The sequence below is a fragment of the Vibrio sp. 1557 genome, from assembly GCF_033340175.1.
GTDB lineage: Bacteria > Pseudomonadota > Gammaproteobacteria > Enterobacterales > Vibrionaceae > Vibrio > Vibrio alginolyticus.
On record NZ_JAWOVZ010000004.1, the window covers coordinates 288,357 to 329,184 of the forward strand.

At 44.1% G+C, this 40,828-nt stretch carries 33 protein-coding genes (1 of these 33 running past the window's edge); 12 read left to right on the forward strand and 21 right to left on the reverse strand.

Annotated elements, in window-relative coordinates:
- The 4 genes from panP to R7070_RS08485 form a co-directional block, all read right to left on the reverse strand.
- A protein-coding gene (gene panP / locus R7070_RS08470; RefSeq protein ID WP_005378019.1) for a pyridoxal-dependent aspartate 1-decarboxylase PanP crosses the window boundary here: on the reverse strand, positions 1–281 show its 5' portion. 1,366 nt of this gene lie to the left of the window's left edge; 281 of the gene's 1,647 nt are visible here — the first part of the coding sequence; its start codon is at positions 279–281; its stop codon lies beyond the left edge, outside the window.
- 211 nt (positions 282–492) lie between these two features.
- Positions 493–1,005 (reverse strand): hypothetical protein, encoded by a 513-nt coding sequence (locus R7070_RS08475; protein WP_017634875.1) that lies wholly within the window; start codon positions 1,003–1,005, stop codon positions 493–495.
- Positions 1,006–1,213: 208 nt separating this feature from the next.
- Positions 1,214–2,119 (reverse strand): lysine exporter LysO family protein, encoded by a 906-nt coding sequence (locus tag R7070_RS08480; RefSeq protein ID WP_005378011.1) that lies wholly within the window; start codon positions 2,117–2,119, stop codon positions 1,214–1,216.
- 146 nt (positions 2,120–2,265) lie between these two features.
- Positions 2,266–3,186 (reverse strand): HDOD domain-containing protein, encoded by a 921-nt coding sequence (locus tag R7070_RS08485; RefSeq protein ID WP_005378009.1) that lies wholly within the window; start codon positions 3,184–3,186, stop codon positions 2,266–2,268.
- Between the two features lie 369 nt (positions 3,187–3,555).
- On the opposite strand from R7070_RS08485, the gene R7070_RS08490 reads away from it, so the two are divergent.
- Positions 3,556–4,143, forward strand: coding sequence for a TfoX/Sxy family DNA transformation protein (locus R7070_RS08490; RefSeq protein WP_005378007.1), 588 nt, complete (start codon positions 3,556–3,558; stop codon positions 4,141–4,143).
- Between the two features lie 192 nt (positions 4,144–4,335).
- Here R7070_RS08490 and R7070_RS08495 read toward each other — a convergent pair whose 3' ends face one another.
- From R7070_RS08495 to R7070_RS08505, 3 genes are all read right to left on the reverse strand, one after another.
- Complete coding sequence (locus R7070_RS08495; protein WP_005378006.1) at positions 4,336–4,884, reverse strand: hypothetical protein; 549 nt, start codon at positions 4,882–4,884, stop codon at positions 4,336–4,338.
- Positions 4,885–5,175: 291 nt separating this feature from the next.
- Entirely contained in the window at positions 5,176–5,673 is a 498-nt protein-coding gene (locus R7070_RS08500; protein WP_213905283.1) for a response regulator, read from the reverse strand.
- A complete protein-coding gene (locus R7070_RS08505) occupies positions 5,670–7,610 on the reverse strand; it encodes an ATP-binding protein (RefSeq protein ID WP_213915713.1) in 1,941 nt (646 codons plus the stop codon). Before R7070_RS08505 ends, R7070_RS08500 begins: the two co-directional genes overlap by 4 nt.
- Positions 7,611–7,796: 186 nt before the next feature.
- Between R7070_RS08505 and R7070_RS08510 the strand changes: the two genes are divergently transcribed.
- The 3 genes from R7070_RS08510 to R7070_RS08520 all read left to right on the forward strand — a co-directional run bounded on the left by R7070_RS08510 (position 7,797) and on the right by R7070_RS08520 (position 11,712).
- Positions 7,797–9,065, forward strand: coding sequence for a DUF945 family protein (locus tag R7070_RS08510; RefSeq protein ID WP_256900339.1), 1,269 nt, complete (start codon positions 7,797–7,799; stop codon positions 9,063–9,065).
- 137 nt (positions 9,066–9,202) lie between these two features.
- The gene (serC, locus tag R7070_RS08515) at positions 9,203–10,297 is read left to right on the forward strand and encodes a 3-phosphoserine/phosphohydroxythreonine transaminase (RefSeq protein ID WP_256900340.1); all 1,095 of its coding nucleotides are present in this window, start codon (positions 9,203–9,205) and stop codon (positions 10,295–10,297) included.
- Between the two features lie 83 nt (positions 10,298–10,380).
- Positions 10,381–11,712 (forward strand): D-serine ammonia-lyase, encoded by a 1,332-nt coding sequence (locus tag R7070_RS08520; protein WP_256900341.1) that lies wholly within the window; start codon positions 10,381–10,383, stop codon positions 11,710–11,712.
- Between the two features lie 97 nt (positions 11,713–11,809).
- Here the strand turns inward: R7070_RS08520 and cydC are convergent, their stop codons facing one another.
- From cydC to trxB, 3 genes are all read right to left on the reverse strand, one after another.
- A complete protein-coding gene (gene cydC, locus R7070_RS08525) occupies positions 11,810–13,531 on the reverse strand; it encodes a heme ABC transporter ATP-binding protein/permease CydC (RefSeq protein ID WP_047100726.1) in 1,722 nt (573 codons plus the stop codon).
- Positions 13,524–15,311, reverse strand: coding sequence for a heme ABC transporter permease/ATP-binding protein CydD (cydD, locus tag R7070_RS08530; RefSeq protein WP_256900342.1), 1,788 nt, complete (start codon positions 15,309–15,311; stop codon positions 13,524–13,526). Before cydD ends, cydC begins: the two co-directional genes overlap by 8 nt.
- A 103-nt stretch (positions 15,312–15,414) precedes the next feature.
- Positions 15,415–16,374: a thioredoxin-disulfide reductase gene (gene trxB, locus R7070_RS08535; RefSeq protein ID WP_318141181.1), complete on the reverse strand. Its 960-nt coding sequence runs from the start codon at positions 16,372–16,374 to the stop codon at positions 15,415–15,417.
- A 359-nt stretch (positions 16,375–16,733) separates the two neighbouring features.
- Here trxB and R7070_RS08540 point away from each other — a divergent pair, with 359 nt between their 5' ends.
- Positions 16,734–17,390: a 2OG-Fe dioxygenase family protein gene (locus R7070_RS08540; RefSeq protein WP_005377989.1), complete on the forward strand. Its 657-nt coding sequence runs from the start codon at positions 16,734–16,736 to the stop codon at positions 17,388–17,390.
- Complete coding sequence (locus R7070_RS08545; protein WP_005377986.1) at positions 17,374–18,609, forward strand: cysteine desulfurase-like protein; 1,236 nt, start codon at positions 17,374–17,376, stop codon at positions 18,607–18,609. The genes R7070_RS08540 and R7070_RS08545 overlap by 17 nt, the downstream gene beginning before the upstream one ends.
- A 90-nt stretch (positions 18,610–18,699) precedes the next feature.
- On the opposite strand, the gene R7070_RS08550 is transcribed toward R7070_RS08545, so the two are convergent.
- On the reverse strand, positions 18,700–19,524 hold the full coding sequence (locus tag R7070_RS08550) for a DUF2797 domain-containing protein (protein WP_005377984.1): 825 nt from the start codon (positions 19,522–19,524) through the stop codon (positions 18,700–18,702).
- 333 nt (positions 19,525–19,857) lie between these two features.
- On the opposite strand from R7070_RS08550, the gene R7070_RS08555 reads away from it, so the two are divergent.
- A complete protein-coding gene (locus R7070_RS08555; protein ID WP_064353842.1) occupies positions 19,858–21,195 on the forward strand; it encodes a GGDEF domain-containing protein in 1,338 nt (445 codons plus the stop codon).
- Positions 21,196–21,337: 142 nt separating this feature from the next.
- Here R7070_RS08555 and R7070_RS08560 read toward each other — a convergent pair whose 3' ends face one another.
- The 3 genes from R7070_RS08560 to R7070_RS08570 all read right to left on the reverse strand — a co-directional run bounded on the left by R7070_RS08560 (position 21,338) and on the right by R7070_RS08570 (position 25,505).
- Positions 21,338–22,708: an SLC13 family permease gene (locus R7070_RS08560; RefSeq protein WP_017634863.1), complete on the reverse strand. Its 1,371-nt coding sequence runs from the start codon at positions 22,706–22,708 to the stop codon at positions 21,338–21,340.
- Positions 22,709–22,927: 219 nt separating this feature from the next.
- Positions 22,928–23,662, reverse strand: coding sequence for a vancomycin high temperature exclusion protein (locus R7070_RS08565; protein ID WP_005388862.1), 735 nt, complete (start codon positions 23,660–23,662; stop codon positions 22,928–22,930).
- 154 nt (positions 23,663–23,816) lie between these two features.
- A complete protein-coding gene (locus R7070_RS08570) occupies positions 23,817–25,505 on the reverse strand; it encodes an NAD-dependent malic enzyme (protein ID WP_005377977.1) in 1,689 nt (562 codons plus the stop codon).
- Between the two features lie 213 nt (positions 25,506–25,718).
- Between R7070_RS08570 and R7070_RS08575 the strand changes: the two genes are divergently transcribed.
- The 3 genes from R7070_RS08575 to R7070_RS08585 all read left to right on the forward strand — a co-directional run bounded on the left by R7070_RS08575 (position 25,719) and on the right by R7070_RS08585 (position 30,742).
- Positions 25,719–28,073, forward strand: a complete 2,355-nt coding sequence (locus R7070_RS08575; protein ID WP_318141183.1) for a helicase-related protein — start codon at positions 25,719–25,721, stop codon at positions 28,071–28,073.
- Between the two features lie 288 nt (positions 28,074–28,361).
- Positions 28,362–28,739 (forward strand): hypothetical protein, encoded by a 378-nt coding sequence (locus tag R7070_RS08580; protein ID WP_005377965.1) that lies wholly within the window; start codon positions 28,362–28,364, stop codon positions 28,737–28,739.
- Between the two features lie 329 nt (positions 28,740–29,068).
- Positions 29,069–30,742, forward strand: a complete 1,674-nt coding sequence (locus tag R7070_RS08585; protein ID WP_318141182.1) for an alkaline phosphatase D family protein — start codon at positions 29,069–29,071, stop codon at positions 30,740–30,742.
- 77 nt (positions 30,743–30,819) lie between these two features.
- On the opposite strand, the gene R7070_RS08590 is transcribed toward R7070_RS08585, so the two are convergent.
- From R7070_RS08590 to R7070_RS08620, 7 genes are all read right to left on the reverse strand, one after another.
- On the reverse strand, positions 30,820–31,923 hold the full coding sequence (locus R7070_RS08590) for a phosphoribosylaminoimidazolesuccinocarboxamide synthase (protein WP_064376418.1): 1,104 nt from the start codon (positions 31,921–31,923) through the stop codon (positions 30,820–30,822).
- A 204-nt stretch (positions 31,924–32,127) separates the two neighbouring features.
- On the reverse strand, positions 32,128–32,520 hold the full coding sequence (locus R7070_RS08595; protein ID WP_005377962.1) for a SulA-like leucine-rich domain-containing protein: 393 nt from the start codon (positions 32,518–32,520) through the stop codon (positions 32,128–32,130).
- A gap of 412 nt (positions 32,521–32,932) precedes the next feature.
- A complete protein-coding gene (locus R7070_RS08600; protein ID WP_005377960.1) occupies positions 32,933–33,115 on the reverse strand; it encodes a hypothetical protein in 183 nt (60 codons plus the stop codon).
- A gap of 177 nt (positions 33,116–33,292) precedes the next feature.
- Positions 33,293–34,267 (reverse strand): J domain-containing protein, encoded by a 975-nt coding sequence (locus R7070_RS08605; RefSeq protein WP_005388848.1) that lies wholly within the window; start codon positions 34,265–34,267, stop codon positions 33,293–33,295.
- A 76-nt stretch (positions 34,268–34,343) separates the two neighbouring features.
- Positions 34,344–35,003, reverse strand: a complete 660-nt coding sequence (locus tag R7070_RS08610) for an OmpA family protein (protein WP_005377956.1) — start codon at positions 35,001–35,003, stop codon at positions 34,344–34,346.
- 217 nt (positions 35,004–35,220) lie between these two features.
- Positions 35,221–35,916, reverse strand: a complete 696-nt coding sequence (locus R7070_RS08615) for a DUF2786 domain-containing protein (RefSeq protein WP_005377954.1) — start codon at positions 35,914–35,916, stop codon at positions 35,221–35,223.
- Positions 35,917–36,124: 208 nt separating this feature from the next.
- On the reverse strand, positions 36,125–36,805 hold the full coding sequence (locus R7070_RS08620; protein ID WP_005388843.1) for a DUF3334 family protein: 681 nt from the start codon (positions 36,803–36,805) through the stop codon (positions 36,125–36,127).
- A gap of 262 nt (positions 36,806–37,067) precedes the next feature.
- On the opposite strand from R7070_RS08620, the gene R7070_RS08625 reads away from it, so the two are divergent.
- Both R7070_RS08625 and R7070_RS08630 read left to right on the forward strand, forming a co-directional pair.
- A complete protein-coding gene (locus tag R7070_RS08625) occupies positions 37,068–40,103 on the forward strand; it encodes an FAD-binding and (Fe-S)-binding domain-containing protein (RefSeq protein ID WP_170893865.1) in 3,036 nt (1,011 codons plus the stop codon).
- Between the two features lie 73 nt (positions 40,104–40,176).
- Complete coding sequence (locus tag R7070_RS08630) at positions 40,177–40,638, forward strand: methyltransferase family protein (protein WP_170893864.1); 462 nt, start codon at positions 40,177–40,179, stop codon at positions 40,636–40,638.
- Positions 40,639–40,828: the final 190 nt, after the last annotated feature.

The following is a 40,828-nucleotide window of genomic DNA, read 5'->3' on the forward strand; positions in this document are numbered from 1 at the left end:
GAAGATGTGTGAACTGAGTGCGACACCAAAGTGTCGAGTAAGTGCTCTGTATGATCTGACACGAACTCTGGCTGCTCAGGAATCTGAGCAGAAGAAAAGTCTTTTTCGATTTCGCGTAAAGGCTTTTCTTCTGCCACGATGTGTTCACGAAGAAATTGATTTAGATTTCGCGAGAGGCTCTCGTCAATTTTAGTTAACGTTGAGTCCGGACCTTCTGGGACAGTGAAGATCTTTAGCAAGCTCTCAAAGCTAACATCAGCGGTTTTTTGTTCCTTAACCATAGCAAAGAATCTTTGTAGTTATTTTGGTAATGCGAGCGGCACAATCTAAACTAAAACGGGCGCAAAGTCCCGTTTTAATTGTTGAAACCCAAGTTGTAGAAATGAAAATTTTAGGTGAAGGTTACGATATTCACATTAAAAAATTCTAGATTGAGTACGTTAAAACATTCTAGTGTTTTCGAATGCTAATCAACGACTAATGCGAGCAATCTTAGTCACATTTCTGCTTTTCAATCTTTTCTATTGACTGATTGTACTTATTAAGTGCGGTATCAATTTGTTGGGGGTGACTAAGCAGATCAGCGAATGCTGAACGAAGCTCGTAGTTTTTTGGGTGGTTAGTTGATTGACGGTCGCTAAATGTCTGTTTTGCAACTTCACCTAACTTATCGCTTCGGGTCGCTAACTGCTTAACGTCATGTTGCTCTAGTTTTAACCATGCTTCGATTGGCTGTTCCGTCGCAACGCGGCTAGGGTCGTTCTCTAGAAAGTAGTGAACCGCTTCGCGGTTTAATTCAAAGTGATGTTTACGTCCATCCAAGAACCATTGACTAACTTCTTTCAGATCTGGATATTGGGTAACCGTCAAATCAACAAGATCTTGATACCACTGTAGTGAGGCATCGACGTAGCCATCGTATTTGCTAGCAAGACATTGTTGATCTGCGGCAAGCGTAAAAGTTGAGCTTGTAGCGAGGAGCGCTGCAACGACAAAGCGTTTCATTCTTCTTCCTTCTGGTTGTTATCCCTTTATTAACGCAATGCACATCAGTTGATGTTTCTCCCTTCTTTCTATTTGGTCGTGACAAATCGTTGGGCTGAATGACGAAAAGAAAGAGGGGTCTTGCCAAAAAATATTGACCACTTTGACGTTAACTGGGTATTTAAATTTTTGCCGTATTGTAATGGATGTTAAAGCGAAAACCTGAGATCTAGCTAGCAAGTGATACAAAGAAAAGCATCATAACTGGTACCAATAAACTCAAAATAAAGCCGCTAACGATAGCAACAGGAACACAACGCACACCACCGGTGGTTTGAATAACGGGTAGGGTGAAGTCCATTGCTGTTGCACCGGCATAACCAATTGCGGTGCAAGGATAGCTACGAATAAAGAGAGGAATGGCAACCAGTGCGACTAGCTCTCTCATCAATTCAATCAAGAACGACGCGCCACCAAATACCGGACCAAAAGCGTCACCCATTAAAATACCTGCGAGTGAATACCAGCCAAAACCTGAAGCCATTGCGAGTGCTTGATAAAGAGGAAGATCCAAAAGCACCGCTGCAAGAACGCCACCAAGCATACATGTTGCGATGACAACAGCCGCAATGGCCATTCCTTGTTTATTTAATAGGATTTGACGCAGAGTAAGTCCACTATTACGCAGCTGAATACCAATAAAAAATAGAAGTAGAAAGAGTATCCATTCGCTTGCTGTATCTACCCAACTCAAATCAATGGGTAACAGCAGGCCAACCACTAACCCTCCGCCAACGACCACGATAAGCTTAACTGACTCTAAAGCCATCGAAGATAACGGTAGCTTCTTTTGATTCTGATTGGTCTGGAGTGGAATAATTTTATCAATAATAGGCAGAGCCAACAGGTTGCAGGCACTTAGACACAAAAAAAACGTACTCGCATAGAGGAGAATACTTTGTAAGTTGCTGCTTAAATTATCGAGCGCCGCCAAACTAAGACCCATCAACGACAAAATGACGTAAATAAGGTAGGACGTTGACTGATTGATCTTCTCCAATAACGAAGATCGAGATATAGGAATTAGATACCCCACCACAAGCGGAGCGAAAATAAATAGCATCCCTGAAAACATAAAGCTCAATGATTCCTTTTTGAGATAACATCAACACGCATAAATCAAATTATCTATCGGTTGAAATTAGAGACATTTCACCACATACAGCTCAGCCTTGAGCGAATCGTTTTATCACGGATAAGGTATTATCAGAAAACGATAAATTACAAACCGCTAGCATTGAGTACAGCACGGATTTGATCATTGAAGTCAGTATCACTCATGTTACTAAGTTCATACAAGACTTCTGCACCAGTTAAGTTGAATTCAACTTCATGTTCGTCAATGCGTTCATCGTGATTGCGGAACATCAATAAATGATGCGCAATTCTAGCGATGTCGAGATAACTCACTTCTGGTCGCGTTAATTCGTATTTTTCGTTTGAGGATACTTCTCTGAAGTCGTTGTCAAACCCCCAACGCTCAAGTACCAGTTTACTTGTGGCAGAACAACGTGTTTGGAAGATCTGCAATGCAATATCTGGGTCTAAGTAATTGCCCCTATCTAAGTACAAGTGGTACTCATTAATTAGGCAAAATAACCCTATATCGGCTAATAGACCGACCAATAACGCCTTTTCTTGCTCTAGATGACCATAAGTGCCTGGCTCGTGGCTACGAAACGATTGAACCAACATCACCATGACGGCACCGAGCTCACGAGATATCGCCGCACTCTTCACCAAGATGGCATTGCATTCTTTAGTGAGATTAACTGAGTGTTTAAGTTGCTCGATCGCTTGTGCGGTAACAATATCACGTACACGAAGTATTCCGAGACGAGATACCGCTGTAGTTAAGTCGTTGCAGGTGATATTTCTGCGATTGAAAATCACAGAGTTAGCGACTCGTAAAACGACCGCTGCTAATCCGGGATCTTCCAATAAACAGTTAGCAACATCGGCAATCGTGGTGTGTTCTTCGACACATAACTGCTGAATTTTAAGCACGACATCAGGAATAGGAGGTAACGAAATCTTACCCGTGGCGATGGACTGTTCTACCAGCTGAGCAAACTCGGATTCCAGTGCGTTTATAAGCTTATCTTTATTATTTGGCAGCCAAAAAAATGATAAATGTTCCATTGTGACGCTGTACTTGAGATCTTTCGTACAGTGTACCCTTACAGCGTATTCTTTATCAATTAAATGCGTATTATGTGCCCGTAATTGCCAGCGAGATCATAATGATGGCGTGTTTTAGGCATGCTATGCGTCAAAAAAATATCACCACACAAACAATAAGTGTGAAACTAATCACGTATGCAGAATTTATACTTTTTTATATGTGACCTATGTCCTAACTTATTTTTCAACGTTAAGTATGATTAAGCAAGTTGGTGAGCACAACTCACAAAAATATCGCCAACAAATCGACATTTATAATTCGCTATAAGCTGCTGTTTATCTGGTGACATCGCTAATCGGGGTAATTTATTCAGATTAAAGAGGTCAATGGACATGACAGACCAAGCTTTTTTTAAATATGTACGCACCTTCAGTGAGTACCAAAAACGTTCTATGTTCGGTGGTATTGGTTTATTCACCGATGATGCTATGTTTGCGCTTGTCAGCAATGATTGCTGCTACTTACGTGGTGGTAATGGGCTAGATGAAGTGTTTACTCAACTGAGCTGTGAGAAGTATAAGCACGTCAAAAAACAGACGACGGCAACCGTAAATTATTATGATGTAACCGATTTATTCGAATCCGGATATGTAGGGCTTGATGAACTGGTACAGAAATCAATTGAATACTCAATTAAGGAACGGAAATATCAAAAGTCCTCTGCCAGTAGACGCTTAAGAGACTTACCCAACATGCAACTAACCCTTGAACGTATGGTCAAGAAAGCCGGTGTTGATGACGTAGAAACCTTTTTAGAACTTGGACCTGTAAAAGTCTTCAACAAAGTTAAAACGGCTTACGGTAATGATGTTGATGTAAAGCTACTGTGGAAATTTGCTGGTGCAACTGATGGCGTACATTGGAAACTGATCCAAGAGCCGCGTAAAAAACAGTTATTGGCACTGTGTGACTAAGCGAAGCTGATCGCACAATGATTGACTCGTTTCGATGGAGTTAGCGGGTCGTAAAAGCAAGTGTGAAAAGCGGAAAAAGGACGTTGAAGTTTTTTACCACTTCATTGAGTTAGTCATTAAATTAGACAAAAAACCGAGGCAGAGACCTCGGTTTTTGTTTTTTTAATTTGCTCTTTTCTTACAGCACAAATCTTAAAACTTAAAACGCGTAGTGAACATTACCTGATCACCGTAAAAATCGTTGATACGAGCTTCAGCACCCAAAGAGAAAAGCTCTGTTGAGTGGAATCGAGCGTAGGCAGAGCCAGTCCAATCGTCATCGTTATCGATAGAAACGTAGCCGACTTTGCCGCCTACTTCTAATTGAGGGCCCAACCATTGGCGAACACCTAAGTTAAGCTCCATACCAACATCTGTGCTGCTCTCATTCGAAGGTTGCACAACGCGCATTAGCATTTCACCAGTAAGATCTGCCCAGTTGTTTAGCGGAGAATGGAAGCCAAAGCCTGCAGCTGAGTCAAAATCACTTTCAAACTCAGAGTCAATACGAGCAATAACATGCGCGTTCGGGTGAATTGATTTGCTGAATCCAGCACCAAATGTCACAGGACTTGCGCCAATACGTGCTTCGAAATAGTCGTAGCTAAAGTTGCTCATAGTTGCTGGCGCATTGCGATCGTTTGCAGCTAGGGCATGGCTTGATGCCACTAGTAAGGCAGCGGCTAATAGTGTTTTACGCATAACTAACGATAAACCTTGTTCATTATTTCCATGGATTCAAGCAACCACTTGAACCGTAATCTGATTTGTCCGACATCATAATAAAAAGGAAGGTCCACGACCAACAAAAATGTGTCGATGTTTTGTCAATTAACTTAATAGTTCCTTGGTTTAAGCAAAAACTACGCCATATACGTAGTGTCCGAGAATTTCACTCGGACAAGTAACGATGTTTTTCTAACCTCATTCGACTATGCGAGGTTAGGTGGTGCAATGAGCATCGTTGAGTTCAAGTTAGAACCAAACACTTTATTACTCGCCAAAGCTTGCTCTTCTTTCTGCCATGGCGTTGAGGATTGCCTCAGAATCAAGGATTTGAGTCCAGGATAGCAGGTTATCATCATTCTCAATCACAAACGCGGTAAGCTGAGACACGATTGCTTTTCTCAATGCTTCACCTTTCCAAGGTTTGGCAATGTAATAATCGAGACTCGCGTTATTTACGGCTTCTACGGTGTCTTCCAAACCAGCTTGTCCTGTGAGTAAAACTTTGCGCGCTGCTTTTGTGTCACCATTTTGACTGAGGTCGATTAAGAAGCTGATCCCAGTTTGTTCCGGCATAATGTGGTCACATAAAATGAGCGCAAGCTGAACTTCTTCTTCCGCCATCTCCTCAATCACTTGCCGAGCTTCAGTCACCGATTCCGCTCCTTCGACGACAAAGTTCTCCTCGAAGGGAGCAAGATCTTGGAGCACGCTATCCAAGACTTCTCGTTCGTCATCGACACATAAAATTAGATACTTGGTCATGTTTCATCTCCTTCTTCGATGACTGGTAACCAGACGGTCATTCGTGTGAACTGGCCGATCTCTGATTCGACGTCAATCCACCCTCTGTGTGCTGTTACGATTTGCTGGCAGATGGACAGCCCGATGCCTAAGCCAAAATTACCTTCTTTTTTTGTGGTGAAGTTCAGCTCGAAAATGGCGTCTCTTTGCGATTCAGGAATGCCACATCCATTATCTTCAAATGAGATAACGGCATAATGTGTGTGCTCTTTTTCTACAAGGCGTGTTTGTATGTTTAACACACCTTTCTCTGGAAATGCGTCAATGGCGTTAGAGACCAAGTTCGTCCACACCTGTTGGAGTGCGATCGGTTGACAAAGGATGGAAGGCAAGTTTGCATAGTCGGTTGAAACTTGGTGCATTTTTAATTTGTTCTCGAAAATCACCAAGGTGTCTTCAATGCCCTCATGAATATCGGCATAGTGCAGGGTCTCATCATCTGACCGAGCATATCCTTTCAGGCTTTTTACCATATCAGCAATTCGTGCTGCACAGACATTAATTGAGCGAAGTGTAGAACCTGCTTTGTGGTATTGCTCTAGTGTATTGAGAGCATGATAAGACGCTTTCTGCTTTCTCGTTAGTTGGGTAAGTAGCTCTTGATCGGACTCTAATCCAAGGCTCACCACTTTTTTTGCCAATGCTCGGTCTGGAAGAGTATGGCTAAGCGCTTTTACGCGTGATCTGAGCTCGGCGGTTGAAGCGGGTTTTGAGGTTTGCGCTTTGCTCAGTAATTCAATGCCTTTGCTTTGTATATCGGAACTGGGCGCATCGTTAAGTAATCGTTCTAGCGTATGCGTTAAATTCTCTACGCCCCTCAATATCGCGGCTACTGGATTGTTTAGTTCGTGTGCCACTCCCGCAACCAATTGGCCAAGCATCGCCATTTTTTCTCTTTCAATGAGCTGCTGGTGGGCTGATTCTAAAGATTCGAGCGTTTTTTGAAGTTGCAGTTTGGTGTTGATGCTTCTTTGCAATCGGCGGTTGAAGTGGCGTAAAAGCAAGTTTGTAAAAAGAGGCAGTAAGTTTGAGTCGCTTTGCATCACTTTATTGAATACGTTGCGATCGAGTTTGATAACTTCTGTTTTGGTTAGTGTTAGAGCTGTCGAGAAAGAACATTCCCCAGTAACAAACGACATGCCTCCGACAATATTCCCTTTGTTATGGCGTACAACCTCTCGCTGCATGCCTTGCTCATCGCGTTTGTACAGAGCCACTTCACCTTCGGTGATAAACCACAAAAAGCAATTTGGCTCGCCTTCCACGGTTAATAAGTGTTCAGGTGAGTATGTACGGCACGCTCTTGTTTCGTCATTATCTTTGAAAAATTGCTGGAGAGCGGAGATCACTTGCTCGGCTAACTCGGCATCAGACATCGAGTGGTAGTCGTGTAAGAATCCGGCTTGATAATGGCTCATCTGGTTATTGATGTGCGCTCGCAACAAGCTGTGATGATCCAATATCTGACTGTAACTTAGCAGGTCTTCTTTGCCATTTCGCAAGATAAATTGGGTCAGCTCTTTTTGCACTGTGTTAAATAAGACGTGATCTGGCAAAGGTTTAGTGAGGCAGTGGTCGAGCCTGCCCTTATTAACGGCAGTGAGAATTGCCTCTATATCAGACGAGCAGCTAATAAGAATTTTTCTTGCTTGCTCGGTATGTGGCATCCGGTCTAAACCAATAAGAAAATCCACGCCGTTAAAATGAGCGTGATGGCTCGCTATAACTAAAGCAACAGTCTGTTCTCTTTCTTCTAGATACTCTAAAGCGCTTTGAGCCTCTTCTATCGATTCGACAGAAAAAATATCAAACTTACTTGAGAAGGCAGACAGCTCCAATCGAAACTGTTCAGCACTGATTGGGTTGTTGTCGAGACACAACACAGCATAACGATTCACAGATGTTTTAGCTCCGGTTAAAACTTCGCCACGCAAACTTTAACAATAAAAGGACATGATGAGTGGGAGCCAAGTATGATTCCTGATTAATGGACTAGAATAAGCATCAATAGTCTGATTTGTCTCAATGTTTTCTCCACAGGTGGTTTGGGGTAGACTGACCGAAAATATCTAATAAGTGACGTTATGCAAAATCTTAAAAAAATCGGCGCCATTGGTGGTGCTATCTCATTAGCACTGTGTTGGCCATTGGCTGTCGGACAAATTGGTCAGTCCATCATTGAAGATGGTATTACCAATATGAATGATGAAATGATTAAAGGCGAAGTGGTCGAGTATCAGCGTGGCTACTTGTCTTCAGTCGTGCTGACTCGTTATTCAGTTGTTGATCCTGAGCTTAAAACGCAGCTAGAGCGTGATGGTATGCCAACGACGTTTGACGTAACCAGTGATGTTAGCCACGGTCTAACAAGCCTAACAGCTGATTCAAAATTGGTGGACAATGACTTTTTGCCTCTCACGATGCATAGCCAAACTCAACTAAATGGCAATACAGCATTTATCCTCGACCTAGACAGTTGGCATTATCGTAACGAAGCGCAAGGTGTTTCTGTTTCTACAAGCCCTGCAAAAGTAACAGGTGATGTGACGGTATTGGGTGATCTCAATTACCAAGTTTCCGTTCCTTCTGTTCAAGTGGATTTTGAAAACGGTGAAGAGCTTCATCTGAATGCATTGACAGGGCAAGGTAAAGGAAAGCAAGCAAAAGGCTACTGGTTAGGCGAGCAGTCTTTCTCTCTAGAGAAGCTGGATGTGGTTGATGCGAACTTGACGCCTGTCTTTTTGATTGAAAATGCGAGCTACCGTGGTAACACTACGATGAATGAGTCTGGTGATAAGCTGAACAGTCAGCTGAACCTAGATGCTAAGAAACTGCGTTTAACTGATGGGACGGATGTCGATAACTTTAAGTTGGATTTCTCAATTGCAGATGTGGATAGCCAGTCATTTGACCAAATTATGTCTATCTATCAAAGCTCTCCAATGTTAGACGAGCAGGAAATTGCGAGCTTATTGCCGCATGTTGACACGCTGTTTAGCAAAGGTTTTGATTTATCCGTGAACGAGCTTTCACTCGCGTTCGGTGACGGCAAGTTCCACAACGAGTGGCAACTATCCATCCCTGAAGGTACTGAGCATATTACTCAAGATCCAATGAAGTTGGTGACGGCCACTACTGGTGAACTTAGCACTTACTTCTCTGATGAATTAGTAACGCATTACCCATTTATTCAAGAAGGGATTGATGAGCTCCTTATTATGGAGTTGATCGAAAAAGTAGAGGGCGGTTATCAATTAAAAGCAGAAATTGGTGAAGGCAAATTGAAGTTCGAAAATGGGCATGAGTTCCCATTGGTGGCTCTACTTATGCCTGCTTTGATGCAACAACAGTAATTCGTGTTGTTGCGAATTTGTTCCAATTCAACGCTTAGTCTTTAAAAAGAGGTCGTAAGACCTCTTTTCTTGTTTTTATCACTGCGAAAACGTGATATTAATTTCGTAATATTTACATAGCAGGAGCAATGAGCATCATGGAACAAAATACGGACAACGTATTTAACTTCAGTGCAGGGCCAGCAGGTCTGCCTAAAGCAGTTATGCAGCAAGCACAACAGGAACTAATCGATTGGCAAGGCCTTGGTACTTCGGTCATGGAAATCAGCCACCGAAGCAAAGAGTTCATCAAAGTTGCAGAAGAAGCCGAGCAGGATTTACGTGATCTTCTGAATATTCCGGACAACTATAAAGTGCTGTTCTGCCAAGGTGGTGCTCGTGCTCAGTTTGCTGCTGTTCCTCTAAACTTACTTGGTGATGCCGATACGGCAACTTACATCGATGGTGGTTATTGGGCTGAAAGCGCGGTAGCTGAAGCGAAAAAATACTGCGAACCAGACGTGTTTGATGCAAAAACAGAAATCAACGGGAAAGTCGCGGTTCTACCTGCAAGTGAATGGAAAATTGCTCCAGAAGCGGCTTACGTTCACTTCTGTCCAAATGAGACCATTGATGGTATTGAGATTAACGATCTTCCTATCACCGACAAACCGATTGTTGCTGACATGTCTTCGACAATTCTTTCTCGTGAGATCGATGTGTCTAAATACGGTGTGATTTACGCGGGCGCTCAGAAAAATATTGGTCCTTCCGGCATTGCTATTGCTATCGTGCGCGATGATTTATTAGGTATGGCGAAGCAGGTTCTACCAAGTATCTTGGATTACACTGTTTTGGCAGAAAAAGAATCAATGTTCAACACGCCACCAACCTTTGCATGGTACCTGTCTGGTCTTGTTTTCAAATGGCTGAAGGGACAGGGCGGAGTAAAAGCGATTGAGCAAGTGAACCGCGCTAAAGCCGCGCTACTGTATGATTACATCGATCAGTCTGATTTCTACCGTAATGGCGTGCACTCAGCGAACCGTTCTTTGATGAACGTTCCATTTCAACTTGCTAAGCCTGAACTGGATGCAACCTTCCTTGAGTTAGCAGACTCTAAAGGGCTGAAAGCGCTAAAAGGTCACCGAGCAGTTGGTGGTATGCGAGCATCCATTTATAACGCAATGCCGCTAGAAGGCGTTCAAGCGTTAGTAGACTTCATGCAAGAGTTTGAGAAAAACTACGCGTAAGCTCAAACTGATAGTTGTTCTCCAAAGCGTCGCTATTGCGGCGCTTTTGTTTATCTCAACTCACATCATTCCAGGAAGGTAAAATGACCAAGGCAAATATTGAAGCGCTGACTAAGCAGTTCCCACTCTTGGCTGCACTTATTGATCTTGAAGAGGTTTGTTGGTTCAACCCCCATATCACTTCCTTGGAGGAAGGCTTACCTCATGTCGGGTTAGATGAAAAAGATATTCAAGCGGCGAGTGAACGGCTAACACGATTTGCGCCTTATTTGATGAAAGCGTTTCCCGAAACGGAAACGTCGCGTGGCGTTATTGAGTCCGCAGTGGTGGATATTCCCAATATGAAAGTGCGTTTGGAGCAGCAATACGACACGCCAATATTGGGCCATTTAATGCTCAAAAAAGACAGTCATTTGCCAATTTCTGGTTCGATCAAAGCGAGAGGTGGTATTTATGAAGTGCTCACTCATGCAGAAAAGTTGGCGTTTGATGCCGGCTTGCTCTGTGAAAGCGATGATTACAGCAAATTGTTCAGCAATGAGTTTCGGCAGTTTTTTAAGCAGTACAGTATTGCGGTTGGCTCAACCGGCAATCTTGGTATGTCCATCGGCATCATGAGTGCGAAGCTGGGTTTTTCAGTTTCAGTCCACATGTCTGCGGATGCGCGGGAATGGAAGAAAAATAAGCTCCGGTCACATGGTGTTAATGTCGTAGAGCACCAAGAAGATTATGGTATTGCTGTCGAGCAAGGTCGTAAAGAGGCAGAAAAAGATCCCAACTGTTTCTTTATCGATGATGAAAACTCACGGACGCTGTTTCTAGGTTACTCTGTTGCGGGTGAGCGTCTTAAGCAGCAATTTGATGACTTGGGAATCGTGGTTGATGAGCATCATCCATTGTTTGTTTATCTTCCTTGTGGTGTTGGCGGTGGACCTGGTGGGGTAGCATTTGGCTTGAAGGTAGCATTTGGCGAGCATGTCCACTGTATTTTCGCAGAGCCAACGCACTCACCGTGCATGCTGTTGGGCGTACATACAGGCTTGCATGACGATATTTCGGTGCAAGATTTGGGTATCGATAACATTACCGCCGCTGATGGTTTGGCAGTAGGTCGTGCCTCGGGATTTGTCGGAAGAGCGATGGAAAGGCTACTTGGTGGTTTTTACACCATTGATGACGCTCGTATGTATCACCACTTGGGTGAGTTAAGTGAACTGGAAGGTATTAATCTAGAGCCTTCTGCATTAGCCGGTATGATTGGGGCAGTGCACGTCTCGAATAACCATGCTTATCAGTCTCGAATGAAATTTGACGAAGAAAAACTCAAAAACGCAACACATCTTGTTTGGGCAACAGGTGGGGGCATGGTTCCGGAAGATGAAATGGCGGCTTATCTCAAAAAATCTGGTCGGTAAATCAGCACTGTATACGTGCTTAATTAGGTAACTAATAATACAGGAATAACAAAAGGGCTCATCGTTTGATGAGCCCTTCTCGTCACTGAAAATCGAATTATAGAGATTGTAATAGCTGGTAGTAACGACCTTTTTGAGCGAGTAGCGTTGGATGGTCGCCTTGTTCGATGATCTCACCTTGTTCCATCAAACAGATGCTATCCATACTTTCTAACTCTATCAGTCGGTGTGTAATGAATACTACTGTCTTATTAGCAAAGTGTTCATTGAAAAGCGCCATCACTTTTTGTTCCGTACGCTTATCGAGGCCTTCAGTCGGCTCATCTAAGAGTAGGATTGGGGCATCACGTAGCAATGCTCGAGCAATACCGATTCGGCGTTTCTCACCACCAGATAACTGACGACCGCCGTCGCCTAACCAAGCGTCTAAACCCGGCTCTTCAAGAAGTCCGCCAAGCTCGACTTTTTGTAAAATAGTAGACAGTTGCTCATCACTTGCGTCCGGAGCGGCCATGAGTAAGTTGTCACGTAGTGTCCCGTTTAGTACATCTACGCGTTGACTGACCACAGTCATTGCTGCTCGCAGGTCCGACTCGCTCCAATCTTGCAGTTTTGTACCACCGATTCGAACTTCACCTTGGTTTACATCCCAGTAGCGACAAAGAAGCTGAATCAGTGTTGATTTACCTGAACCTGTTTGACCTACAATTGCAGTTTTAGTGCCCAACGGTAGTGAGAGTGACAAGTCTTTCAGCACCTTTTGCTGACCGTCAGGGTAAGTAAAATCTATGTTGTCGAATTCAATGTCTAACGTTGTGTCTTTATGTTTCGACTGCTCAGGGAAGACAACGTCAGGTTCAGCCAAAATTACTTCATTTAAACGACGAGCAGAGGTCAACGTTTGACCGAGATACTGGAATGCGCCCGCGATAGGCATCAGAATCTCAAAGCTCGCCATGGTTGCAAACGCAAACAGCGCAATCCAAGGATCAGGAGCACGACCACCTACGCCGTCTGCAGCAAACCAAAGCATCACAACCAGTGTAATGCCGTTCACCAGCATAAGCAGGCCTGAAGCCATGCCCGTTAAATTCGCGTTCACAAATTGGTTAGACAGCAACTGCTTCTGCTTCTCTAGAATGAGATTACGATAACGTTCTTCTGCTCCAAAGATACTCAGTTCACTGTAGCCTTGAAGCCAGTCCAGTGTCGCCACTCGCAATTGCGCTTTATGATGAGTGAGATTCTCGCCATTGTTTTTACCCAGTTTATAGAACAGTACTGGCCATACAAACAACATGACGGTAAGAATCGAGCCAAGCAGTAGGGCGAGATGCCAATCAAAGAAAGCCAGGACAGCCGTTAAACTCAATATGCCAAAAACACCAATCACGACAGGGCTGATAAGTCGAAGGTAAACGTGATCCATCGCATCTACGTCCGCTACTAGGCGGTTGAGCAGATCGGCATCACGCATCGTAGAAACACGACCCGGAATCAGTGGTGCAAGTTTCTTAAAGAAGAAGATACGTAGATCGGTAAGCAGCTTGAACGTTGCATTGTGGCTGACGACACGTTCTCCCCATCGACCTGCGGTTCGAGCCATTGCAGCGCCGCGTACCCCGGCACCTGGTAACATGTAGTTGAAGGTCTCACGAGCAACCGTCAAGCCTGCCACCGCTGCGGCTGAAATAAACCAACCTGATAGCGTTAATAAGCCAATAGACGCCGCTAAGGTCAGAAATGCCAGTAGCATACCTAGCGAAAGACCAAACCAGTGTTTTTTATAGAGTTTTAGATAAGGGAGTAAATCACGCATCTAAGTTCCCCTTGTCTGTTTCACGTTGTGCGAGGTTCGCTTCCAACATGTCTTTAAATAAGCCACCTTCTGTCGACAGTGTGGCGTAATCACCACGTTGAACAATCTGGCCGTCCTGCATAACAAGAATTTGCGATACGTTTTGTAAAGGCGCAAGTTGGTGAGTAATCATCAAATTCGTTGTGGCATGCGCATACTTGTTAATGCCTTCCATCACGAGTTTTTCACTGCGAGCATCTAAGCTTGCGGTTGGTTCATCTAATAACCAAAAACGACCATTTTGTAGCATGGCGCGAGCCAGTGCTAAACGCTGCGCTTGGCCGACAGATAAACCACCAGAACGATCAGATATCGGATAATCCAACCCATGCATTTCAACAAATTCAGCAGCGCGAGAGTCATTCAACACAGAATGTACGTCTGCATCCTGAATATTGTGCTTACCTAGTGTGATGTTATCTCGAATGCTACCGTGTAATAGCATCGGGTTTTGACCAATCCAGCTTACTGCCTCTCGCCATGTGGCTAGATCCAGTTGCGACAATTCGCAGCCATTAATTTTTAAGCTACCTTGATAAGGCATGAAACCGAGGATTGTGTTTACCAAACTTGTTTTACCTGCGCCACTTGGTCCAACCAACGCTGTACTTTTGTTGGCTTCAAGAGAGAATGATAGGGGACCTGCGAGCTGCTTACCTTCCGGACTAAAAATGGTTAACTGGTCCGCTTCAATATGGATAGGGCTGTTTTTATCTAACGCTTGGGTACCATCTTTGATTTGATCGACTTCCAAATCCAGAAACTCGACAATGCTTTCTGCTGCGCCAACCGCTTGCTGTTTCGCATGATAGAACGTGCCCAAATCACGTAATGGCTGATAAAACTCTGGAGCAAGAATCAGAATGAACAAACCAGCAAAGAGCGTAACACTTGTGCCGTAGTAGCCGAAGTCCAGCTCCCCGATATAACTAAAGCCAAAGTAGACAGCGGTAATTGCGATAGAAATAGAAGTGAAAAACTCTAACACCGCAGAAGACAGAAACGCGATTTTCAGAACGTCCATGGTACGAGTACGAAAGACTTCTGAAGCCCCCTTTAGCGTCTCAGTTTCAGATTTTGTTCTATCGAATAAGCGAATGGTTGTCATTGCTTGCAAGCGGTCATAAAAGTGACCCGACAAACGCTGCATCGCTTTAAAGTTTTTACGGTTTGCTTCTGCGGCTTTCATCCCAACCAGTGCCATGAAAATAGGCACCAGTGGTGCAGTGACCAGGAAGATCAAGCCTGCTGCCCAGTTTACTGGGAATACGACAACCAAAATGATGAAAGGCACTAGTACCGATAATGACATTTGAGGCAAGTAGCGTGAGAAGAAATCTTGCATATCTTCTACCTGTTCTAAGATGAGCGTTGCCCAACTGCCAGCAGGTTTGCCTTTGATGTAAGCTGGCCCAAGTTTATGAACTTTATCTAAAATGAGTTGGCGAATATAAACTCGAATTTGCTCCCCGCAACGGTAACCGGCAAGCTCTCGACCCCAGGTACAAGCAGCTCGACCGATAACCGTGCCACCGAGCCCAACAAAATGCCAAATGAGGTCGGCTTTGTCGACTTGGTCAATGATTAACTGGTGCAGAATGGAGGCGAGCAGGGCTGCTTGAGCCAATAAAAACACGCTTGAAAGTACGCCTAGGCCTATCGCAATCATAAGCCAGCGCTTGGCTAACTTACTTTGTTGCTTCAGCCACTTATTCAAGCTGCTTTGCTTTTTCTTATCCATCGTGAAGGCTTAATGATAATTGTTTTAATGAGGCGGTAGTATACAAAAGAAAACCCAGCGGGAATACCGCTGGGCTTTAAGGATATGACACAAATGTGAAAAGTTATTTGTCACCAAGTGAGTCTAAGAAACGTTCAGCATCTAATGCAGCCATACAACCTGTACCTGCAGAGGTGATCGCTTGACGGTAGTTGTGGTCCATTACGTCGCCAGCTGCAAATACACCTTCGATACTAGTTTGTGTTGCGTTGCCTTCAAGACCTGATTGAACGATGATGTAGCCATCTTTCATGTCTACTTGGCCTTCAAAGATTTGTGTGTTTGGCTGGTGGCCAATTGCGATGAATGCACCCATTACATCGATATCTTCTGTCGCACCGCTGTTCACGTCTTTAATGCGGACGCCCGTTACGCCCATATCGTCACCCAGTACTTCATCGAGAGTGCGATCGGTATGAAGAACGATATTACCGCTTTCAACTTTATCCATCAGACGTTTCACAAGGATCTTCTCTGCGCGGAATGAATCGCGGCGGTGGATCAGGTGAACTTCTGACGCAATGTTAGATAGGTATAGCGCTTCTTCAACAGCCGTGTTACCACCGCCCACAACTGCAACTTTCTGATTACGGTAGAAGAAACCGTCACAGGTTGCACAAGCAGAAACGCCGCGACCTTTAAATGCTTCTTCAGACTCAAGGCCAAGGTATTTTGCTGATGCGCCGGTAGATATGATTAAGGCATCACAAGTGTACTCACCTGAGTCGCCTTTTAAACGAAATGGGCGTTGTGATAGCTCTACTTCATAGATGTGATCAAATACGATTTCAGTTTCGAAACGCTCGGCGTGTTCTTTCATGCGATCCATCAATGCTGGACCTGTCAGTCCCTCAGCATCGCCTGGCCAGTTTTCAACTTCAGTTGTGGTGGTTAGCTGACCACCTTGTTGCATTCCCGTCACAAGCACAGGGTTTAAGTTTGCACGCGCTGCGTAGACGGCAGCTGTGTATCCTGCAGGACCAGAACCAAGAATTAATAATTTACAGTGTTTTACGTCGCTCATTATGGCTCCAAAAAGGGCGTAACATTTCCCTCGATTGTATGGAAATTCTTAGTGCTTTAAAAGCATAAACAACGATTGTGATCGAATAATTGGTTATAGATTAGAACCCACTAAATATTGATTGAGAACGTTGACTTCTAGCATAAAATTCTATTCGTAGTAGAGAAGTCTAGTTTCAAATATTGTCAAAGCGTAAAACTGAAACATGGCTCTGTTTTTGTGGTTTGGTTTGGTTTGTTATGTTGTTTTTGTCGTTTTGTTGAAGCTATCAACGTTAAAAGCTGGTAATTGCAGAATATTTGCGTAACCTAGTGTGTAAATTAAATGTTAATTAATGTGCCTCATTAAAGGAGCAAATGATGTTACATTCACGTGAGAATACTCTACATTTAACACAGCTCAGCATGGCAGCAATTGAGCAGCTTTCCCCATCGTTTGAAGAACTGCCTCGTACCGAACATGCAGATGGTCAGTATCGACTACGACGTTATTCTGTGGTTGGCTTTGATAACGGCAAAGTCATCGACTTAAATAAAAATAGCTTTGTTCAATCCTCTGATATCAACCGATTTCAAGGTGATGTAGTAAGACAATTCGAGCCAATTGAGAAGGATATTCTTACCAGCGATGGATTTCGAGAAATGTGTGAATTGTTTGTCAATGCGAATCATCTGCCAAACGGTCAAGAAATAGAAATTCACCAAATCCGTATCAGGGCACTGGAAGAAGAAACCCAAGTAGCACCTGAAGGTGTGCACCAAGACGGTTTTGATCATATTGCAATGGTTGGTGTGGGACGCCATAACATCATCGGTGGCGACATCATGCTGTACAGCAGCCATAACCAAGCCCCATTTTTCCGTAAAGTGCTAGAAACCGGAGAGGTCGCAATCTTGGCTGATAGCAAGCTGTGGCATAACGCGTGCCCAATCCGCTCTGTTATTGATGACGAAGCGGGCCATATGGATGTATTTGTACTTACTGCTACGGATAAGCGTAATGAACTTCAATCTTAATCAGATCAGAGAGCAATTTCCGGCGTTGGCTCAATACCATAACGACAAGCCCGTGACGTTTTTTGATGGTCCAGGTGGCTCACAAGTGCCTCAACCAGTACTAGACAGCATGGTTGGGTATTTAGGTCGTTTCAACGCTAACTTAGGCGGGCATTATTTTTCTAGCCAAGTGACCGTTGACGTAATGCAAAATGCGCGTGAGTCGGCTCAGGCTCTACTTAATGCCCCTTCATCTGGCAATATTGTCTTCGGTGCCAATATGACCTCACTAACCTTTCAGCTTAGTCGCGCGATTAGTCGAGATTGGCAAGCAGGAGATGAGATCATTGTCTCCGCTTTGGATCACTATTCAAATGTATCCAGCTGGCAGCAAGCGGCAGAAGATAAAGGCGTTACGGTTCATCAAGTTCGTATCAACGAAGAAGATTGTACGCTTGATATGGAGCATTTAAGCCGCCTTCTTTCTGATAAAACGCGCCTTGTCGCTGTGACTTATGCATCGAACACGACGGGCTCTATTGTGGATGTACAGCAAGTAGTCAGCATGGCGCACAATGTTGGGGCACAAGTTTATGTGGATGCCGTCCATTATGCGCCTCATCATTTGGTTGATGTTCAAGCGTTAGGTTGTGACTTTTTAGCTTGCTCAGCTTACAAGTTTTTCGGACCACACGTTGGTATTGCTTACATAGCCGATCAGTGGCTTCACAGTATTCGCCCTTACAAAGTCGAGCCTGCCACTAATATAGGCCCTGGTCGATTTGAAACAGGAACGCAAAGTTTTGAAGGTCTTGCTGGTGTCGTTTCTGCGGTTGAGTATCTGGCTCAATTTGGTGAAGTCGGTTTACCTCTTCGCCAACGATTGGAGCAAAGCTACCAACTGTATGAACAACATGAGCAGCGCTTGAGTGAGCGTTTCTTGCAGCGTTTGAATGCATTAGATGGTGTCAATCTATTCGGTATCGCAAAGGAAGATAGCCAACTCCGCACGCCAACTTTTGCGCTAACGTTTGACCGATATTCTCCAGAGTTCATCGCGAAAACACTGGGTGAACATAACATTTGTGTATGGAATGGTCACTTTTATGCGTTGGGCTTAGTTCGTCAACTTGGTTTAGAAGAATCGGGTGGTGTAGTGCGAATTGGTTGTATGCATTACAACACAATAGAAGAAGTCGATATGTTATTCGATGTGCTAGAAAGCATCCTTGACGCATAACTAACGATTTCTTCCTAATAGAAAAACAAAAGCTCGAGTCAAACTCGAGCTTTTTTCATTTTTATTTGAATCAACGCGTTCTGCAAGCGATTACTCACTAACTTCAACTTCATAGGAAGTGAATTTTCTTACATTAATAACGCCGGTATCAAAGATGAGGTATTGACCTTTGATGCCTTGCAAAGTGCCAGTAACAACCGGGTTTTTATCGAAGTTATGCGAAGTGATCTTCGTTGGGTGCTGTTGTACCGGGTAGCTAAGGTCGGTAATGCTTTCGTTTAATACTTCAATGGCATCTTCGCCGAATTGCTGTTTTATCTCGGCAATTTTCTCTTCGACTAAAGGCAATAGCTCAGCAAAACGGTCCTGCAATGCCATAGGTTCACCGTCACCTTTTAGCAGTGTGCGCCAATTGGTCTTGTCTGCGATATGTTTCGCCAGTTCAACTTCAATTAAACCGGAGATATGGCGAGTTTTTACTTTAAAAATTGGCAAGCCCTGAGTCGCGCCTTGGTCAATCCAACGAGTCGGGATTTGAGTATGACGAGTAATACCAACTTTTAAGCTGGATGTGTTGGACAGGTAGACAAAGTGATCCACCATGCAATTCTCTTCACCCCATTGTGGTTCGCGACAAGTCCCTTGATCGTAGTGGCAGGTCTCTGGCTTCATGATACACATGTCGCAGCTTGCTAGCTTTTTCATGCATACAAAACAGTGGCCTTGCGAATAACTCTTTTTCGTTTTCTTTCCACATGAGCAACAAAAAATATTGCCAGTGTGAGTCAGTGTGAGCGTTTTACCCAGAAAAGGAGTTAAGTCGATTTCTTCCTCACCGACAGGAAGACGGTAGTTGACGGCACCGTCCAGAGAAGCACGCATTTTGTTTAGCGTGCCAGTTGCAATTAATGACATGACATTACTCATTATTGTGTTTTTGCACAGTATATACTGAAGTGGAGAAGAGATGCAGGGTTGACAGGAGCTTTAAAGTAAATGTCTTGCACTAAATTATTATGCATCGTGTTTTATTTTCTAAAAATTATGGCTGTGAAATGCTTCGCAAATAGAAGTTGGGCTGCACTTTTTAGAAATTTTAAAACGTGATAACGGTTCAAAATCCGTTACCATGTGTCGAAACTAAGAATTGAATGAAAAAGCGATTTTATTTCTTGATAAATCACCTTGATTTCATTTTTGAAATTATTGAACCCCACGTATTGTATAATCTCAGCAGGTCACTTGCCCATGAAGTGGATCCATAACTTTATCTTTGCTCTTTCTATTTGCACTATCAGTTTGGTTGCCCTTTATAGTGTGCTTGGCGATACGCGAAAGCTGACCATTACACCTGAGCATTTCAATATCTATGCAACTAAAGATGCCAGTGAAGGAGGTGTGAGTGAGGCAGATATCACATACGATCGGCAAAGCCTAGTCCTTAGCTGTGAACTAAAGCAGAGCTCGTATGCTTGGCCTTACTGCGGAATCTCGGTTTATACCGATTCAGCAACGCCAACACAGGGTATTGACCTTTCCAACTACCATACGATTCGATTGAAGGTGCGATATGAAGAGGCAGGAATAGGGGCTAACCCTAGCCACGACCTACGTTTGTATCTTCGCAATTATAATTCTGAGTATTCCAAGCCGGACGACGAGTACACCATTAAATATAATGGCATGCAGTTTTCTCCGTCGGGTTCGAGCGATATTGTCGAAATTCCGATTAAAAATCTTCAGGTGATGACCTGGTGGTTAGCAGATAACGGAGTCGCGATTGAGCACTCTGCACCTGAATTTTCAAACATCACACGTATTGATATTGCAACTGGGTCTGGTGCGGCACTTGGTAAACATAGAATTGTGATTGATAAAATTGAGTTTGAAGGCGCTTACCTTGCGCAAGAAACATTGTTGTATGCATTATTACTCTCTTGGATGGCGCTTGGACTGGCTTTTTCACTGCATGAGTTACGAAAAAATAGAGTGGCTTATGAAAAAGCGCAAAAGCGTCACCGTCATTTGGAAAAGGTGAATGATACTTTGCGAGCTCAAAACTATGAGTTTGCAGAGCTAGCGCATCGAGATGCTTTGACGGGCGCGATGAACCGATATGCTGTGCAACACTGGCTGGAACAACAATCTCGTCAGGTTCGATGGGGGCATAACACCTTCAGTATTCTCTATTTGGACTTGGATAAGTTTAAAAAGGTGAACGACAAATTTGGGCACCAAATGGGGGATGACATATTGCGCGAATTTGTCATGGTGGTAGCGACTTCTATTTACTCAGACGATCGACTCGTTCGTTGGGGCGGCGAAGAGTTTGTCGTATTTTGCCCTGATACCAATATTGAACAAGCGTTAGAGAAGGCAGAAATGATTCGCAAAAATGTGGAGGATCATTTGTGGGTGCACGGTGAATCATTAACTTGCAGTATTGGCATTGCCCAAATGCAGAATGAACGCGTCTCAGAAACCATGGCGAGAGCTGACGAAGTGTTGTATCAGGCGAAGCGCAATGGTCGCAACCGAGTGGAAGCTCATTATGGTTTACTTGCTTGCGAAAAGAAGCAAGCCTGATAGCCGTTCACTGAAAGGAAAAAAAAAAGGTGGCCAACTGGCCACCAAGAGGGAAACTGCTGAACACCACTTAGGGGGGAAGTTTGGGTTATCGATACGATTACCGTGAGCAGCAGTGTAGTGCTAATCGAACTTGCTATTTTTACCAGAACAACCAAGCGAAAAGCGTTAGTGCAGCAATACAGGCAATGTTTAATACGAAACCAATTCGCATCATTTCTTTTTGCTTGATATGACCCGTACCGAACACAATCGCGTTTGGAGGTGTTGCAACTGGTAACATAAATGCACAAGATGCAGCGACGGCAATCAGTGCAGAAAGAATAACCGGAGACATGCCCAAGGCTTCTGCAATGGTCGCAAATACAGGGACAAGTAGCGCAGCACTGGCGGTGTTACTCGCAAACTCAGTTAAGAAGACAACAAAAGCAACCACTGCAAGAATCGTTAAGAGAATACCGGCTTGCTCAAGGAAGCCTGACAAGCTATGAGCTAAAAATACGCTTGTTCCGGTTGCTTTTAGGACGTTACTCAGACAGATACCACCACCAAATAGGATTAACACACCCCAGTCGGTTGTTTTCTCAATATCTTTCCACTCGACGGCGCGAGAAGCACCAAGTAGAAGGATGGCGCCAATAGCTACAAGAGTATCGAACTTCGCGAAGCCACCCAGCATAGCGTTAATAGGCTTACTGAATATCCACAACGTCACGGTCAGTAAGAAAATCGCCAACGTAATCATTTTGCCGTTTGTCCATTCGACTGGTTGATGGTCAAGGTCAAACTTGTGGCTAAGGTCAGGCTTAGTCATCGTGTACAATACGAGGATAGCGATTGGCATTAATACTAGGGAAATAGGTACACCAAACTTCATCCATTCAGTGAAGCTTAGGCCAACTTCAGCGGCTGCAATTGCGTTTGGTGGGCTACCAACCAGTGTTGCAATACCACCAATTGAAGCACTGTAAGCGATACCGAGTAGAACAAACAAAAAGGTGTTGTGGTTTTTCTTGGCGTCTAGCTTTGTCATCACACCCAGCACAAGCGGTAACATCATCGCGGCGGTGGCGGTGTTTGAAATCCACATTGACAGGCCAGCACTCACACCAAATAGCATGAATACAGCGACAGACATTTTTCCTCTTGCCAGCAATAGTACTTTATCTGCAATAGCTTGATCTAACTTTTGTTTATGTAGAGCCGCAGCTAGTGCAAAACCACCCAAAAATAGAAAAATGATGGAGTTGGAAAAGTTATTCAGTGCGGCTTGAGTGTTGAACACACCTAAAAATACCGCAAGTAGTGGTATGAGCAGCGCAGTAATGCTGACGTGAATCGCTTCGGTTAGCCACAAAATAGCAACAAAAACTAAGATGCTCAGGCCGGTTACTACTTGTGGTTCAAAGGGTAAGGTATTAAACAAGATAATGAACAATAGGATATTCGCGTTCAAAATCATGCTGTTGCGAGTGAAGAACCAATTCTTCAATGTCACAGCGAGTGCGGTCATGGGTAGTGCTCCTTTTGCATTGCCTTTTGTCGGTTTTTTTATGGCAAAGTAACTGACTTGTAGTTATTTATTGATGAAATGTTACTTTGAATGCGAAAAAGAGTTTTGCCTGAATCGTAGAGCAAATTAGAAAGTGTGATGTTGAGAATTGGAAATGGGTAGAAAACTACCCATTTGTTTTATAGAAATGTTACTAGGCTTGTGAGCCACGTTATTCCTCTATTCGACGGGGACTTGAAGAGGCTCGTTAGCTGCTTTATTTGGCTCTTTTACTGCAACGATAGGTTCTTGAGGGCCAAGAAACTTAGGCTGCGTATTGATAATATACAGGTCTAAAAACGCTTTCACACGGGCTAGCAGTTCTCGAACACGCATCGATGTTTTTTGCTTGTTGGCCGTCGGCCCTGCTACCGCGAGACACTGCGCATCAATGCTGTAAGCATCAGCGATGAACAGTGCGCGTTCACAGTGAAAGCGCTGAGTCACAATCAGAAATCGCTCCGAAGCAAAAATTTTTTTCGCTCGTACAATCGAATCTAAGGTACGAAAGCCAGCATAATCAAGGTGAATCACTTCTTCAGGCACGCCTGCTTTAAGTAAGTCGCGTTTCATTGTCCACGGTTCGTTGTATGAACGGTGGGCGTTATCGCCACTCAATAAAAACTGTTTTACTTTGCCTTGGTTGTAAAGCTCAATCGCCGCATTAATGCGATGAGTGTAATAAGTGTTGAGGATCTTTCCGATGTATTTACTGGTACCAAGAACTACGGCAACCTCATGTTGAGGGATTTGCTCGTATTCAGTGAAAATGCTCTCTTTGGCTTGTAAAACCACCCACCGGTCGATGGCAATAACAGAAACAAGCAGACTAAGTGCAGAGATCGACAAAATCAAAGCAAATCGCTTCCAGGAAAATTTCAGCTTCCACTTTGATCTTATGCGAGAAAACAACAAAACGTTTTATATCCTTAACTAAAAATGTAGTTCTCATCATATCTGATAGAAACAAAAAGAGAGAAGCCCATTTATGCCAAAATCTGGTTAGGATGATAAAAAAATAAAAGCCCCTACATGGTAGGGGCTAATTATTAAACGAATTGTCTCAAGCTTAGAACGCAGTGCGTTTGTAGCGGCGGTAAACAGGTTGCCAGAACGACTGTTCAATTGCCACGTTCAATGCTTCATCAGTAATTTCTAATGCGACACCTTGTTCAATTGCCTTTTTACCAACGGCAAATGCGATTTTTTTCGACACTAAGTGGATCTCTTCCAGTGGTGGAAGTAGTGCACCACGACCATTGATTGCTAGAGGAGAACATGTTGCTAGCGCGCGACTTGATTCCATTAGCATCTCGTCAGTGACACGTTTTGCATTGACAGCAAGTACACCAAGGCCAATGCCTGGGAAGATGTAGCTGTTGTTACATTGTGCAATAGGGTAAGTGCGACCTTCATGAACCACTGGCTCAAATGGGCTACCTGTTGCAACCAGTGCTTCACCATTTGTCCAACGAATGATGTCGTTCGGTGTCGCTTCCACGCGGCTTGTTGGGTTCGACAGTGGGAAGACAATCGGACGCTTACAGTGTTTATGCATTTCTTCGATGACTTCTTGGCTAAATAGGCCAGGAGCACCAGAAACACCAATTAGTACCGTTGGCTTGGCGTTACGCATTACATCGAGTAGTGAGAAGCCATTTCCTTCATTTTCCCACTCTTTCGTATTGGTATGCTTTTGCACCAAGCGTTGTTGGAAATCAAGAAGGTTAGGCATGCCTTCTTGTAACAGACCCCAACGGTCAACCATGTAAACTTGTGAGCGAGCTTGCTCGTCAGAAATTCCTTCCGATACCATTTGTGCGATGATCGCTTCTGCGATACCACAACCAGCAGACCCTGCGCCTAGGAAGGTAATACGTTGTTTAGAAAGCTGAGTTCCTGCTGCTTTACAAGCTGCAAGTAGAGAGCCAACAGTAACAGCAGCAGTACCCTGAATATCATCATTGAAACAACACACGCGGTCTTTGTAACGCTCTAGAAGAGGCATCGCATTTTTCTGAGCAAAGTCTTCGAACTGGATCAAAGCATCAGGCCAACGGCGCTGTACCGCTTGGATAAACTCTTCTACAAATGCATCGTATTCTGCACCCGTAATACGAGGATGACGCCAACCCATGTACATCGGATCAGCTAAGCGTTGCGGGTTATTGGTACCCACATCAAGCACGATTGGTAGCGTATAAGCAGGGCTGATACCGCCACACGCGGTATATAGTGACAGTTTACCGATAGGAATACCCATGCCGCCGATACCTTGGTCACCCAAGCCAAGGATACGTTCGCCATCTGTCACAACAATCACTTTAACGTTGTGGTTTGCTGCGTTGTTCAGCAAGTCGTCAATACGGTCACGGTTCGGGTATGAAATGAACAGACCACGACCACGACGGTAAATGTTAGAGAAGTTTTCACATGCTGCGCCAACAGTCGGCGTGTAGATGATAGGCATCATCTCAGAAATGTGATTTTGCACTAGGCGGTAATACAATGTTTCGTTGGTGTCTTGGATATTACGCAGATAAATGTGTTTATCCATATCGCTTTCGAAACTTTTGTATTGCTGGTAGGCACGTTCCACCTGCTCTTGGATAGTTTCGGTCGACTCTGGAAGCAGACCTTCTAAGTTGAATGAACTACGTTCTTCAGCAGAGAATGCACTGCCTTTGTTCAAAAGAGGGGTTGCTAAAAGAGCCGGACCCGCATATGGAATATATAGTGGGCGTTTATCGTTGTTCATTGGGTGCCTTATGTAGGGTTGAAGGATGCGCACCAAATTTTAACGGGTTCACTATTTAGTTGTAAACATGCGTTGATGCACATCAATGTAATGTCGCAAAAAAATTCAGATACCGACGAAAATATCGGCAATATTGGTTGTTTAGAGATACCTAAAGCAGGATTTTTTTACTTGGGTATAATGTTTTGCATCATCAAATCAAATCCAATTTCTATGTTTCAACTACCTATCGACAGCCTGCAAGCCGAGTTTGACCATCATGTAAGCCTTAACCATCTTGTGGTGGAAGCCGAAACCGGGTCGGGTAAATCTACCCGCTTGCCCATGTGGGCGGCAAAACACGGACGCGTTCTGGTTATTGAACCACGTCGAATTGCTTGTACCTCGCTGGCTGAATTTCTTGCGGAGCAATCTGGAGAGCCAATAGGTCGCAAAGTCGGTTACGCGATCAAGCTTCATGCCTATTTTGATGAAAAAACCGAAGTTGTATTTGTCACTCCGGGGGTTGCACTGCGTTGGTTTTCGGAAAACAAGCTAGCAGACTTTGATATCGTGATAGTGGACGAATTTCACGAGCGACGCTGGGATATTGATCTATTAACCGCCATTTTGAAGCAAGAAAATCAACATCGATTGATCGTCACTTCCGCTACCTTAGAAGGCGAAAAGCTTGCTCGTTACCTGAATGCTAAGCGTCTGCGTTCGGAGGGACGTTGCTTTCCAGTCACGGTGACACATCGTTCTACAGACAGCCGCTATTTACCGAACAAAAAGGGATATGAACAGGAAGTTGTCGGAGCGGTAAAAGAAGCACTGGAAGATGAAGATGGCGATATTCTTGTTTTTCTCCCAGGACGTAAAGAGATCGCCCAATGCGCGCAGATGCTACAAAGCAGCAGTGATGTCATGGTGGTTAAACTTCATGCCTCGGTCAGTGATGAAGAACGACATCGTGCGCTGACGGTACAAAAGCAACGGAAAGTCGTATTGGCAACCAACGTCGCGGAAACCTCTCTGACCATTCCTAATATCCGTGTGGTAATCGATAGTGGTTTAGAGCGCAGAACTGTACAACGAAATGGACGTACAGCACTGACATTAACCAACATTTCTAAGGCCAGTGCCGCGCAGCGAATGGGGCGAGCAGGTCGCGTTACCGAAGGGGCTTGTATTCGTCTATATGGTGAGCACGCGCCTTTAGAATTAGTGACGCCTCCAGAATTACACAGAGAAGAGCTCGTCGAGCCCATGCTGGCAGCGGCTTGTTGTGGGTACCGTCTCTCAACACTCGATTTTCTCGACTCAATTCCCCCAAAGTCGCTAGAGGCATCTCATTCGACGTTGTTATCCATGGAAGCGATTGATGAGGATGGCAATGTCACGCAGCACGGGAGAAAAGTATATCCACTACCCATTGATGCACTGTTTGCCGATCTCGTTACCAGAATTCAAGCGAGGCCAGAGAAGGAAGCAATGATTGATTTGGCTGCCGCCTTATCTGTGCCTGCGCAGCTCTATCAGCGACAAAGTGGTGAAGTTGCTGAGCTTCTATCTCAAGAGGAGCCATACGGATGTGATGCCTCTTTACTGATCCGTTTGGTTCGAGGGGAGCAACTCTCAGGCATTATCATTGACGCTAGCGCGCTCGAAGAGGCACAAGGTTTAGCGAAACAAATGCGAGAAGTGTTTGAATTGCCGGAACTTGACGTTGCCTCTCGATATAAACGTGAAGCGCTCTTTTTCTCCATCGCCTCATTGCACCCTGAGCTTGTGTTTGTCCGACGAGCTCGTCGAAGAGATGCCCTAGGAAATGGCGTAGTCGAGATGCTGGTTGGGCGTAACAGCCGCTTTCCTGATAAAGAAGAAGCGGCCATCGTGCTAGATAGCCATAGCGTGCCAGGACGAGGCGTTAAGCAAACACTAAACCTCGCATCGGTTATGATGCCTATCCCGCTGACGTTATTACGCGAACTTGAGCTAGGGGAGTGGCAACAAGGTGAGACGAATTATGAAGAGGAGACCCCAAGAGCAACGATGCACTTGGTCTACGCCGGACGAACAATCTGTACTGAACATCAAGCGTTAAAAGGTGATGTTGCTGTTCAGTCTATTGTCGAAATGATAGAAGACGAGACACTGTTACCAGGTTTTGCTTCTCAAAGAAAACAGCAAATCCAACACTGGAAACTCTACAACGCATTGGGCCTTAATGTCGAAGGAGAAGAGGTTAACGACTTGGCCTCCTTGACATTTTCTAGCTGGTTAAAGGATCAGTTGGAAACATTAGGCGTTGAAAACATCGATGATATGGCGTTGTTTGAACCAGAAGACTTAACATTTAATGGTGTTCCAGAATGGGAATACGACGATTTCACGGAGCAGTACCCTTTAGAACTTTCGCTGCCAGAACTCCAACTAGATGTCGAGTATTACGCGTCTCGCAAGCTGGTACAGGTCGTTTATCGAGAGGGAAACCGTAAGGGAGACCCGAAGCGTTGGGAGCTGCCACGCTGGGCTGGTTGGAAGATACAGTATAAAAAGGCCAGTCGAGTGATTGATGTGAAGTAGGTCGGCGGATGACGTTGTGACGAAAATGGATATTTTCTTGGTGAATCTATAATGATTTCATATTGATAGCGTTACTTACGTGTTGTTTTTAGTTTCTTAATTGAAATATTAATCAATTGAATGCTTATATATGGCGAAGCTGTACATCAGTTGTTACAAAGCTGGTTTTAATATTTCCTTTTGTATGTAAATTAGGGCATAAAAGACGAATGTTTTATATCCCATTGCTATATCAAAACAGTTGAACGATATTTGGTATATCTCATTTTCGAGTGTCGGGGGCATAGAATGGATCAACAAGGAAAGACGTGCATTGAATTCGACTACACTAGCTTTTTAGGAGCGACAGGTAGTAAAAAATGGACCTTTTTAGAGGCATTTGCCACCATCGCGCCTATTTTCGGTTTGATGTGGAAACAGAACATTGCGGAATTGAGCAAGCCTGAAGATCGGTTGTGGGATGCCGCATTAAAATCGATGTCTTCTCGTAAAAGTGATGAATCCAATTTGGTCCGCTTAACCCAGCTAGCTAAACATGAAGGGATCAATGAATTGCGAGTCGTTATGCCATATTCGCTCGACGTTCAGCAAATCGAGTACATAGAATCTCGCAGTCAGTTGAAAGTGGACACGTCAGAACAAGATGTTCTTAACATCAAGTTTTAGGCTGAGTATTTCCACTGCATCGATGTACTACTTAACAATAGTGCAATGAAAAGCGACCTCAAAGTAGGTCGCTTTTTTATTTTGAGGTTTTTGTCACAGGTCTTGGAAATGTGATGAATATAGAGTATTTGCACTTAAATTAACAAAAATGTAACGTTTGGAAATGCAATTGTCATAACTAGCTTCTAACTTTGTGTTTTTAGGACAAATTACCGACTAAGTGGTTGGTACTGTAAGTTCGAATTAACGTCCCTTATTGGCACACAAGGATGATTGAGTCACCACGTCATTTGGGCATAAAAACAAGCACAATAAGAAAGGAAGTCAATATGTCTTTGTCTCGTCGAGACTTTATGAAAGCAGCCTCTTCAACTGCGATTGTTACCGGGTTGGTGGGCTGTGGTAGCGATGCTAGTGAATCTGTTGCGGTTACCTTTGAGCACGGAGTGGCGAGTGGAGATCCTACTCAAACACAAGTAATCATTTGGACTCGTGTTACAACCTCAGCGAGCTACGCAGATGTAAGCTGGCAAGTTTCATCTAACGAAAATTTTACTGATATCGTGCAAAGTGGCACTTTTGCCACAGACACGAGCCGAGATTTCACGGTAAAAGTCGATGTTCAAAATCTCAACGCAAATTCTCGCTACTACTATCGATTCATGGTTGGAGATGTCACTAGCGAAGTCGGGCAAACTCAAACATTACCAGAGGGTGGTGTAGAAAAGGCATCCATGGCCGTTGTTTCTTGCGCAAACTATCCTGCTGGTTATTTCCATGTGTATCGAGAGATTTTAAATCAACATGAGCAAGACCCGTTTGATGTGGTGCTTCATCTCGGTGATTACATTTATGAGTATGGTGCTGGTGGCTACGCTAGTGAAGATGCTGAGGCACTAGGGCGAGAGCCAAGCAAAGGCACTGAATGTATTACCTTAGATGATTACCGAAAACGGTATGCGCAATATCGCCAAGATGCTGATCTGCAAGCGTTACATGCGAGCCTACCAATGATTGCTGTCTGGGATGACCATGAGCTTGCAAATGATACTTGGAAAAATGGTGCGGAAAACCATCAAGAAGAGGAAGGCAGTTTTAATGATCGTCGTGCAGCAGCTGCTGCCGCGTGGACAGAATGGTTGCCCGTTCGTGAAAACACTTTCTCAAACATGCTGATTTACCGTCAGTTTTCGTTTGGAAGTTTAGTCAATTTGATGATGCTCGACACGCGACTTGTGGGGCGTGATAAACCGTTGGATTATTTCTCGCTCAGCTCACCAACGATGGAAGCTATTGGCGGTTTAGTTGCTCAGTCGCGCAGTCAAGACCGAGAGCTGTTAGGCGGTGACCAACTCGCTTGGCTGATGGATGCGTTCAGTACGCACGACGCAACTTGGAATGTGATAGGGCAACAAGTGTTAATGTCTCGTATGGAGTTGCCAAGTTCGGTTATGACCGCGATGTTTCAATTGTTTACTGCCACTGAAGAACAAAAAACAGAGGCGTTATTAGCGGTAAACTCTGCGATTACGGGTTATCTCTCTGACCCAAGTTTAGATACCATTGCTTTGCCATATAACCTAGATGCATGGGATGGTTACTACGTTGAGCGAGAGAACGTTTATCAACTGGCCAAAGCCAGCAGTGGTAATTTTGTCTGTTTGGCAGGAGATACGCACAACGCATGGGCAAGTGAGCTTAAAGACGTATCTAAGTATCCTATCGGGGTAGAGTTTGCGACTAGCTCTGTGAGTTCCCCTGGGTTAGAGGCCTACCTCGCGTTAGACCCTGTCGCGATCGCTCAAATGGAATACACGCTGCCGCACTTAGTGTCAGAATTACAGTGGGCAGACATCAAACAGCGTGGCTTTATGCGTGTTACTTTTACGCCCGACAAAGCAGAGTCGACCTGGTATTTCGTATCAACGATTAAAGACAAAACATATCAGGTGACGACTAAGTCAGCCTCTACAACAGATGGCACTACGTTAAATATCGGCTAAACTGAGCCTAATACGAAAAAGTCCGCAAGCTAGTGCGGACTTTTTATTGGAAAGCATTTAGCAATCTAGCGACAGTGCTAGTCAATCAATCCGTATTCTTTGCTCAGAACTTCGATGATTTCCGCTTTCGGATTCTCACTCAAATGAATCGGCTTGCCTGTAATCTTCTCGGCAATACCAATGTAGGTGCTCGAAATCGCCATCAAAGATTCGACGGGTAAAGCATTATCACGAGCGAGTGCTTCACGCTCTGGCATACGTTCTTTATTTAGCAAGATATCTGGGTCAGGGAAGTGGTTAAGTAGGAACTGGCGGAAACCTTCTTTTGAGTTCTCTACGATGTGACCTGCTTGGTACTCTTTAGCATCCCATATACGAGACGAGTCTGGTGTACCCACTTCATCCATGTAAATCAGCTTTTCATTGCCAGCAGCATCATGAACATAACCAAATTCGAATTTGGTATCGACAAAGATTTGGTCAATTGCTTCTAATGCTTGGCTGATAACGTTAAAGCCTTCTTTCAGCAGTTTTTCGTAGAGTGCGATATCGTCCGCACTTGAGAAGTTAAATGCTTCGTAGTTGTCTACGATATTTTGACGAGTAATATTAACGTCATCCGCTTCTGGCACACCGGGAATGCCTTTTAGAATGCCTTTTGTGGATGGGGTCATTAGCAACTCTGGCAGTGCTTTGTCTTTTTCTAACCCTTCAGGAAGTTGGATTCCACAAAACTCGCGCTCGCCATTTGCGTAAGCGCGCCACATCGAACCCGTGATGTATTTGCGGCAGATGGCTTCGATTTTTACCGGTTTGGCTTTTTGTACAATCCAAACAAAAGGGTGAGGAATGTCTAGAATATGGCTATCTGCTAAGCCATTTTCTTTGAACAGTTTGAACCAGTGATTAGAAATCGCATTAAGCGCAGCCCCTTTACCCGGGACACCATTAAGACCACCTTCAGCATGCCAAATACAATCGAACGCAGAGATTCGGTCGCTAATCACCATGATAGCCAAAGGCGCATCTGGCGCGACATTGTATCCTTTTTCTTTGATCAGTCGGGCGCTGTCTTCATCAGTTAACCAGTAAACTGAACGAACTTTTCCACTATGAACGGGTTTATGGGTGCGAATTGGCAGGTCGTCATTGACGGCAAGTACTTGATTAGCAAGGCTCATTGCGACATTCCTATCATCTTAATCAAACGTCAGAAAGAGAAGATATTCAGCAAAATGTGGGCGCTGAATAAATCGAATGTGGGCATCATACCAGAACTATTTTAACTCGCCAGAGAAAAAAGCAAACGTTTGCCTATTTTCTTTAATACAAAAAAAGCCCCCTTAAAAAGGAGGCGAGATGCAGGATGGATAACGTCGAACTTATTAGTGGTACTTATTAACTCTGCCTTCGACGAAAAAGACTTCACACTGATAGCGCTGCGCCATGTCGCGCAACATAGATTGATTCATAAGTGCAATTTTATTGGATGCGACAACAGCACTGGCATTGCCTGATCGGATGGCTTTTATCACGATCTCGACTTCTGAAAGCTGTTGAGAGGGCTTCATTTGAATAACGTTTTTACAGCAAATATTAGAAGCAGTGAGTTGTTCAAAGTCTGGACGAGGGCAGTCTGCTGTAAACAAAATCCATTGTTTCTGCTGCGATAAAACAGCCAGCTTAGATAGAAGCTGATCCGAAACGGCCATGGGCTTAGTTGCTTGTGCCAATACGTTGTAACGAGAGTATGTATGAGATTGACTTTGTAACTGCATCTTACTGTTCCTTTATACATGCTGTATGCCTATACAGTAGTTTGTTTTGGCGACCTGATCAACAAGTTTCTCAAAAGTTATTTGCGGTTTTTTGAAAAGGAAATAAAAGAATTTTACTTTAAGTAATTGAATTTATTTGTTTATTTTTTATTTCTGATATGTCTAACATCAATTTAAAAATGTGAGGTGAGTAGAAAGTTGGACGAGAGACATACAGGGGTTTACTACTGTATATACAGGTGTTTTTCACGGACAGTGGTTTGTATACAGTGGAAGAGGGCTGATAACCGATGCGACATGCTATGTAGGATAGGAGGGAATACGAGATAGAGATTGGAAATAGGCTTGGGAGATCAAAAAAGCGCCTTATAAAAGGCGCTTTTGAAAATCAGTTCCATTGATTCCGTCTTGCTTAGCTCGCTCGTTGCAAACGTTCGCGCATTTGCAATTCGCCTTGGTTAAATAGGCGCACGTCGATTTTCGCCATATCGTAACAAGCTTTACATGAGTAGTGGTGCTTGCCATCTAAATAATCGTGACGAGTTACAAGACTAGGTTTTTTACACCAATCACAGGTGCCTTCTTCAGTGAACATTGATTTTCTCCCCACCTAGATTAATTTGAGTCGTTAGGTGTTATTTTGCGCCGGGCATTATGGCATAAAAGCGCGACTTAAGTTAAATGTCTGTTAATTTCTTTGAGAGGGAGATCGATTGCGGTGCTTGATTATATGGGAATAAAAGCATGGCAGCCAAAGTATCCTGACCTATTTTTACTGTTTTGTAACATTTTGTGAGACGAGCTTAAAGGCATGATTGAGTCGCTTCATTTCTTCTTCACTGCCCCTTGTGTCAGGATGATAAAGCTTTGATAATTGTCTATAGCGTAGCTTGATTGCCTGTAAATCAGGGATGGTTTGTGGTGTGTAGCCAAACATAGCACACGCGACGCTTAGCTTATGGTTTTCTGCCTGAGTTTTGGATTTCTTAAATTCTCTGAATACTTTCTCTAACTGACGCTTCAGTTGCTTGTTCGTAAACTCTAGCTCTTTTATTTTTTCCGCCATTCGTTGATTTTGGCTTTCCTCTTTGGCTTCACGCGCTTTTCTATTCTGCTTAAGTTTTTTGATCGCGAGGAAACTTAAGCCGCTGATGATGAGGATCGCCGCTAGCCAAATCAGCCATAGAAACTGCGAGTGTTTTACTTTGGGGGTTGCAACTGTGCTTTTCTCTTCTTGTGTTTGCTCTGCTTTTTTATCGAGCGACTTTATTTGCGAGACTTGTTTAGCTCGTAGTTGGTTGAAGCGCAGCTCTAACAGTTGATTATAAGCTTGTTCTGCTGCTGGATTATGCTGAGAAGCCATTTGATACAAGGCTTCAGTCAATTGAGAAGTTGTGACCTTACCTGGATTGCGCTGAATAAAATCGGCGAGAAGAAAGCCACGATCGGTTGGGTCATTGAGTGCGATAGAGGTTAGCCAATATAACGCTTGTGTTTCATTTTTTTCGCCATTTATCCCTTTAGCAAAGTCGTTCGCGAGCTGTTTTTGTGCAGGGAGGTAACCTTGGTTGGCGGATTGCTCTAGCCAGTAGCGCGTTTCTGGTGAGGCTTCAGCTTCGTTTGATGCCAATAATTGTTGTGCGTACTCGTATTGTTCGATGGGGTCATTTGGAGCTTGAGAGGCAAGTGAGTAGCCAGAAAAGCTGAGGCTAAATAAGCAGAGTAGGGCAGACGTTTTGACAGACATTAATATGTCAGGCCTAACGATAATGGTTAGGCCTGCTCCGGTAATTTTTTATTATTACCGTTATGGTGCAACCAAATTACTTCAGTGGCAAGATCTGGATTTCAACACGACGGTTGCACGCACGACCTTCAGAAGTTTGGTTTGAGCAAATTGGGTTACGTTCGCCGTAGCCGCGTGCAATTGCACGACCAGGTGCAACGTTTTGAGATACTAGGAATTGACGTACGGACTCTGCACGGCGCTCTGACAACGTTTGGTTGTATGACTCACTACCTGTGCTATCCGTGTAACCGTCAATAACGAGACTGGTATCTGGGTACTCAACTAGGATGCGAGCAACACCGCGTAGAGTATTATGGATACTAGCATCAAGCTGGTAAGAGCTTGAAGAGAAGCCGATACCGTTTTCCATACGCAGTAAAAGCTGATTTTCACCAACACGCTGAACTTGTACGCCAGAGTTTAGCAAAGCGCGACGTAATTCCGCTTCTTGTTGGTCAAAGTAGTAACCAACGCCAGCGCCAGTCGCTCCGCCTGCGGCTGCACCAATGAGTGCATGCTGACGACGTTCTTTAGCATCATCACCCGTTGCTAGGCCGATTGCTGCGCCAGCGATCGCACCAATAAGCGCGCCTTGCGTGGTGGAGTTAGTTTCGTATTCACCCGTTGTTGCATTTTGGCGTTGAGTGGCTTGACAGCCAGTAAGAGCTAGCACTAGAGCTAGTGCAATAGGCATCTTTTTCAAGGGAAAATCTCCGTATAAAACTGAGGCGAAACCATGCCTCATAATGGGATGCGAATTATGAATAAACAAGCATTGATATTTGTTATGAGAAAGTAAGATTGATAAGAGTTTCTGTAAGAAAATTCCTATCAATACTGCCAAAGCTCTCAAAGTAAGCCCCATCGACATCGAAGTCATTGCTGCTTATGTGAATCCTTTACTATTCTGGCTATTTCGATGAATCGCCCAACATTTTGCGTGCTTGTTCGCCGCCCACTCCACGGTTAACTGAAACCTTTCTACCTTTCTTTAAGCCCACTTCGTAGTCTTCAGTTAGGTTTTTCATCGCTTCTTTCAATTGCTTCTTGAACGTTTCGCGGTCAATGTTTTGGAATTCTTTATCAATATAGTCATTAATTTTATTGGCCGACTCTTCATCTGGAGAAATAATTGGCAATTTTTCAATCGCGCCTTCCACCCAGCCAGATACAAATGAGTTCACACGGCGAGTCACTTCCTGAGAAGAGGTGCCGGTGCCAGCAAAGCTGTTTCGGAATTGTCCGGTACTTTCGTTCATCTCGCGATAAACAATATCGAAAGCAAATGCAGCAAAAATAGCGCGATCTGCTTCACCGATAAATTCGACACGTTTGAGCCCTTTGTGATTCAACAATACTGCTTCGACACCGAATTTTGTGTTAATGCCGCGAATCACTCGCAATATGGTAGAACTGATGTTCGCTGGTAGCAGATGAGAAGATTGTGTTTTTCCCATTCTGATGAACTCAATATCGTCTTTATCGAGACCATATTTAAGCATGAGGCGATGTGCCATTTTGATAGCATTGGCAGCCTCATTAACATTAGCGGAATTGCCCAGTTCTAAGCACTTGGCGATTTTTTTCAGAGCTTTTTGTTTATCCATCGACAACCAGTAACGAAAGCAGAAAATTTATGAAGTCAGACATATTACCTTTTTTGACATAAAAACGAAATACAAGGTGGGACTGAAGATAATTTCTGCACATAAAAAGAAGCCTCGCATTAAGCGAGGCTGGCGTTTTAGTTCGTCGTAATCAGTATGAAGTCGTACTTGTGTCTAAGAAGCCATTCTTCATTAAGATTCGTTAGAATTACAACCCGAGCTGGTTGAGCAAGTCATCGGCATCATCGTTTGATCCCGACGATTTAGATTCTTTCTCAGCCAACTGTTTACGTGTTGCCTCTAAAATGTCGTCTGGGTTTTCGTCTTCAGCAACTTCAAACTCTTCCAGTTGGATGAACTCAGTTTTATCCATTGCTAGCTCGAGATAGAAAATATTGTTGTTTTCGGTGGAGAACGTCACTCTGCGCGCTTGAGGGCGGTCAAGGTTGGTATCAACTTGTAAGATAACTTGCTTATTCAGCGCCAGCATTTTTGGTTGGTTTTGTGTGATGTTCGTTTGCAGGTCTTTACGAATTTTATTAGTGAAGTCTCCGACCAGTTGATTCATGAGTTCACCCAGAACATCGCCTACCTCGTCAGAAGTATGAGATATTGCCAGTTCTTCTTCTGGCATGCCCATATTACGCATGTAGTTGGTGTAGATCTCCAGTGCGGCTTTTGCCGTAAAATTAATCACAACTAGCCCGGTAAATCCGCCATCAAACAGAACAAAACAGCCAAAATCTGGTTTGAGGCTAGTCTTGTGGATTTTTTGCACCATTGCTGAATAATTTACTTGAGAAGATGTCGCCGAAGTAAGTACGCCAGAAACAGACTGGCAAAGTTTGAGAAGGATATCTTCAGTGGTCACAATTTTATTTTTTTTCATTCTGAAAACTCATCTAGAAACGCGATTCGTTCCCCAATGTAAGGCATCAAGCGTGAAAAAATAAAGCATAAGTTTAATTATTGTATCGAGATTCTGATTTGCTCGTCTTTTTAAATGTTGTAAAGTGACGAAATTCAAAGAATATTACTTCACTAACTCTTTTGTGGTGTTTTTTTCGCTTAGCGCCAATTTGTATGAGAAGTGAGCAAATAATTACACAACCCGCAGCTGATCGGATCAGCGTCGTAGGGGCAGGAAGCAAATGTTACCAAGATTACACTCGCAAACTGATGTCGATCCTCTTGTTCTTAGTTTTCTGAAAGAGCTTGAGCACGCCGGATTCACTGGTGATATCGAAAGCCAATATTCAAGTCGACTAGCGGTTGCCACTGACAACAGTGTTTACCAGCAACTTCCTCAGTCTGTCGTTCATCCCAAAACGACAGAAGATGTTTCTCTCCTCGGGAAACTGAGCAATAAAGAAAAGTACGAACGAATTACCTTTTCACCTCGTGGTGGCGGCACGGGGACCAATGGTCAGTCGCTAACCAAAGGTATTGTGGTGGATATGTCTCGCCACATGAACAAAGTGCTTGAGATTAATGAGAAAGAAGGCTGGGTTCGTGTACAAACTGGTGTAGTGAAAGACCAGTTAAATGACGCAGTTCGCCCTTATGGCTACTTCTTCTCTCCAGACTTATCTACCAGTAACCGTGCAACGATTGGCGGCATGGTCAACACCGATGCTTCTGGTCAAGGTTCTCTGAAATACGGAAAAACATCCGATCATGTTTTGTCGCTACAAGCGGTGTTTGCTGATGGCTCAGTTTTAGAATCAGACCTGTCCAACGGCTACCCAAAAGAAGACGAGTTTGCTGCCAAGGCGCTACGTGTAACGGAATCCGTATGTCGTGAAAAACGCCAGCAGATCGTAGATAAGTTTCCTCCTCTTAACCGCTTTTTAACGGGCTACGATTTAAAAAATGCCTTGAATGAAGAAGGTGACCGTTTCGATATCACACGAGTACTGTGCGGCGCTGAAGGTTCATTGGCATTCATTACCGAAGCGAAGCTTAACCTGACGCCAATTCCGAAAGCGCGTACTTTGGTTAACGTTAAATACAACAGCTTTGATTCTGCACTGCGTAATGCACCGTTGATGGTCGAAGCGAAAGCGCTGTCTGTAGAAACCGTTGACTCGAAAGTGCTTAATCTCGCGAAGCAAGATATCGTCTGGCACACCGTGAGTGATTTGCTTACCGATGTTCCAAATAAAGAGATGCTTGGCATCAATATGGTGGAATATGCAGGTCAGGACGAAGAAGAAGTTGCAGCGCAGGTTGCATCGCTGACCGCCAAGCTCGATACCATGCTAGAAACAGAAGAAGCGGGCATCATCGGTTACCAAGTCTGTAACGATGTAGCGAGTATCGGGCGTATTTACAACATGCGTAAAAAAGCGGTGGGTTTGTTAGGCGCAGCAAAAGGCCGCGCTAAACCGGTCGCATTTGCTGAAGATACCTGTGTGCCACCAGAAAATCTGGCGGACTTCATTGTAGAGTTTCGAGAGCTGTTAGACAGCAAGTCTCTGAATTACGGCATGTTTGGTCACGTCGATGCCGGGGTGCTTCACGTACGTCCTGCGTTGGATTTGTGTGACCCGCACCAAGAAGCATTGATGCACGAAGTTTCTGATGAAGTGGTTAAGCTGGTGGCGAAATACGGCGGTTTGATGTGGGGTGAACACGGCAAAGGTTTCCGTTCAGAATATGGCCCTGAGTTTTTCGGTGATGAGTTGTTTACTGAGCTGAGACGTGTGAAGGCGGCATTCGATCCACACAACAAAATGAACCCGGGCAAAATCTGTACGCCGCTTGATAGTGATGCAGAGTTAGTAAAAGTTACCGATACCAAACGTGGTTACTATGACCGTCAGATTGACGTTCAAGTACGTGACAGCTTTAAACAAGCGATGGAATGTAACGGTAACGGTTTGTGTTTTAACTACGATACTAGCTCGCCAATGTGTCCATCGATGAAAGTAACAGCCGATCGTCGTCATTCACCGAAAGGTCGTGCGGGTTTGGTTCGCGAGTGGTTGCGTCAGCTCACAGAGCAAGGCATTGATATCCTTGACTTAGAAAAGCAAACACTAGAAAACAAAACATCAATCAAAACCATGATTGACCGCGTACGTCATTCTATCAATCGTCGTCACGAGTATGACTTCTCTCACGAAGTGTATGAAGCGATGAATGGTTGTTTGGCGTGTAAAGCGTGTGCGAGTCAGTGTCCGATTAAAGTCGATGTTCCGAGCTTTCGCTCACGCTTTTTAAACATCTATCACTCTCGTTATCAACGTCCTGCAAAAGACTATCTGGTTGCGAACATTGAGACTATGCTGCCGATGATGGCAAAAGCGCCAGGTGTCGTAAATGGTGTTTTGAAGCAGTCGTGGGTGAAAAGTTTAACGGCATCTACGGTCGGGTATGTCGATGCGCCGTTGTTATCAGTACCCACCTTGAAACAACGAGTAGAGTCGCTGACAACGCCTTATGATCTGCAAGCGCTCAGTGGTTTGTCTTCGTCTGAAAAGAGCAAGCATGTTTTAATTGTTCAAGACCCATTCACTAGCTACTACGACGCTGATGTCGTTGAAGACTTCGTTAAGTTATTGAAAAAGCTGGGTATGTATCCGGTACTTCTGCCGTTTAAGCCGAATGGTAAAGCACAACACATTAAAGGGTTTTTACGTCAGTTTAAGGACACAGCAGCCGACACAGCGAAGTTCTTGGCGATGGTAGCGGATTTGGATATCCCATTAGTTGGCGTCGATCCTGCTTTGGTGCTGTGTTACCGAGATGAATACGCTGAAGTGCTTGGCAGTAAGCGAGGTAATTTCGATGTACTAACAGCCCACGAATGGCTTTACCCAAGACTAGAAGCGTTTGAAAGCGGAGAGCATAAGGCGCAGGAACCTTGGTATCTGTTTGCGCACTGTACTGAAAAAACCAAAATGCCAAATGCGGAAAAAGAGTGGGGCGCTATTTTTGCTCACTTTGGTGCAGTTTTGAATACGGTACCTGTTGGTTGTTGTGGTATGGCGGGTACGTTTGGTCATGAGGTTGATAAGTTGTCGATGTCGAAAGATATTTACAATTTAAGCTGGAAGCCAAGCTTAGATAAGTTGGATAACGAGAGATGTTTGATTACAGGCTATTCTTGCCGCAGCCAAGTGAAACGCTTTGAAGGAACGAAGCCCAAGCATCCCGTTCAGGCATTGTTAACTTTGTTGTAATCGGACTAAATCAAGCCCAGTTTTACTGGGCTTTTTAGAAACCGTATTTAGACCCTTTCAAAGGATATGAATCTTGAGAAAACTTGAACTCAAAGTCCCACCTGTTGTGGTGTTTTTGTTAGTCATACTTTTGATGTATGGACTTAAAGTTTTGACGCCGAGCATGAACATTCGAGTACCCTTTGTTGAATTTGTAGTAGGTGTATTAACTTTGTTGTCTGGTTACATAGGCATTGCTGGTGTGTATGAATTTCGCAAAGTAAAAACCACAGTAAACCCAGTAAAACCTGAAGCGGCATCTTCTGTTGTAAGAACTGGTGTGTTTGCCTTTTCACGCAACCCTATGTACACGGCATTACTGCTCCTAATCATAGCAACTGGTTTGTGGTGGCAGCACTTGAGTGTGGTGCTTTGTGGCGTGATATTTGTCAGTTATATGAATCGGTTTCAAATCAAGCCTGAGGAACGCGTTCTAGAGCGATTGTTTGGTGAGGAGTATGTGGATTATAAAAATCATGTTCGTCGTTGGCTCTAAGCATTGCGTTTAGTTTTGTTTGGATGAGACATAAAAAGAAAGCCCAACGGTCGACGTTGGGCTTTCTTTTAGTAAACTGTGCCGTCCTAAATAAGGTTGACACTTTCCCCCCAAAAAAATTGGAGAGTGTTATGAAATCAACAACTAAAAGAACTCAGCGCGATTACTCCCTCGCTTTTAAACTCACTGT

Excerpts from the sequence above, each read along its gene's own strand:
- R7070_RS08475 (WP_017634875.1), bottom strand. The coding sequence starts at position 1,005 with ATGAAACGCTTTGTCGTTGCAGCGCTCCTCGCTACAAGCTCAACTTTT.
- R7070_RS08480 (WP_005378011.1), bottom strand. The coding sequence starts at position 2,119 with ATGTTTTCAGGGATGCTATTTATTTTCGCTCCGCTTGTGGTGGGGTAT.
- R7070_RS08485 (WP_005378009.1), bottom strand. The coding sequence starts at position 3,186 with ATGGAACATTTATCATTTTTTTGGCTGCCAAATAATAAAGATAAGCTT.
- R7070_RS08490 (WP_005378007.1), top strand. The coding sequence starts at position 3,556 with ATGGACATGACAGACCAAGCTTTTTTTAAATATGTACGCACCTTCAGT.
- R7070_RS08495 (WP_005378006.1), bottom strand. The coding sequence starts at position 4,884 with ATGCGTAAAACACTATTAGCCGCTGCCTTACTAGTGGCATCAAGCCAT.
- R7070_RS08500 (WP_213905283.1), bottom strand. The coding sequence starts at position 5,673 with ATGACCAAGTATCTAATTTTATGTGTCGATGACGAACGAGAAGTCTTG.
- R7070_RS08510 (WP_256900339.1), top strand. The coding sequence starts at position 7,797 with ATGCAAAATCTTAAAAAAATCGGCGCCATTGGTGGTGCTATCTCATTA.
- serC (WP_256900340.1), top strand. The coding sequence starts at position 9,203 with ATGGAACAAAATACGGACAACGTATTTAACTTCAGTGCAGGGCCAGCA.
- R7070_RS08520 (WP_256900341.1), top strand. The coding sequence starts at position 10,381 with ATGACCAAGGCAAATATTGAAGCGCTGACTAAGCAGTTCCCACTCTTG.
- cydC (WP_047100726.1), bottom strand. The coding sequence starts at position 13,531 with ATGCGTGATTTACTCCCTTATCTAAAACTCTATAAAAAACACTGGTTT.
- cydD (WP_256900342.1), bottom strand. The coding sequence starts at position 15,311 with ATGGATAAGAAAAAGCAAAGCAGCTTGAATAAGTGGCTGAAGCAACAA.
- trxB (WP_318141181.1), bottom strand. The coding sequence starts at position 16,374 with ATGAGCGACGTAAAACACTGTAAATTATTAATTCTTGGTTCTGGTCCT.
- R7070_RS08540 (WP_005377989.1), top strand. The coding sequence starts at position 16,734 with ATGTTACATTCACGTGAGAATACTCTACATTTAACACAGCTCAGCATG.
- R7070_RS08545 (WP_005377986.1), top strand. The coding sequence starts at position 17,374 with ATGAACTTCAATCTTAATCAGATCAGAGAGCAATTTCCGGCGTTGGCT.
- R7070_RS08550 (WP_005377984.1), bottom strand. The coding sequence starts at position 19,524 with ATGTCATTAATTGCAACTGGCACGCTAAACAAAATGCGTGCTTCTCTG.
- R7070_RS08555 (WP_064353842.1), top strand. The coding sequence starts at position 19,858 with ATGAAGTGGATCCATAACTTTATCTTTGCTCTTTCTATTTGCACTATC.
- R7070_RS08560 (WP_017634863.1), bottom strand. The coding sequence starts at position 22,708 with ATGACCGCACTCGCTGTGACATTGAAGAATTGGTTCTTCACTCGCAAC.
- R7070_RS08570 (WP_005377977.1), bottom strand. The coding sequence starts at position 25,505 with ATGAACAACGATAAACGCCCACTATATATTCCATATGCGGGTCCGGCT.
- R7070_RS08575 (WP_318141183.1), top strand. The coding sequence starts at position 25,719 with ATGTTTCAACTACCTATCGACAGCCTGCAAGCCGAGTTTGACCATCAT.
- R7070_RS08580 (WP_005377965.1), top strand. The coding sequence starts at position 28,362 with ATGGATCAACAAGGAAAGACGTGCATTGAATTCGACTACACTAGCTTT.
- R7070_RS08585 (WP_318141182.1), top strand. The coding sequence starts at position 29,069 with ATGTCTTTGTCTCGTCGAGACTTTATGAAAGCAGCCTCTTCAACTGCG.
- R7070_RS08590 (WP_064376418.1), bottom strand. The coding sequence starts at position 31,923 with ATGAGCCTTGCTAATCAAGTACTTGCCGTCAATGACGACCTGCCAATT.
- R7070_RS08595 (WP_005377962.1), bottom strand. The coding sequence starts at position 32,520 with ATGCAGTTACAAAGTCAATCTCATACATACTCTCGTTACAACGTATTG.
- R7070_RS08600 (WP_005377960.1), bottom strand. The coding sequence starts at position 33,115 with ATGTTCACTGAAGAAGGCACCTGTGATTGGTGTAAAAAACCTAGTCTT.
- R7070_RS08605 (WP_005388848.1), bottom strand. The coding sequence starts at position 34,267 with ATGTCTGTCAAAACGTCTGCCCTACTCTGCTTATTTAGCCTCAGCTTT.
- R7070_RS08610 (WP_005377956.1), bottom strand. The coding sequence starts at position 35,003 with ATGCCTATTGCACTAGCTCTAGTGCTAGCTCTTACTGGCTGTCAAGCC.
- R7070_RS08615 (WP_005377954.1), bottom strand. The coding sequence starts at position 35,916 with ATGGATAAACAAAAAGCTCTGAAAAAAATCGCCAAGTGCTTAGAACTG.
- R7070_RS08620 (WP_005388843.1), bottom strand. The coding sequence starts at position 36,805 with ATGAAAAAAAATAAAATTGTGACCACTGAAGATATCCTTCTCAAACTT.
- R7070_RS08625 (WP_170893865.1), top strand. The coding sequence starts at position 37,068 with ATGTTACCAAGATTACACTCGCAAACTGATGTCGATCCTCTTGTTCTT.